Source organism: Henriciella mobilis, from assembly GCF_003576285.1.
In the GTDB taxonomy this organism is placed as follows: Bacteria; Pseudomonadota; Alphaproteobacteria; order Caulobacterales; family Hyphomonadaceae; genus Henriciella; species Henriciella mobilis.
Genome location: NZ_QWFX01000013.1, coordinates 675,920 through 733,454 on the forward strand (window position 1 = coordinate 675,920; position 57,535 = coordinate 733,454).

General features: G+C 60.9%; 50 protein-coding genes (2 of these 50 cut by a window edge). 20 read left to right on the forward strand and 30 right to left on the reverse strand.

Going from position 1 to position 57,535, the window contains the following annotated elements:
* The 4 genes from D1223_RS13745 to D1223_RS13760 form a co-directional block, all read left to right on the forward strand.
* Nucleotides 1-1,113 carry the final stretch of a class I SAM-dependent DNA methyltransferase gene (locus tag D1223_RS13745; RefSeq protein ID WP_119376979.1) on the forward strand. It extends 1,665 nt beyond the left edge of the window, so 1,113 of the gene's 2,778 nt are visible here — the last part of the coding sequence; its start codon lies beyond the left edge, outside the window; the stop codon is at nucleotides 1,111-1,113.
* Nucleotides 1,110-3,167, forward strand: a complete 2,058-nt coding sequence (locus D1223_RS13750; protein WP_119376980.1) for a DEAD/DEAH box helicase — start codon at nucleotides 1,110-1,112, stop codon at nucleotides 3,165-3,167. The genes D1223_RS13745 and D1223_RS13750 overlap by 4 nt, the downstream gene beginning before the upstream one ends.
* Entirely contained in the window at nucleotides 3,160-4,365 is a 1,206-nt protein-coding gene (locus D1223_RS13755; protein WP_119376981.1) for a GIY-YIG nuclease family protein, read from the forward strand. Before D1223_RS13750 ends, D1223_RS13755 begins: the two co-directional genes overlap by 8 nt.
* Before the next feature lie 106 nt (nucleotides 4,366-4,471).
* On the forward strand, nucleotides 4,472-6,571 hold the full coding sequence (locus D1223_RS13760; protein WP_119376982.1) for a GmrSD restriction endonuclease domain-containing protein: 2,100 nt from the start codon (nucleotides 4,472-4,474) through the stop codon (nucleotides 6,569-6,571).
* Between the two features lie 3 nt (nucleotides 6,572-6,574).
* Here the strand turns inward: D1223_RS13760 and D1223_RS13765 are convergent, their stop codons facing one another.
* The 3 genes from D1223_RS13765 to D1223_RS13775 form a co-directional block, all read right to left on the reverse strand.
* Nucleotides 6,575-7,750, reverse strand: a complete 1,176-nt coding sequence (locus tag D1223_RS13765; protein ID WP_233353167.1) for a patatin-like phospholipase family protein — start codon at nucleotides 7,748-7,750, stop codon at nucleotides 6,575-6,577.
* A complete protein-coding gene (locus D1223_RS13770; protein ID WP_158588490.1) occupies nucleotides 7,747-9,912 on the reverse strand; it encodes a ThiF family adenylyltransferase in 2,166 nt (721 codons plus the stop codon). The genes D1223_RS13765 and D1223_RS13770 overlap by 4 nt, the downstream gene beginning before the upstream one ends.
* Before the next feature lie 108 nt (nucleotides 9,913-10,020).
* On the reverse strand, nucleotides 10,021-11,163 hold the full coding sequence (locus tag D1223_RS13775; RefSeq protein ID WP_119376984.1) for a ComEC/Rec2 family competence protein: 1,143 nt from the start codon (nucleotides 11,161-11,163) through the stop codon (nucleotides 10,021-10,023).
* A gap of 346 nt (nucleotides 11,164-11,509) precedes the next feature.
* Between D1223_RS13775 and D1223_RS13780 the strand changes: the two genes are divergently transcribed.
* Together D1223_RS13780 and D1223_RS13785 are read left to right on the forward strand one after the other, a co-directional pair.
* Nucleotides 11,510-12,028, forward strand: a complete 519-nt coding sequence (locus D1223_RS13780; RefSeq protein WP_119376985.1) for an antirestriction protein ArdA — start codon at nucleotides 11,510-11,512, stop codon at nucleotides 12,026-12,028.
* A 3-nt stretch (nucleotides 12,029-12,031) separates the two neighbouring features.
* Complete coding sequence (locus D1223_RS13785; RefSeq protein WP_119376986.1) at nucleotides 12,032-12,475, forward strand: hypothetical protein; 444 nt, start codon at nucleotides 12,032-12,034, stop codon at nucleotides 12,473-12,475.
* 23 nt (nucleotides 12,476-12,498) lie between these two features.
* On the opposite strand, the gene D1223_RS13790 is transcribed toward D1223_RS13785, so the two are convergent.
* A complete protein-coding gene (locus tag D1223_RS13790) occupies nucleotides 12,499-13,767 on the reverse strand; it encodes a relaxase/mobilization nuclease domain-containing protein (RefSeq protein ID WP_147372835.1) in 1,269 nt (422 codons plus the stop codon).
* A 35-nt stretch (nucleotides 13,768-13,802) separates the two neighbouring features.
* The gene (locus tag D1223_RS13795) at nucleotides 13,803-14,249 is read right to left on the reverse strand and encodes a MobC domain-containing protein (protein WP_119376988.1); all 447 of its coding nucleotides are present in this window, start codon (nucleotides 14,247-14,249) and stop codon (nucleotides 13,803-13,805) included.
* 515 nt (nucleotides 14,250-14,764) lie between these two features.
* On the opposite strand from D1223_RS13795, the gene D1223_RS13800 reads away from it, so the two are divergent.
* A complete protein-coding gene (locus tag D1223_RS13800; RefSeq protein WP_158586674.1) occupies nucleotides 14,765-17,953 on the forward strand; it encodes a TonB-dependent receptor domain-containing protein in 3,189 nt (1,062 codons plus the stop codon).
* A 168-nt stretch (nucleotides 17,954-18,121) separates the two neighbouring features.
* Entirely contained in the window at nucleotides 18,122-20,062 is a 1,941-nt protein-coding gene (locus D1223_RS13805) for an alpha/beta hydrolase family protein (RefSeq protein WP_119376990.1), read from the forward strand.
* Nucleotides 20,063-20,131: 69 nt separating this feature from the next.
* Here the strand turns inward: D1223_RS13805 and D1223_RS13810 are convergent, their stop codons facing one another.
* The 4 genes from D1223_RS13810 to D1223_RS13825 all read right to left on the reverse strand — a co-directional run bounded on the left by D1223_RS13810 (nucleotide 20,132) and on the right by D1223_RS13825 (nucleotide 22,990).
* A complete protein-coding gene (locus D1223_RS13810) occupies nucleotides 20,132-20,602 on the reverse strand; it encodes a hypothetical protein (protein WP_119376991.1) in 471 nt (156 codons plus the stop codon).
* The gene (locus D1223_RS13815) at nucleotides 20,590-21,018 is read right to left on the reverse strand and encodes a D-Ala-D-Ala carboxypeptidase family metallohydrolase (RefSeq protein ID WP_119376992.1); all 429 of its coding nucleotides are present in this window, start codon (nucleotides 21,016-21,018) and stop codon (nucleotides 20,590-20,592) included. Before D1223_RS13815 ends, D1223_RS13810 begins: the two co-directional genes overlap by 13 nt.
* A gap of 109 nt (nucleotides 21,019-21,127) precedes the next feature.
* On the reverse strand, nucleotides 21,128-22,147 hold the full coding sequence (locus D1223_RS13820) for an NAD(P)H-dependent flavin oxidoreductase (RefSeq protein ID WP_119376993.1): 1,020 nt from the start codon (nucleotides 22,145-22,147) through the stop codon (nucleotides 21,128-21,130).
* A 96-nt stretch (nucleotides 22,148-22,243) separates the two neighbouring features.
* Nucleotides 22,244-22,990 carry a hypothetical protein gene (locus D1223_RS13825; protein WP_119376994.1) on the reverse strand — a complete coding sequence of 249 codons (747 nt, stop codon included), beginning with the start codon at nucleotides 22,988-22,990 and terminating at the stop codon, nucleotides 22,244-22,246.
* A gap of 140 nt (nucleotides 22,991-23,130) precedes the next feature.
* Here D1223_RS13825 and D1223_RS13830 point away from each other — a divergent pair, with 140 nt between their 5' ends.
* Nucleotides 23,131-23,943 carry an SDR family NAD(P)-dependent oxidoreductase gene (locus D1223_RS13830; RefSeq protein WP_233353168.1) on the forward strand — a complete coding sequence of 271 codons (813 nt, stop codon included), beginning with the start codon at nucleotides 23,131-23,133 and terminating at the stop codon, nucleotides 23,941-23,943.
* A 10-nt stretch (nucleotides 23,944-23,953) separates the two neighbouring features.
* Here the strand turns inward: D1223_RS13830 and D1223_RS13835 are convergent, their stop codons facing one another.
* From D1223_RS13835 to D1223_RS13850, 4 genes are all read right to left on the reverse strand, one after another.
* Nucleotides 23,954-24,523: a helix-turn-helix transcriptional regulator gene (locus D1223_RS13835; protein ID WP_325051228.1), complete on the reverse strand. Its 570-nt coding sequence runs from the start codon at nucleotides 24,521-24,523 to the stop codon at nucleotides 23,954-23,956.
* The gene (locus tag D1223_RS13840) at nucleotides 24,490-24,690 is read right to left on the reverse strand and encodes a hypothetical protein (protein ID WP_119376996.1); all 201 of its coding nucleotides are present in this window, start codon (nucleotides 24,688-24,690) and stop codon (nucleotides 24,490-24,492) included. The genes D1223_RS13835 and D1223_RS13840 overlap by 34 nt, the downstream gene beginning before the upstream one ends.
* Nucleotides 24,691-24,883: 193 nt before the next feature.
* Nucleotides 24,884-25,597: a helix-turn-helix transcriptional regulator gene (locus D1223_RS13845; RefSeq protein ID WP_119376997.1), complete on the reverse strand. Its 714-nt coding sequence runs from the start codon at nucleotides 25,595-25,597 to the stop codon at nucleotides 24,884-24,886.
* Between the two features lie 112 nt (nucleotides 25,598-25,709).
* Nucleotides 25,710-26,993 carry an NADH:flavin oxidoreductase/NADH oxidase family protein gene (locus D1223_RS13850; protein ID WP_119376998.1) on the reverse strand — a complete coding sequence of 428 codons (1,284 nt, stop codon included), beginning with the start codon at nucleotides 26,991-26,993 and terminating at the stop codon, nucleotides 25,710-25,712.
* Between the two features lie 190 nt (nucleotides 26,994-27,183).
* Between D1223_RS13850 and D1223_RS13855 the strand changes: the two genes are divergently transcribed.
* Nucleotides 27,184-28,761 carry an ABC-F family ATP-binding cassette domain-containing protein gene (locus D1223_RS13855; RefSeq protein ID WP_119376999.1) on the forward strand — a complete coding sequence of 526 codons (1,578 nt, stop codon included), beginning with the start codon at nucleotides 27,184-27,186 and terminating at the stop codon, nucleotides 28,759-28,761.
* Between the two features lie 163 nt (nucleotides 28,762-28,924).
* Nucleotides 28,925-29,695, forward strand: a complete 771-nt coding sequence (locus tag D1223_RS13860) for a class I SAM-dependent methyltransferase (RefSeq protein ID WP_158588491.1) — start codon at nucleotides 28,925-28,927, stop codon at nucleotides 29,693-29,695.
* Here D1223_RS13860 and D1223_RS13865 read toward each other — a convergent pair.
* The 4 genes from D1223_RS13865 to D1223_RS13880 form a co-directional block, all read right to left on the reverse strand.
* Nucleotides 29,692-30,504, reverse strand: coding sequence for an SDR family NAD(P)-dependent oxidoreductase (locus tag D1223_RS13865; protein WP_233353169.1), 813 nt, complete (start codon nucleotides 30,502-30,504; stop codon nucleotides 29,692-29,694). The two genes, D1223_RS13860 and D1223_RS13865, sit on opposite strands and share 4 nt — an antisense overlap.
* A complete protein-coding gene (locus tag D1223_RS13870) occupies nucleotides 30,501-31,064 on the reverse strand; it encodes a carboxymuconolactone decarboxylase family protein (protein WP_119377001.1) in 564 nt (187 codons plus the stop codon). The genes D1223_RS13865 and D1223_RS13870 overlap by 4 nt, the downstream gene beginning before the upstream one ends.
* A 73-nt stretch (nucleotides 31,065-31,137) precedes the next feature.
* The gene (locus tag D1223_RS13875; protein WP_147372837.1) at nucleotides 31,138-33,450 is read right to left on the reverse strand and encodes a hypothetical protein; all 2,313 of its coding nucleotides are present in this window, start codon (nucleotides 33,448-33,450) and stop codon (nucleotides 31,138-31,140) included.
* A gap of 136 nt (nucleotides 33,451-33,586) precedes the next feature.
* The gene (locus tag D1223_RS13880; protein ID WP_119377003.1) at nucleotides 33,587-34,531 is read right to left on the reverse strand and encodes a calcium/sodium antiporter; all 945 of its coding nucleotides are present in this window, start codon (nucleotides 34,529-34,531) and stop codon (nucleotides 33,587-33,589) included.
* 279 nt (nucleotides 34,532-34,810) lie between these two features.
* Here D1223_RS13880 and D1223_RS13885 point away from each other — a divergent pair, with 279 nt between their 5' ends.
* Together D1223_RS13885 and D1223_RS13890 are read left to right on the forward strand one after the other, a co-directional pair.
* Nucleotides 34,811-35,125: a hypothetical protein gene (locus tag D1223_RS13885; protein WP_119377004.1), complete on the forward strand. Its 315-nt coding sequence runs from the start codon at nucleotides 34,811-34,813 to the stop codon at nucleotides 35,123-35,125.
* Nucleotides 35,126-35,215: 90 nt separating this feature from the next.
* A complete protein-coding gene (locus D1223_RS13890; protein ID WP_119377005.1) occupies nucleotides 35,216-35,962 on the forward strand; it encodes a pyridoxine 5'-phosphate synthase in 747 nt (248 codons plus the stop codon).
* Between the two features lie 6 nt (nucleotides 35,963-35,968).
* On the opposite strand, the gene D1223_RS13895 is transcribed toward D1223_RS13890, so the two are convergent.
* Together D1223_RS13895 and D1223_RS13900 are read right to left on the reverse strand one after the other, a co-directional pair.
* Nucleotides 35,969-36,571, reverse strand: coding sequence for a hypothetical protein (locus D1223_RS13895; protein WP_119377006.1), 603 nt, complete (start codon nucleotides 36,569-36,571; stop codon nucleotides 35,969-35,971).
* A 280-nt stretch (nucleotides 36,572-36,851) separates the two neighbouring features.
* Nucleotides 36,852-37,097: a hypothetical protein gene (locus tag D1223_RS13900; RefSeq protein WP_119377007.1), complete on the reverse strand. Its 246-nt coding sequence runs from the start codon at nucleotides 37,095-37,097 to the stop codon at nucleotides 36,852-36,854.
* Between the two features lie 180 nt (nucleotides 37,098-37,277).
* Here D1223_RS13900 and D1223_RS13905 point away from each other — a divergent pair, with 180 nt between their 5' ends.
* From D1223_RS13905 to D1223_RS13935, 7 genes are all read left to right on the forward strand, one after another.
* The gene (locus D1223_RS13905) at nucleotides 37,278-39,218 is read left to right on the forward strand and encodes a methylmalonyl-CoA mutase family protein (RefSeq protein WP_119377008.1); all 1,941 of its coding nucleotides are present in this window, start codon (nucleotides 37,278-37,280) and stop codon (nucleotides 39,216-39,218) included.
* Nucleotides 39,215-41,368, forward strand: a complete 2,154-nt coding sequence (gene scpA / locus D1223_RS13910) for a methylmalonyl-CoA mutase (RefSeq protein WP_119377009.1) — start codon at nucleotides 39,215-39,217, stop codon at nucleotides 41,366-41,368. Before D1223_RS13905 ends, scpA begins: the two co-directional genes overlap by 4 nt.
* Before the next feature lie 150 nt (nucleotides 41,369-41,518).
* Nucleotides 41,519-42,472, forward strand: a complete 954-nt coding sequence (locus D1223_RS13915) for an endonuclease/exonuclease/phosphatase family protein (RefSeq protein ID WP_158588492.1) — start codon at nucleotides 41,519-41,521, stop codon at nucleotides 42,470-42,472.
* A 15-nt stretch (nucleotides 42,473-42,487) separates the two neighbouring features.
* Nucleotides 42,488-42,961, forward strand: coding sequence for a YbjN domain-containing protein (locus D1223_RS13920; protein WP_119377011.1), 474 nt, complete (start codon nucleotides 42,488-42,490; stop codon nucleotides 42,959-42,961).
* A gap of 22 nt (nucleotides 42,962-42,983) precedes the next feature.
* Nucleotides 42,984-43,385, forward strand: coding sequence for a metallopeptidase family protein (locus D1223_RS13925; protein ID WP_119377012.1), 402 nt, complete (start codon nucleotides 42,984-42,986; stop codon nucleotides 43,383-43,385).
* Between the two features lie 84 nt (nucleotides 43,386-43,469).
* On the forward strand, nucleotides 43,470-44,903 hold the full coding sequence (locus D1223_RS13930; RefSeq protein WP_119377013.1) for an amidase: 1,434 nt from the start codon (nucleotides 43,470-43,472) through the stop codon (nucleotides 44,901-44,903).
* A 4-nt stretch (nucleotides 44,904-44,907) separates the two neighbouring features.
* On the forward strand, nucleotides 44,908-45,306 hold the full coding sequence (locus D1223_RS13935) for a GFA family protein (RefSeq protein WP_119377153.1): 399 nt from the start codon (nucleotides 44,908-44,910) through the stop codon (nucleotides 45,304-45,306).
* A gap of 9 nt (nucleotides 45,307-45,315) precedes the next feature.
* Here D1223_RS13935 and D1223_RS13940 read toward each other — a convergent pair whose 3' ends face one another.
* The 11 genes from D1223_RS13940 to D1223_RS13990 all read right to left on the reverse strand — a co-directional run.
* Nucleotides 45,316-45,879: a periplasmic heavy metal sensor gene (locus D1223_RS13940; protein WP_119377014.1), complete on the reverse strand. Its 564-nt coding sequence runs from the start codon at nucleotides 45,877-45,879 to the stop codon at nucleotides 45,316-45,318.
* Nucleotides 45,876-46,340, reverse strand: a complete 465-nt coding sequence (locus tag D1223_RS13945; protein ID WP_119377015.1) for a hypothetical protein — start codon at nucleotides 46,338-46,340, stop codon at nucleotides 45,876-45,878. The genes D1223_RS13940 and D1223_RS13945 overlap by 4 nt, the downstream gene beginning before the upstream one ends.
* The gene (locus D1223_RS13950; protein ID WP_233353170.1) at nucleotides 46,340-46,834 is read right to left on the reverse strand and encodes a sigma-70 family RNA polymerase sigma factor; all 495 of its coding nucleotides are present in this window, start codon (nucleotides 46,832-46,834) and stop codon (nucleotides 46,340-46,342) included. The genes D1223_RS13945 and D1223_RS13950 overlap by 1 nt, the downstream gene beginning before the upstream one ends.
* Before the next feature lie 132 nt (nucleotides 46,835-46,966).
* On the reverse strand, nucleotides 46,967-47,449 hold the full coding sequence (locus tag D1223_RS13955) for an EF-hand domain-containing protein (RefSeq protein ID WP_233353171.1): 483 nt from the start codon (nucleotides 47,447-47,449) through the stop codon (nucleotides 46,967-46,969).
* Between the two features lie 49 nt (nucleotides 47,450-47,498).
* Nucleotides 47,499-50,228 carry a bifunctional [glutamine synthetase] adenylyltransferase/[glutamine synthetase]-adenylyl-L-tyrosine phosphorylase gene (locus D1223_RS13960; protein ID WP_119377017.1) on the reverse strand — a complete coding sequence of 910 codons (2,730 nt, stop codon included), beginning with the start codon at nucleotides 50,226-50,228 and terminating at the stop codon, nucleotides 47,499-47,501.
* A gap of 10 nt (nucleotides 50,229-50,238) precedes the next feature.
* Nucleotides 50,239-51,642 (reverse strand): sensor histidine kinase, encoded by a 1,404-nt coding sequence (locus tag D1223_RS13965; protein ID WP_119377018.1) that lies wholly within the window; start codon nucleotides 51,640-51,642, stop codon nucleotides 50,239-50,241.
* A complete protein-coding gene (locus D1223_RS13970) occupies nucleotides 51,639-52,313 on the reverse strand; it encodes a response regulator transcription factor (protein ID WP_119377155.1) in 675 nt (224 codons plus the stop codon). The genes D1223_RS13965 and D1223_RS13970 overlap by 4 nt, the downstream gene beginning before the upstream one ends.
* A gap of 19 nt (nucleotides 52,314-52,332) precedes the next feature.
* Nucleotides 52,333-53,871 (reverse strand): Do family serine endopeptidase, encoded by a 1,539-nt coding sequence (locus D1223_RS13975; protein ID WP_119377156.1) that lies wholly within the window; start codon nucleotides 53,869-53,871, stop codon nucleotides 52,333-52,335.
* Nucleotides 53,872-53,981: 110 nt separating this feature from the next.
* Nucleotides 53,982-55,229, reverse strand: coding sequence for a bifunctional alpha/beta hydrolase/OsmC family protein (locus D1223_RS13980; RefSeq protein WP_119377019.1), 1,248 nt, complete (start codon nucleotides 55,227-55,229; stop codon nucleotides 53,982-53,984).
* An 81-nt stretch (nucleotides 55,230-55,310) separates the two neighbouring features.
* Nucleotides 55,311-55,727 carry a cytochrome c-type biogenesis protein gene (locus tag D1223_RS13985; RefSeq protein ID WP_119377020.1) on the reverse strand — a complete coding sequence of 139 codons (417 nt, stop codon included), beginning with the start codon at nucleotides 55,725-55,727 and terminating at the stop codon, nucleotides 55,311-55,313.
* On the reverse strand, nucleotides 55,728-57,535 hold the 3' portion of the coding sequence (locus D1223_RS13990) for a heme lyase CcmF/NrfE family subunit (RefSeq protein WP_119377021.1). Its footprint extends 94 nt past the window's final position; the window shows 1,808 of its 1,902 coding nt (coding positions 95-1,902); its start codon lies beyond the right edge, outside the window; its stop codon occupies nucleotides 55,728-55,730.

The following is a 57,535-nucleotide window of genomic DNA, read 5'->3' on the forward strand; positions in this document are numbered from 1 at the left end:
CCGATTCTTTGGCCTCTTATTTACCACCGCGGCATGTGCATCAACTTTGCTCACACGTCTTTTAAGTGGGCGAACCTCGCGAGTAACAATGCTGGCGTCACAGTCGTTATTGTCGGTGTTTCTCCCAGAAAGTCAGATACAAAGCGACTATTCCAACAGGATACTGATAGTGAGGTTGAAGTACGAAAAGTCAGCAACATCAACGCTTATCTGATCGCGGGCGCTGACGTTATTGTTTCGGCTATATCCAAACCAACGGACGACCGGGGATATATGATCCGTGGAAACATGGCGACTGATGGGGGAAATCTGCTTCTTTCAGAGAGCGAGAAGGCAGAATTAGAAAGAACGTGGCCTGAATCATCGAAATATATAAAGAAATTCATTGGGGCACAGGAACTTATCAACGGGCTGTCACGGTACTGCATTTGGATTGAAGATGACGAGTATGCTTCGGCAATATGCATACCCGAAATTGCGGATCGTATTGAAAAAGTCAGAAACGCTCGCCTTGAAAGCACCGCATCATCGACACGCGACTATGCTGCCTTTCCCTACAAGTTTCGGCAAATACAAGGCATTTGCAATACATCCTGTATTGTCCTTCCGCGTGTCACCTCTGAGAATCGTGACTATCTAACGGCTGACTATTTTGATTCGAACACTATCGTTGGCGACAGGAATTTTACCATTTGCGACGCCCCACTATGGAATCTCGCAATAGTCTGTTCTCGCTTGCACTGGATTTGGATGGGAGCAATTTCTGCACGATTAGAGATGCGGCTGTCATACGCCAATACTTTAGGCTGGAATACTTTTCCAATTCCGAAATTGACCGAGAAGAACAAAGAAGACCTAACGCATTGCGCCAAGGACATTCTACTAGCGAGAGAAGCACACTGGCCCGCTACGATCGCCGACCTCTACGATCCTGAGAAAATGCCTGATGACCTGCGTGCTGCGCATGAGCGCAATGACGAGGTGCTAGAGCGCATCTATATCGGCAGGCGCTTCAGGAACGACACCGAACGGCTCGAAAAGTTGTTCGAGCTTTACACCAAAATGACAACCAAACAGGGAGCACCCGAAACGAGAAAGGCTGGGGCGCAATGACACAAGAAACTATCAAATCCGTCCCGTCCGTATCGGTTCAATATGCCGCCAATGGCAATTCGACGAAATCGAATGAGCTGGGCATGCGCCCAATGCAGGAACAGGTCTATGAAAAGCGGGGCGAGCAATACCTGCTGATCAAGTCCCCCCCTGCTTCGGGGAAGAGCCGCGCCTTGATGTTTGTCGCGCTCGACAAACTGCACAATCAGGGTGTGAAGCAAGCGATCATCGTCGTGCCCGAGAAATCCATCGGTTCAAGCTTCAACGACGAGCCGCTTTCGAAGTTCGGTTTCTGGGCTGACTGGACAGTCGTTCCGAAGTGGAATCTCTGTAACGCGCCTGGGGAAGACGGCGGGAAGGTCAATTCCGTTAATGCCTTCCTCGAAAGTGACGACCAGATTCTGGTGTGCACCCATGCGACTTTCCGCTTTGCCGTCGATAAGTTCGGGATTGAAGCGTTTGATGGCTGCCTGATTGCAGTTGATGAGTTCCACCACGTCTCAGCCAATCCCGATAACAAGCTTGGCCAGCATCTTGCCGCTCTCATCGCGCGCGACAAGGTTCATATCGTCGCGATGACGGGTTCCTATTTCCGTGGCGATGCCGACCCGGTTCTGATGCCGGAAGACGAAGTGAAATTCGAGCCGGTCACGTACACCTATTACGAGCAGCTCAATGGCTACAGATGGCTGAAATCGCTCGATATCGGCTACTTCTTCTATTCAGGTGCTTACGCCGATGACATTCTCAAAGTGCTCGATCCCGATCAGAAAACGATCATTCACATTCCGAGTGTGAATTCCCGCGAGAGTACAAAAGACAAAATCCGCGAGGTGGAGCACATCATCGAGGAGCTTGGTGACTGGCAAGGCACAGACCCGACCACTGGGTTTCAGCTCGTGAAACGCCCAGATGGTCGTATCCTCAAAATCGCCGATCTGGTCGATGACGACCCGTCCAAGCGGGACAAGGTTTCAGCCGCCCTCAAAAACCCCGCTCAAAAGAATAACCGCGATCATGTCGATATCATCATCGCCCTGGGCATGGCCAAGGAAGGCTTTGACTGGATTTGGTGTGAGCACGCTCTGACCGTTGGCTACCGTTCGAGCCTCACCGAGATTGTGCAGATCATTGGACGCGCCACCCGCGATGCGGAAGGTAAGACACGAGCCCGCTTCACCAATCTGATTGCCGAGCCTGACGCTTCCGAGGAAGCCGTGACTGAAGCGGTGAACGATACGCTGAAAGCCATCGCCGCAAGCTTGCTCATGGAGCAAGTTCTCGCGCCGCGCTTCAACTTCACACCTAAGAACCCGAATACCGGGCCGCAAGCCGATTTCGACTATGGCGAAGACGGCTACGATCCAAATAAATGCAATGTCGGTTTCAACGAGGACAGCGGCCAGTTCCAGATCGAAATCAAGGGGCTGAAAGAGCCGAAGACACAAGAGGCTGAACGAATTTGCCGTGAAGACCTGAACGAGGTCATCACAGCATTCGTGCAGGATAAAACCTCTATCGAGCGCGGCTTGTTCGATGAAGAGCTTGTGCCCGAAGAGCTGACCCAGGTACGGATGGGTAAGATCATCAAGGATCGCTACCCCGAGCTGGATGAAGACGATCAAGAGGCGGTTCGCCAACGCGCTATCGCAGCGCTGAACCTCACTCAAGAGGCCAAGAAAGCCGCGAATGAAAGCGGCGACAGTGAGATCAAGGCGAACACAGCGTTTGTCGAAGGCGTCCGCAAATATGTTACCGACGTGCGCGAGTTGGATATCGACCTGATCGACCGGATCAATCCGTTCTCTGAGGCTTACGCCATCCTCTCCAAAACCATGAACGAAGACCGACTTAAGCAGGTCAAAGCGATCATGTCTGGTAAGCAGGTAAAACTCACCGCTGAAGAAGCGCGAGACCTCGCTAAACGTGCCCTGAAGTTCAAGCAGGAACGTGGACGTTTGCCGTCGATTACCTCGCAGGATGCCTGGGAAAAGAAAATGGCCGAAGGCGTCGCCTTCCTCGCCCGCATGAAAGCGGAGGCTGCTAATGGCTAAAGAGTTCACAGAAGAAGATGATGCACTCTTAACCCAACTTGGGGTTGAGGTTGAAGCTAAAAAAGCCGTCACGCGTACGCCGCGCGAGGAGCGCATCATAGCAGGATTTGAAGAAATCCAGCGCTTTGTTGAAGAGCATGACCGCCCCCCGCAGCATGGCGAAGAGCGAGATATCTTTGAACGCCTGTATGCTGTCCGCTTGGACCGTATTCGCAAGCTTGAAGAATGCCGCACGCTCGTAAAGCCTTTGGATCATCAAGGCTTACTGGCAGCCGCAGTTGCCAGTGATACTCCAAATGTCGATGAGCTCGACGATGATGAGTTGCTTCGTGAACTTGGAATTGAGGATGAAACAGCCTCGATCACGGAACTACGCCATGTTCGCTCCGTCGCCGAAAAGAAAGCGGCCGAAGAAATCGCAAATCGCGAGAAGTGTGAAGACTTCGAAAGTTTCAAGCCATTGTTCGAAACAGTCCAGGCTGAGTTGGACCAAGGTGTTCGGATCACACGCCAAATCCGCAAGGATGCTGGCTTCCTTAAGACCGACATTACAAAGGGGCAGTTCTTCATCCTGGGAGGCCAAGTGGCCTATGTCGCGGATGTTGGTGAGCCAATCAAAGCGCCGAACGGAGAGTTCGACGCCAGGCTGCGTGTCATTTACTCCAACGGCACGGAAAGCAATCTCCTTCTGAGATCGCTTCAGCGTGCACTTTATAAAGATCAAACCAGCCGAAGCGTATCGGAGCCAAAGGCAGGGCCGCTTTTTTCTGGAGAGGCGGAAGACGATGACCTGGCAAGCGGCACGGTCTATGTCCTGCGGAGCAAGTCTGATCATCCTACAGTGAACGAAAACCGCGACCTGCTCCACAAAATCGGTGTTACGGGCGGTAGCGTTGAAAAGCGCATCGCCAACGCGTCAAAAGACCCGACCTTCCTGCTTGCTGATGTCGAGGTGGTTGCGACTTACAAGCTGTTCAACATCAACCGCACCAAGTTCGAGCGATTGTTTCATCGGGTGTTTGCGCATGCTCGAATGGAAATAGACATTACCGACCGCTTTGGCAGTCCGGTAGTTCCCCGCGAGTGGTTCCTGGTTCCATTGTTTGTGATCGATGAGGTCATCGAGAAGTTCAAAGACGGCACCATCGGTGAATACGTCTATGATCCTGAAAGCGCCTCTCTAAAGGAGGCGAGCTGAATGAAGCGGAAATCCGTTTATCTTCGAAACGCTGGCCTCCGGAGCATAAGGCGCAGCGTAAAATGAAGGGACTCGAATGCAATAAAAACGAGGGGAAACGACCAGCATGAAAGCTACCGAAGCCAAATTACTCGCATTTTTGAAGAAATCACCGCAGTTCGTGATTCCAATCTACCAGCGCACTTATTCGTGGACTGAAAAGGAATGCAGGCAGCTTTGGGACGACATCGTTCGTACGGGTACAAACGATGCGGTTTCGGTGCATTTTGTTGGCTCCATTGTTTATATCGAAGAGGGGTTGTCCCAAGTGTCGCATCAAGCGCCGCTGCTCGTCATTGATGGGCAACAGCGCCTTACGACCGTAACGTTACTGTTGGCAGCGCTTGCTGAGGCTCTCGGGGATGAAGAGCCCGTGGACGGTTTCTCGACAAGGAAAGTGCGTAACTATTACTTGCTGAATCCCGAGGAGACGGGTGAGCGTCATTATAAACTGCTACTCTCCCAAACCGACAAAGCAACTCTCACTTCAATCGTCGCTCAAAGTGAAATGCCGTCGGCGCACTCTATTCGCGTTCAACAGAATTTCGAATTATTCAAAGACCTAATCGCGTCTTGTAAGGGCGACCTCACTGCTGTTTGCAACGGGCTTGCCAAACTGGTCGTTGTAGATATCGCCCTCAATCGAGACCAAGATAATCCCCAGCTCATATTCGAAAGCATGAACTCTACTGGGCGCGAGCTCAGCCAGGCTGATTTGATCCGAAACTTTGTATTGATGGGCTTGGAGCCCACGCTACAGACCCGGTTATACGAGCAGTTCTGGCGACCTATGGAAATTGCGTTCGGGCAAGAAGCCTACAATACGCATTTTGATGCCTTCATGCGCCACTACCTCACGGTCAAAACGGGCGACATTCCAAAACTCGATGAAGTGTACGAGGCCTTTAAAGGTCATGCGCGCGCGATTGGAGCTAGCGATCAGGCTGTTGAGCCGCTGGTCAAGGAGCTCAGAGACTATGCACGGTATTACTGCGCAATGGCACTTGGGGCCGAAGTTGATCCCGAACTCAAGCTCGCGTTCCATGATCTTCGAGAGTTGAAGGTCGATGTTGCATACCCGTTCTTGCTTGAGCTTTATCACGATTACGCAAGCGACATTCTTGGCAAAGCAGACCTTGCTTCCACTGTTCGCATGATCGAGGCGTATGTATTCCGCCGCGCTATTTGCGCAATCCCCACCAATTCAATGAACAAGACCTTCTCAACATTCACCAAGGCTCTCAAGAAGGATCGCTATCTTGAGAGCATAAAAGCGCACTTTCTTGGCCTTCCCAGCTATCGCAGATTTCCCAAGGACGAAGAGTTTGAGCGAGATATCCAAACGCGAGATTTGTATAATTTCCGTAGCCGGAGTTATTGGCTTCGGCGGTTTGAAAATTTTGGGCGAAAAGAACGTGTCTCAGTCGATGAGTACACCATCGAGCATATCATGCCACAAAACGATGAGCTTCCTTCCGCTTGGCGCAACGCCCTAGGCCAAGAATGGGAACGCGTTCACGAAACTTGGCTACACACGCTCGGCAACCTCACGCTGACAGGGTATAATTCTGAATACAGTGACAAGCCGTTCGGTCAAAAGCGCGACATGGAGGGAGGATTTAAGGAAAGCCCGCTGCGCGTAAATGCGGGCCTCGGTCTGCTCGATACGTGGGACGAAGATGCCATCAAGGCGCGCGCTAAAAAGCTCGCCAAAACCGCCCTTGAAGTATGGCCATCGCCGTCCTTGCCGGCGGAAATTCTTGCCGAATACAAACCAAAAACTCCGACAAAGGAAAGCTATTCTATTGAGGATCATCCCCACCTCTCCACACCGGCATTAGCCAAGCTTTTTGGAGCTTTCCGCAAGGAGGTTTTAGCGCTTGATCCATGCGTGACAGAGGAGTTTCTAAAGCGGTACGTCGCCTACAAAGCTGAAACAAATTTCGTTGATGCCGTTCCTCAAGCCAAACAGCTTAGGTTATCCTTGAACATGCCTTTTGCTGATATCAGTGACCCCAAGGGCGTTTGTAAGGACGTTTCGGGGATTGGCCGTTGGGGTAATGGGGAAGTCGAAGTTAAACTCGGTCGTGTTGAAGAACTTCCCTACGTAATGGGTCTCATTCGGCAGTCATTGGAGCGGCAGCTCGGCAACGACGAAGCTGCCTAGCAGCTATAGATTTGGGTGATAGTGTTCCAGTAAAATGCGCGTTAGTTGTTCGCCGCGTTTGGTCAGTAACTCTATATCATCATCCGACATGGGATTAAAATCGGTTGGGTAATCAAAGGTCTTGTCGCGTGCCACAAAGTCTCCAGGCCGATAGGGCAATTTCCCGTCAATCTGACCAAGATACGGCAATATGAAACCCGCGATTTTTCCTGAAGATTCCAGTTCATGGAGAAGGTTGTAACTCAGTACGTGGGTGCGCCGATGGATGGTACTGATCGTAGAGAGCATTCTTGAGCGCCAGAAAAACGGTAAATCACTGCCCGAAGGCATGCCCTGACCAGCGTCACAACAGATGATGAAATTCACATCTACTACGTTCGTGCTGAAGGAATCAGATCGACCTGGCAGAAGGGGCGTCACGCCCAAATTATCGTAGACCCCACCGTCTGTAATGATCACCCGGCTTTTGCTGCGTATTCCAGACTTATCGAATTCCTGTTGCTTATCTAATGCTGGCAACAAGGCAGGAAATGCAGCTGAGGCTGCGACCGCCTCTGAGACATGTGGCGAATATGTAAGTTTTCCGTAGCGCCAGCAGCCCGATGCTTCTGAGCCATAGCGAAATGCCGTTCCCGTGCGAAGCTCTGCTGCGTTGATCATGGTCCGAAGGTTTTGACGTTTCACATCAGACATTGTCTGTTTGCCAAAAATCTTCGTTCTCAAATGCCGTTCGAATGCAGTCGTACGGCTTGCTCGTCGTCTGAGTGGCGCTTTTATTTTGTCGACGAATTTAGTAATCCACTTGTTCCGTAGGCCGACAGCGCTGGAAACAGAACCTAGAACGCCAACGATAGAACCAAAAAGTGACGCGACACCAGCAGTCAGTAGCGTAGCGCCAATCTTGATTGTTTCTGGCGAGAGCAGCGCCTGTCGTACGATCCCCCACACAAACCCTTTGCGGAGCAGATTGCACACATTCTTGTCGAAGGTTTCGAAATCATCGTCCGAGTATGCATACAAGGCAGCAATAACACTGCCGCCGGACACTGATGACAGGACTTCGACCCGTTCAAGAATGCCTCGATCCTGCAATGCCCTCATGCAACCCAGATGGAACGCGATTGCGCGAGAGCCGCCTCCTGACAACGCTAGTCCTATCTTGGTGTCCACGCCAATCATCGAGCCAGACCCCGCGCTTTTAGATAAGCCAATACGAACGCCTCGATATCCCGCCTGCGATAGAGATAAAATTTGGGTGTGGGTGAAGTCGCGGCAAATCCGACGATCATCATAACAACATGTCGAGGGGTGGCGTCCTGCTCCATAAGCAATTGAACCATTGCCTGGAGGTCATCGGTGCTGGGTTTAGGCTGCGAGACCGGATGCGTGTGCCAGATGCCCACAAACCGGCTGGAACCTTTTGTCATCAGGTCAATTGACTGGGCCAGTTCATTGGTGCCGTTCGTGCCACAAAGAAACTGTGCCGCGCTGGCTTCACTATCAGATGGAGGCATCGTCGCCCGATCCAGGCGGATAATTTGATGGCTGTCATCAATTTCCCCAAACAATAGGCCGCCAGTTTCGACGCGGTCACCAACCTCACGTCTTGAACGAGCAATTTCCGCATCAATGGAGGCCTGTGCGGCTGCATCAAGCCGAACGGTGTAGCCGTGAATGTCTTCCGGATATTCAGCGCTAGGTTTGAACACAAACGAAAGCGTGCCTTTGCACTCGTCCGCCTCGTGCAATCCTGGGCCGGGCAGAAAATCGCAACTTGCTTCAGCAGATTCCAATTCAGACACTCTACGCAGTGCCAACGTCAGCAGACCGGATGCATGAAAGCCAACCGCAGAAGCTGAGCCTACGAACGTGGGCTCGGAGCACCCCGGCTCAGGCTGAAATACCGTTTCCTCCGCTCGCTCCGGCCAAAAAGCGGCTGCGCTTTCGCCAACCTGATTCTGAGAGAACACGGCCAGCTTTGAGCGCCTGGCGATCTCAATTGGCCCGCCTCGGAACTCCGGCATGCGCACAATCGACATGCCATGTTCAGCTCTAGCACTGACGCTCACAGATGCCAGCGGAGCGGACAGATCGCCACTTGCTGACATAGATTCCAAGTGATGGGAAACGAATTGTGATGCCGTCGCATCAATAATCAAATCTATCGAACCCAAATCAACGTACGTTTGAAGCTCGTGCCTTACATCGTGAAAGTGAGGGATGACCTCACACCCTAGAGAAAGGTCATTCAGTCGCTTAGCCAAACAATCTGCCTTTGAGCGCGCAATATCACGCTTGGCGTATCTCTGCCTAACCAGAATTCCCGGTTTAACGGTACTGTTGTCTACGACATGCAAGCGCTCAGCACCCGCACGAACGATGTCTTCGCCAATTGGGCTACCCAGTGCACCTGCTCCTAGAAGAAGAATGGTCTTGCCTAAAAGCCAACTCGACGGCGTTTCCTCGTCACGCCGTATGACAATCTCGGGCCTGTTTTCGAGTACGCGGCACCAGGCAGTAGAGGCACTCAATGACCAATTGACGAATGATTTGATATGTTCGGAACGCGCTTCAGATTCTGCGAACGCGGATCGCAGCAGGTCCATCGTGTCCGCCGGAATTCTCCACACCGCTAGGTGTTGGGTCACGGGTGAACCCGCAGATTTTCGGCGCATTGGTGAGCCAATTACAATATCAAATGGATTGCCCGACTCGGTGTGAAAGGCCTCGGTTATAAAGAGGTCGTCGAGTTTGCCGCGCTCAATACCTCTGGTCTCTAGAAGATCGAAGAGCTTGCTCACTTTATCTGGGTATTCAAAAGCCAGAGGCTGATCGAGCAGTATTGCGGGGATTGCCTCGTGTCCGTCAGATACTTCCTTATCTGTGGACCATTCGGCGATATCATATTTCTGTTCTGAATGTTTTTTGAGGCCAGCCCAACCAATCCAATTTCCCGCGCCAACACGGACTTCAGGTGTATCAACGTAGGGAATGAACCACACACTCTCCGTCGGAAAATTCGCCGGGGGGTGAAGTGGGGCATCTTCTGGGTCCAATTCACCCAGCGCGGCAGCCTTAAACCACCAATCCACTCTGGAGAAAAATCCATACATGCCATCAGATGGCACCCATTCCGTTTCTGATGTCTGGTAAAGGCAGAGGTGGTTTCCCCAATTTACATGGGCACGGCCGGAATGGTCGTTATGCCGGAAATCGAGGCTGGGTGCCTGAAAAGGAAATGAAGGTGGGATACGTATTCTTAGCGGCTCGCGCTTTCGGAATTCGATCCCGCCTTGCTTTTTTGGAAACAAGAGTGTTTCCAAAGTAATATCCGCGCGCAAGCTCTCTCCATCCCCACACGGATAGACTTCGGTTATGCCAAGTGGGCTATTAGGAGCTGCTGCTATATCTTCGAGCTGTGTAAGGGCCAGCGCCTGATTTGGATTCACTTAGAACTCGCCGAAACCAACTTTCTGCGATGGGGGATCATCACTCCCTCTCGCCGCCTTTACAGCAGCGGCGAGCGAATTCTCCCCATCTGAATTTGCATCAAGCGCATATGCTATGTCGCCGTCTTCTCCGGCTGAGAAGATGAGCGGCTCACCGGCTTCGCCGTCTTCCTGCGTACAAATAAATCCGCCCTTGGCGATTTCTTCATAACGCGCTTTGGCTTTTGCATGAGGAGGGTTCGCTCCATCGCTGTCGCTCGATGGTACTTTCTCGCTGCTAGAAACGATATACCCATTGTCTACCTGCGTGTCCGTAAAGTCGTCCAGGATGTCTTGCTTCAGAACCGTCTTTCCATCTTCATCCTGATACATCACTGACTTGCTGCAATGATGCGGAGCCAAGAGAACCTGCCACGACAGATACTGATCGTTGCCGTGCTCCTTGGTAACGTCGAATATTTTGCGAATTGTGGGATACTTTAGATCGCCAAACAGGAGCACGCCGCCGATGGAAGCATCGTCCCCCAGTACAACCTGCATCGCCAGACTCGTATCATTGCGGTCCCCAACGCTATCGTCCTTAAAAGGACCATGGATGAAGGCTTGAAATTTTCCCGCCCGATCCTCACCATCCAGCATCGTTACAAGATTTCCGGGCGTAGTGAAGAATTGCTCTGGGAAGCCCGTGTAATGCTCTTCTGCCAGAAGTTCGTCGTATCCGATCAATCGAACTCTGTTCCCCGCGCCAGGGTCACCACCGGCTTTGATCGTTTCGGTAACCCGCCGATGTGCCTCTTCCCGAAACGCGACGGCGTCATCGCAAAAGTCATCTTCGTGTTCTCGGAACACTCTTGGGGTGAACCAAAGCTCGCCAATTTCGACACGATCTAGCAGTTCAGCAAATCCCTGCACATGGTCTTTGTCTGGGTGCGTGAGCGCGAACGCCGCCAAATATGGGTTGCCGTCTTTTTGAGGGAGGCTCTCTTCCAGCTTATCCACGATCGCTGCGTGATCGTCTTCATCATCTTCTGACTTGCCCAGGTGCCTGATATCTAACTGGAAAATAGTTTCCTCATCGACCACTATCGTTGTGCTGTCGCCTGTGCCGACGGGCCAGAATATAAATCCAGGATTCTCAAACATTTCGCGTCTCTTCTATTTTTAGATTGTTTTAAGTGTACCATCGATTCGCGGAGAACATAAGAAGAACTTAAATCTTTGGTTGCTATGAAGCAATAGCGCACCGGCAAAACCGACCGGGCTCTCGTGAACCAAGCCCGCCAGGGCGGTCTTGGCCATTCGGCTTCGATCCCTCGCCCAAGACTTAGGGCGCTGCCCTCACCGCACTTCGCAAAAAATAGACGGTCTCCCGAGGCTCGGCGCTAAAGCGCCTGCGCCCGCCGTCGATTTTTCACTCCGCTTGGACACCCGCTGTTCGCCACGAGGCAGGGTTGCATGTGCAACCCATACCCTACGGGAGATCAGTGAAATGAAAGATCAGGACAGTGAAATCAGAATCTATGTCGCCTGCTTAGCGGCTTACAATAACGGCATTCTTCACGGACGTTGGATCGATGCCAATCAAGACGCTTGGGCGATCTGGAATGAAGTTTCGAAAATGCTCAAGGCGTCCCCTGAAGCGGACGCGGAAGAATGGGCCATTCACGACTATGAGGGCTTTGAAGGCGCATCCATCAGCGAGTGGGAGGGCTTTGAACGTGTTTCGGAACTGGCGGCGTTCATCGCTGAGCATGGCGCGCTAGGCGGAAAGCTGATCGAGTATTTCGGCAGTCTGAAAGATGCCGAAGCCGCTTTGAACGACCGCTATGCGGGAGAATACCGCTCATCGGCTGACTTCGCCCAAGACATGACAGAGCAAGGCAACACCATCCCCGACAATCTACAATACTACATCGATTGGGAGGCGATGGCGCGGGATTGGGAGATCAACGATATTCTGACCATCGAAACAGGCTTTGAGGCCGTCCATATCTTCTGGAGGGCATAAGCGATGACAGGCAAGACCTCCAACCCACATCTCACCCTTCAGAAAACAGGCTACAAGCCAGGGCATCCTTGGTACTATCTGCTTGGCGGTAAGCCGCTCACTCCGAAAGAAATACTCAATGCCACGCATCGATCCGGATATCGGGGATATGCGCAAGAACGCCTCATGGCGTTGGAAAAACTAGCAGAGCCAAAACGTTCGCAATCTCTGCGCTCCGAGCGTGACAAATTTAGAAGCGATCTGCGCCGCGACATCCGCCGCTATCGCGCTTGCACCCGTCAGCTTCGCCAGACGGTCACGATAATTCGCGATGGTGAATCGCCAATCTCTTGCGATGATGTCTACACAGCCCTCAGCCTTAAGCACAATCACATCGTCAATAATTTCGGCCATCTGATCCTGCTTGATGAGCTCCTCTCAAAACAGAAAGACTTGTTCGACTTCTGAGAGCTCAAAGCACAGCAAACTCGTTACAGCTCCGGCTCAGGCCCGCGCTTACGGTCTGGCTTAGCCTGACGACGTTCAAGGAAAGCCCGCTTTTTCTCATCGGGCGTCATATTTGCCCGCGCTTCAAACGCCTCGCGCTCCTGCGCCACAGCCTGATATTGTTGGCTCAGCCTATCACGTTGTTGTGCCATTCGCCTTTGGAAGAATATCCGTTGTTCCCGCTGGCGTTGGATCAGAGCTTCTTTCTCGGCCTGATCACGCCTCTGCGATTCCAGAGCTTCTGCTTCGTTCTCACGTTTGATCCGAGCATTCTCTCCGTTCAGCCATGACCATGCCCGTTTGAGCAGGCCATTGGGGAACTTGGATTGTCTCGCCCGAACCTCCTCAATGCGGCGTTCCTCGATCTGTCGGAGCGCCTCGGCGCGTTCGACTCTCTGATGGTCAATAAGAGCCTGTTTCTGCACTGAGCGCTCCGCCAACCGCACTGCGTTGCGGGTTTTCAGCTCCTGCCCGTACCCCGCCAACTTCTCCGCCATGTCGCGGGCGTATTGCGCTCGGACGGTCTCAATATCGGGGAGGTCTTTTTCTGTTCCCAATCGCTTCCGCACGGCCTTGGTCTTAACGCCAATCCAGCGCGGCAGGCTCATAACCTCACTCTGATGATCTACCACGACGAAGCCGCGCCGATCTCCGCGCGCGAGCCTGAATCCTTTATCCTGCAAAGCGTGCTCAAAGGTGGCGCGCGTGTCGCTCATAGCCCAGGCCGCCTGCAGATCGGCTTTGATCTCATCGGCGTGCCGGCCTGTGCGTTTCGCCTGCTGGTATTGCTCAAGCGTATAGTTGAGCGGGTTGCGTTCCTGCGCATTGATAAGGCCGCGCGGCACATCCCATCCATGCTCGATGAACAGCTCTCGGCTCACATCGCGCATCTTCAATCGATTGAATGGCATAGGGATCGCCCGCATCGTCTCGGCATCAATGCGCGACCAGACGACATGGCAATGCCGATCCCGATGCTCGCCCTTCTCATGAATGACAATCACGCGGGGTTGGCCGGAGAGTCCCAAAGCATCTTCAGCTTTGGCAATCGCCTTCTCAAAGTCATTAGCGCAGGCATTGGCGTCTTTGGGGGGTGACAGGCTCAGCGAGAATAGAGGCTTCTGACAGCGCGTACCCTTGGCGAGCGCTTCGATCTCCTGAAATGCCCCTCGCACATCATCAGCCATGAAGCCTTCAACGTCATGCACCTGGACGTGCTCATTCTCATCCGTGCGCATGAGGTGGATCGCCAACTCGCGCCCTCCGCCTCTGGCATTGCCATGCAGAATCATGGCGCGCGGCCCCCATAGCCAAGCGCGGCCATGATGTCCTGCCGCAGAGCCTTCAGCTCGGCGCAAGTGTCATGAAGCTCATCCGCGAGATCGGGCGTGAGAGGTAACGCCCCGATATTGGCTGCTTTGGCGATCTGGTTGAGGTTTTGAGAAATGCGAGATTGCCCCAATACGCCCAGCACTCTGCCTAGCGCTTCGCGATCCACTTTCCGACGACGGGAGCGATATTGCGGCCCGTCGAAGAGGCGTGACTTGATGTAAGCGCCCAACGGCTCGCCATCGGCCTTTTCAGTCAGCTCAGCACGCTCAACTTCAGTGAGTCGCAAGGAAAACGGGGCTTGCCGTTTGGATCGCGCCGAGCGTGGAGGGCGGATGGTGATATCGCCATGTCCTGCCGCTTCGGAAAACGCCTCGTAGGTCTTGGATCCGCCGGGTCTGCTCATAGTCCCAGCTCCTCAAGCTCATACTTGTAAGGCCTTAGCTGGTCTTCGATTGCGGCGAGTTCGTCGAACAGAGTGTTTAAGTCCACTCCGTCCAGCGGCACCATCTTCCCCTTACCTGCCACACCCTGCACCGGGCAGCGATGCCTTTCCCGGTCAGGCTTGCGGGGCTCAAGGCAGCCTCTACGCGTTGCGGTCATTCCGGCAAGCCGGCGCCAGAGATTGACCCCATTGAGCGCTCGCCTTGACACAGAAGGAAAATTCGCCCCGAACCGGGTGTTTGGAGGGGAGACTTGTCCCGCTCACTGCCCAGCTGTCGCAAAATGTGTCTCTTTCGACACAGTTTCGTCACGATTGCAGATGGAAATGACAAATCCTTCACTTAGTCATTGACGCCTTTAAAGCCGGTTGCCTAGCGTAGTTGGCAGGGCTGCTCGGGCGTCGATCAGTCTCTACAACTGTCAGGGTATGCTCCCCGGAGGTCCTCCTCCGGGTGAGCACTTATGGAGGAGGTCATTTTGACCCAAGATATCTGGAAGAAGAAGCTTCTCGCGACCACGCTTTTTGCTGGCGTCGCAGGCGGCATCTGGGCAGGCGCTGCCATCGCGCAGGAGACGAGTTCGACTCCGGCGGCAGAAGCGTCTGACGAAGAAGAAGAAGCCCCTATTGTTATCGAAGAAGTAGCCGATGAAGACGAGGCCCGTCAGGAGCGCGTCGTTGTCACCGGTTCGCGTCTCGCGCGCGACGAATACTCAAGTGTTTCGCCCCTTCAGGTGATCGATGGCGATACGGCTCGGGACCTTGGTCTCGTCGACGCATCCGACCTGCTCGGTCAGACGACGGTTGTCCAGGGTCAGCAAACCACGACCGGCCTGTCCACCTCCGCCGGTCTTCTGTCAGACAACGGCCCGGGTTCCGCGACCGCATCGCTGCGCGGTCTTGATGCAGGCCGGACACTGGTCCTCATCAACGGCCGCCGCCTTGCTCCGGCCGGTGTGCGCGGCGCACCCAGCGCGCCTGACCTCAACCTGATCCCGGGCTCCCTGATCGAGCGCGTGGACGTCCTGCTGGACGGCGCTTCGTCGGTTTACGGTTCGGACGCTGTTGCCGGTGTTGTGAACTACATCCTGCGGACGGACTTTGATGGTCTTCAGCTCGATGCTTTCTACACTGACCCAGAAATGCGCGGCAATGGCGGCAAGCAACAAGTCTATACCGCGTCGCTCGGCATTTCGAACGATCGCGGCTACATGGCCTTCGCCGCTGAACATAGCCGGACCGACGGCTTCAGTCGTGGTGATTTCGGCAGCTTCTACTATCCCTACACGCTGCCATGCCAACGCTTCTATGCTCAAGGCCAAAGCGGCGATCTGTATGAATCGTGCACCGGTTCATTCGGTGCTGGCGCCGTCAGCGGCACGCCATTCGGCTTCCTCTATTACGATGAGGGCTTTGATTACGGCGCTCCGCTTCCGCCAAACTTCCGCCCGATCCCGGTTACCGCAGACCTGCTGACGCCTGGATCGGTTAACGGCTCTCGCCTGCTGCTCTTCCCTGAGGAGCTGAACGCGACGCTTACGCCGGACTTCTCGCGGACCACCTTCTACACGACCGGTGAGTACGAAACCGACCTGTATGGCGACCTGACGGTCTATTTCGAAGGCTCGCACGCCTATCGTGATACCTACACCAACACGTCTGGCCAGGGCCGTGTCCGCATTCCGGCCGATTATGCTCTCAATGAGCTTGGAGCAACGGGTACGCTTTACTACAACAGCCGGTTCGTGAACGAGACGAACGTGGCCCAGTCGCGCCTGATTGGTGGCATGAAAGGCGAACTGCCCTTCATGAACGCCGGCCCGCTCGACAACTGGGGCTATGACGCTTACCTCAGCTACAGCCGTTCGTCCGGCAATGACGTGGTTAGCGGTATCCCGTTCTATCCGCGTCTGGAACAGACCCTCTCGAATACTCGCTTCGACTCAGCTCTGGGCGAGTTTGTCTGTGATCCGCGCGGTGTTACCGGTGAAACGCAGACCGTAAGCTGCCGTCCGCTGGACTTCTACGACAGCACGTTCATCAATACGGGCCGCTTCTCTGATCCGGCTGATAACGAGTATCTGTTCCCGAACCGCATCACTGACACGACCGTCGAACAGACCGTGTTCAACGCTTACCTGTCGGGTGATCTGTTCGAACTGCCGGCCGGTCCGCTCGGCATGGTGATCGGTGTCGAACTTCGCGATGACGCGATCGAGACGAGGACGGACGCCGGTGCAACTGCCGGTGACTTCTTCGGCTTCTTCGCCGACCCGGGTTCGAATGGTCAGCGTAACCTGCAGGAAGCCTTCATCGAGCTTGAAGCGCCCCTGCTTGCGGATATGCCGCTTGTTCACGAGCTCACCCTGAACGGTGCGGCCCGCTGGACCGAGGAAGATAACTTCGGGTCCCAGTGGACCTATCGCATCCAGGGCGTCTATGCGCCGACCGACTGGGTCAGCGTCCGCTCGACCTACGGTACATCCTTCCGCGCACCGAACCTCGGTGAGCAGTTTGGTGGACGCGTTGTCGGCTTTGGCGACCCGAGCGATCCATGCCGGGTTCCGGGCGTCGCGGTTCCGTTCGGTGACTATGACAACGACCCGAACACGCCGGATACGCGTGAATACCAGCCTAACCTTGATCCTCGTGATCCGGAGGTCATTTCAAACTGTCAAAATGGCGGCGGTCCTTTCGGCCTCGAACCGACCGATCCGACCCAGCTCGGTATCGGCGGACTTGGTTCAACGAACCCGGTCTTCTTCGGCGCACCGACCCAAGTCGCTTCGGGTTCCAACCCGAACCTGGCGGCGGAAACGTCCAAGGCCCTTTCGGCTGGTATCGTGTTCGAGCAACCGTTCACGGACGCCTTCGACCTTCGTGCATCTGTCACCTACTTCGACATCACGGTTGAAGACGAAGTTGACCAGCTGACGGCAAACACCATCGTGAACCGTTGCTACAACTCGCCGAACCTCAGCGATCCGCAATGTGCGTTTGTTACGCGTGCACCGCGTGTTGCGGGTGACGATACGTCTGGTGAAATCACCTTCGTGAACGCCCTCAACCAGAACCTGGGTGACCAGACTGTCGAAGGCATCGACTACAACATTGAATTCAATTACGAATTCAATGTTCCTGGCCTGGAAGGTCCGGTTGGTTACGACCTCATCGCCCGGGCGACGCAGTCGCTGACCCAGACCGAAGAACAGTTCCTGGTGGACGGCATTTTCGTCGATGACGATCTCGGCGAATACGGCAATCCGGAATGGCGCCTGAACTTCACCAACATCCTCAACTGGAACGACTACCGTCTCCTGTTCCAGTCGCGTTACATTGGTGAAATGATTGAAGACAATGATGACCCGTTTGACCAGGTCACGTCCGGCTTCAATCCCTGCGTCCAGGCTGGTGACCAGTTCCCGGCAGGCTCTCCGCAAGCACCGAACGGCGCCGCCTGTATTTCCTACGACAATGCAGAGGAATACTGGGTGCACGACATGTCGGTTGCCTGGCAGGGTGACACCCTGATTGTTCGCGGTGGTATCAGCAACGTCTTCGACGAAGCTCCGCCGCTGACCAACAACAACGACCTCGGTACGCTGGGCGGTATTGGCTACGATCTTGGTGGCCGCACGCTGTTCCTGAACGTTACCAAGACGTTCTAAGCGGTGCATCAGTTGCGGGCCGGGTAGCGAGCCCGCGACCAACAAACCGAATGAGCCCGCGACACGAGTTGTCGCGGGCTTTTTTTGCGCAGCACGAAGACGAGTAAAGCCTTGCTTTCTACCTCACGGAATGGTCGACTTATCCGTATGTAATCAAGGAGATTTCACGTGTTTCAACGGGTCATTGGAACGATTGCTGGGGCACTTTGCCTGCTGTCCGCGCCGGCCATCGCTCAGCCAGAACCGGTGCCGGTCGAAGTCTGGGCCGACACCAACCAGGTCCAGTCGCTGGACATGGCGCCGGACGCAGAGCGCATTGCGATGCTGATGCGCCGCGATCGCGCAGCCGATCCCGAACTGATCATCTTCGACACGGACGATATTCAGGGCTCGATCCAGGCGATCCAGACCGAGGGCCTGATCCCGCAAAGCGTGTTCTGGGCAAACGATACCCACATTGTCGTCGAGCTGATCCTCGAGACCGAGGATGGCGGGCGCCCCGTCTACCTGCCACGCACCGCTTCCTACAATGTGAAGACCAAGAAATGGCAATCGCTGGTGCGCACCACAAACCGGCCGAACCCGCGCGACCCGATGCAGGAATTCATGGGCAGCCTCGGCATTGGTGAGGTCGTCGCATCTCTCCCGGATGAGAAGAACAAGGTTCTCGTTTCGCACACCGAAGACCCCGGCGAGAGCCCGAACTACTACATTACCGATGTCCGGAACGGCAATCGCGACCGCGTGCTGCGCAGTGGCGAGCGCTTTTCGAGCTTCACCTTCGACCGGGCGGGCCAGCCCCGCGGCGCCGAGGAATATGATGCGGCCCGCAACCGTATCGTGACCTATGCGCGCATCTCTCCAGACGATGACTGGAAGGAAATCGGTGCCCTGAATGCCGACAGCCGCGACGTATTCAGCCTCGTCGGCTTCTTCAATCCAGGCCGCCCCGAACTCGCCACCGTGGTGGCGAACGAACCCGGCCGGGATGCAACAGCCATTTACGATGTCGACATCCGCACCGGCGAGCGGGAAATGCTGTTCGGCACGGAACGGTATGACGCTGTGGGCGTGATCCGCTCACCCCGCCTGTCCGACGGCGCGAAGATTGTCGGGTATTGGTATTCCGATCTCGAAGGCACAAAGCCGTATTACATCGATGAGTACTTCGGCAGCCTTCACGCCAGTATCGAAGCAGCCTTTCCGGGCAAGGATGTATCGATCCGCCGCGTTTCGGACGATAACTCCACCACGCTCATCTATGTGACCAGCCCGCAAGATCCGGGAAGCTGGTATCTCATCAAGGACAACAAGGTTGCGCCGGTCATCACCCGCAACCCCGAAATCCCTGAAGAGGCGCTCTCCCCTCAGGAACTCGTGACCTACACGGCGCGCGACGGGATGGAAATTTCCGGCTACGTCACCATTCCGCGCGATATGGAAGGCCCGTTCCCCACGATCGCCATGCCGCATGGCGGCCCCTGGGTCCGCGATGAGAAAGGCTATGACGAATGGGCGCAAATGCTCGCCAACAAGGGCTATGCGGTCTTCCAGCCGAATTATCGCGGGTCGCGTGGACTTGGTAAGAAGCACTGGATCGCCGGGGACAATCAGTGGGGCCTCAGCATGCAGGATGATGTCGAGGACGGCATCAGCAAGCTGGTCGAGATGGGCGTCGCCGATCCGGACAAGCTTGGCTTCTTCGGCTGGAGCTATGGTGGCTACAGCGCGTTTGCCGCAGCCACCCGCGACAATGACATGTTCAACTGTATCGCTGCAGGCGCCGGTGTCTCCGACATCAGCCGCATTCGCGGCGGCCTGGCTGGCAGCCGTTTCTTGCGCGAGTTCCAGAAGCCGACCATTTCGGGCGTCAATCCCATCGAGCATACAGATAAGGTCACCGTTCCGATGTTGCTGATCCACGGCGACTACGACACGACGGTGCCTGTCGAGCATAGCCGCCGCTGGGTATCGCGCCTCGAAGACATGGGCGCCGACGTCAAGTACGTCGAGATCGAGGACATGACCCACAGCCCGTTCTGGTATGAACAGAACATGCAATGGCTGCCGGAGCTGTTCGAATTCTTCGATACGAAGTGCGGCTTCTGACCCCTTTCACGGGACAATCCCAATCAGGAAAGGCGGGCCTTCGGGTCCGCCTTTTTTCTTGCCTGGACCTTAAGGCGCTCGGCCCTGTCTCGGGCTGCGGTCGCCGAACCACCAGAGCGTGGCGGCGGTGGCCGCGAAGGTCGCGGTCTCTGTGATCGAAGCGCGCGCCCCGTCATCGGCGCCGAGCCAGATGCCACCCGCGATCAGCCAGAGCAGCAGGGTCAGGAGTGGCCGGGTCAACCCACGCACCGCATCGACCCAGCGATAGCTCGCCGCGATCGCCGCGTCCGCCTCGACCGACGCACGCAAGCCTTCCCAGCGCCCCGCCGTCTCGGCCAGGGCAAGCTCAGCCTCGGTCTCGGCGGCGCGCGCCGCCTGCTGGCGTTCCAGCAACTCGGTCTCATGCGCCCAGCGGGCCCGCTCATGGGCCTGGGCCTGGCGAGCCTCGAAGAAGCCGGCCACCCGGCCGAGCGCCGTCCCGATGAGGCCGAACAATCCGCCGCCCGCCGCGCTCGCCGCCAGTCCTGCTATATCGTCCATTCTGTTTCGCTTCCCGGATAGAACCAGCGCGCTGGCCGCGCCCGCCTGTCGATGTGGAGGAAGCTGCGCGCGAGACCAAAGCCGGTAAAACCCGCCCGCTCGGCCGCTGCCAACAGCGCGAACCGGTGATGCCCGGCCAGGCGGATATCGGCGGCCAGTTGCTTGTGCATCGACAGCGGCGCCCCGCCGACCGATGCATTCCACGCGGCGCATCGATGCCCCGATGTGATGACGAGCGGCGCGCCCATATCGGCCCGCACCTGCTCGAGCTCATCGAGAAACGCCGGATCATGCCAGTATTCGCCACCGCAGAACCGCCCGCCACACCGGCAGGCCAGTTCCGCAATCGAAAAATGCGGCCAGCGCCAAGCCGGGGCAAGCGCCCTGCCTGCCTCTCTCACGCAATGGAACAGCACGCCTGTCCTCCTTTGACGGAGGATAGACTAGCGGCGCCCGTCCGTTGTCGGACGAATTGGGAGGATGCCCGAATTAAGTGTTTGAATTCCGGGTATTGCGAACAGCTTCCTAGAGGATGCCGCTGGTCGCGGCCTGTTTCGCCACGGCGGCTTCCGGCCGGAAGGCCTTGTGCTGGTTGAGGGCTGCGATCGCTTCTTCATATTCGCGCGCCAGCCGGTCGACGAACTCGGCTGTCGACATGCGTTTGTCGACCGCGCCAATGCCCTGCCCGCAGCCCCAGATATCTTTCCACGCCTTGGACTTCTGATTGCCGCCGGAGCCGAAATTCATCTTGCTCGGATCGCTTTCAGGCAAATTGTTCGGATCCAGCCCGGCCGCCTCGATCGACGGCTTGAGATAGTTGCCATGCACGCCGGTAAAGAGGTTCGAATAGACGATATCCTCGGCGCCATACTCGACGATGGCATCCTTGTAGCCGTCCACGGCATTGGCTTCGTCGCAGGCGATGAAGGCTGAGCCGATATAGGCAAAGTCGGCGCCCATGGCCTGCGCCGCGGCGACTGCTCCGCCATGCGCGATCGACCCCGACAGGGCGAGCGGACCGTCGAAGAACTTGCGGATTTCCTGGATCAGCGCGAAGGGCGAGAGCCGCCCGGCATGCCCGCCTGCCCCGGCGCAGACCGCGATGAGGCCGTCGGCGCCTTTCTCCAGCGCCTTGTTGGCAAACCATGTGTCGATGACGTCATGCATCACGATGCCGCCATAGGAATGGATGGCTTCATTGACCTCGGTGCGCGCGCCGAGCGAGGTGATCACCAGCGGCACCTTGTATTTCACGCAAAGCTCGAGGTCTTCTTCCAGACGGTTGTTCGTCTTGTGGACGATCTGGTTGACCGCGAAGGGCGCGGCCGGCCGGTCCGGATTGGCCTTGTTATGGGCGTCGAGCTCTGAGGTGATCCGGTCGAGCCACTCATCGAGCTGGCTGATCGGACGCGCATTCAGCGACGGGAATGAGCCGACAACGCCGGCCTTGCACTGGGCAATCACCAGGTCCGGATTGGAAATGATGAAAAGCGGAGACCCGATAACCGGGATACGAAGATTCTGGAGCACGGGCGGGACGGACATGGGCAAACCTCTACCTTCAGCGGTTATCTTTTCTGCCGGATTAGGTAGCAGGCGCCGCGTCCGCGGCAAGGTATGACGTGGGGTGAAAGCTGAGGATCACGCCTGCCCTTCGAGCCAGGCAAGATCGCTCTCCAGCTGCTCGCGCAGGATGCGGCTCACCGCCGGCAAGGCCGACTGCCAGCGCTCCCAGGTGTAGAAGGACTTGATCAGCCGGTCATTGCGGCACGCCTCGCTGACGGGCACGCCCAGGCGCAGCAACCTGTCCGGGCGCGAATAATCCCGTCCGGCATAGCTCACTTCACGCCGGGCACGCGGGCCGACCGCTATGATCGGATTGTTCTGCGCCCGCTCATCCAGCGGCAGCACCTCGATAAATTCAGCCTCGCGCAGGAAGACCGACTTGTAATAGGCCGTGTCGCTGAACCGCTTTCGGGCGTCTTCGCCTTGCCGGGCCAGCAACCGGGGCGAGGAGGTCAGCTCCTCCAGCGCCGAGCTGCGCAGAGACAGGCCACTCGTTCCCATGATCACATTGATCCCCCTGTTGACGGCCTCCAGCGCTTCGGGTGAGTCGTCACACGACAGCAGGCTGTCGAAGGCATTCGAAACGAATTCGAGAGTCACAATGGCCTGTTCGTCGGCCTCGTCGAGGGTCGCAAGGTTGGTCACAACCTCCGCGCGGTAGCGCTCCAGCGCATCCTGATAGGCCGCCCGGTCGGCGCGCGCGGTGTTCCAGTTGCCGAGCTGGAGACCGATGAACACACCGGCCACCACGATCAGGAAGTCGAGCCCGACCGCCAGCCAGTTCTGCTGCCCGATATGCTCACTCAGTCTCCGAAGACGCATCGGCCCCTCACCCCTCGTATCGCCAGCCAGCATACTGGCCAATCCGCCCGCGCAAGGCGAGGCCTAATTCGCTCGCCTGAGCCTGTGCGCCGGGGCCGCGCCGTGCCACTATCGCCGTCAACAAGAGATGGGAGGCAGACATGAACATGAAAGACAAGGTTGTCGTGATTACCGGCGGGGCGACGGGGATCGGCTATGCGCTCGCCAAGACATTCGGCGCAGACGGCGCGAAAATCGTGATCGCCGAGCCGCGCGAGCACCGGATGGAGGAAGCCTGCGAGATGCTGGGCGAGCTTGGCGTCGATGCGCGCTGGACGGTGTGCGACGTCACCGACCTCGAAAGCGTCGAAAAGCTCGCCCATTTCACCTGGGGCCAGCATGGCCGCTGCGACGTGCTGATCAACAATGCCGGGATCGGGCTGCGCGAGAAGCGCCTGCCGGACACCCCGATGGAAGATGCCCACCGCATCATGGATGTGAACTTCTGGGGCGTCTGGCGTGGCTGCCGGGTCTTCGGCAACCGGATGAAGGAACAGGGCTCGCCGGCCATGATCTACAATACCGGCTCGGAGAACTCCTTCTTCTGCGCCTCCACTGGCGCGGCCTATATCGCCTCCAAGCACGCTGTGCTCGGCCTCACCGAGATGTTCCGGCAGCAGGTGCCAAATTATATCACCGTTGGCCTGATCATTCCCGGCTGGGTCGCCTCGGAGCTGAACCCGCAATTCAACGAACATGTCATGCCGGCCGACGATTTCGCCGCGATCATCTATCCGCAGATCAAGGCCGGTGAGCGCTTCGTTGTCAGCCACGCCTACAATGTCGTGCGGATCGACGAGCGCATGGACGCGCTGAGGGCGGCCTATGCCAAATACGCCCCGCGCTATGAAGGCGACGAGGAATATGACGTGAAGGTGCTGGTCGGACGGCTGAAGGACCGGGGGCTGATCTAGACGGGCCCCGCTAGGGCTCCAGCGGCGGAATCTTCATCGTCCCGGCGCCGACAAAGCGCAGCACCGCCTGCGTGCGGCTGTGCACGTTCAGCTTCTCGAAACAGCGGCGCACATAAGTGCCGACCGTATGCTCGGACACGCCGAGCAGGCGCGCAATCTCGGTGTTCGACTTGTCGTGCACCATGGCGACCAGGACCTGCAGCTCGCGCCGCGACAGCGTATCCATGCGCACCGTCTCGAGCTCCCGCAGGCGGTAGAAATACTCCGAGAAGAGAAACTTGATCCGGCGCAGGTCCGCCGGGGTCAGGTCCGGGCGCTCCTCCTCGAAGGCGGCAACGAAATAGGCAAAGTCGCCGGGCTTGGAATAGACAGGCGTGGTCACCCCGTCGTGGAAGCCCGCTGCGCGCATCACGTCCAGGACCGATGTGCCGCGGTCATTGAAGTCGAGCGAGGATTCCAGCGTCAGGAAATGGACCGGCATGCCGAGTGTCATGGCCGCATACATGATCGGATCGTCGCCGGCCATCTGCTGGCGATAGGCGGATCTTACACTCTCTGGCCAGGTCGAAAGGATAGGCAGCTGTCCGGTGGATGCCGCCCCCCGAAGGGGAAGGTGTAACCTGACAGGGCGGTGGCCCCGATCGATTCAAACGTCTCGATCAGCACCTCGTCCAGGTCATCCCGGGACGTGCAGCGATAGATCTCATTCAGGTAGCTCGAAAGGTCCAACACGAACCCAGCTTTCATGTCTTCTACCGCAAGTAAAGTAGGCCATTCCGAATTAACTCAATAGTCAAAGGCCAGCTTTTTTCCCGCGACCGCACCGCCCGCCGTGCCTCGAAGGATTTTTTTGTCTTTGATTTCTGGTGCTTCTGGCGATTACCAATTGCGCTGAACCGGCCAGGCTTTTTTGGGACGTCGAGGACTGACCCAGGCGGCGCTATGAACTGGGCAGGCTGCCCGCGCCACCGCCAAGAAATCGCACAATCGCCTGTGTGCGGTTATTCACGTCGAGCTTTTCGAAACAGCGCCGCACATAGGTGCCAACCGTGTGCTCCGACACGCCAAGCTCGCGCGCAATCTGCGGGTTGGACTTGGCGTTCACGATGGCGACCATCACCTGGCGTTCACGCACAGAGAGCTCGCTGACGCGCACATCGGTGAGCTCGCGATAGCGGAAATAGTATTCCGAAAAGAGGAATTTGATACGCCTCAGCTCGGACGGGCGGATATCGTCGCGTTGTTCATCGAAGGCGGCGGCAAAGCAGGCAACGCTGCCTGGCCTTGAGATGACCGGCGTGATGACACCGTCGACAAGTCCGGCCTCGAACATTGCAGCGACAAAGGTCTGCCCCTTCTCGTTCAGGTCCATTTTCGCCGTCAGTGACCGGAAGTGAACCGGTATGCCAAGCGCCATGGCTGCATTCATGATCGGATCGTCCCCGACCATGATGTCGCGATAGACAGCCCGCACAGAGTCCGGCCAGGTCGAAATGATGGGCAGGCGCTGATCATCATCATAGGCGCTGACCGGAAAGTTGTATCCCGACAGCGCCGCGACGCCGATGCGATTGCATGTGTCGATCAGGACCTCGTCCAGAGCTTCCTTCGTCTGACAGTCGGAAACCGCTTCAAGATACGCCAGGAGTTCCATGTGCACTTCCCGCAACTTTTGCCGATGCCGCTAGGTAAATCTGTTCGGCGCCGCTTCAATGCGGGAAGGTCAGTTCAACTGGCCCTAAAAGCAGCCAGGCCTGCGCCGCGCCCTACAAGGCCCTCGCCTGTGACTTCTGGCGCTTCTGGTGTTTGTTGTAAGCGCTGAGCAGGCCGAGTTTCCTCGGAACATCTCGGCCTTCGGACAGCGCCTCGATCGCCATGTAGTTCCAGGCCTGCTGGCCGAGGGCATTGATCATCTTGAACAGGCCGATGCCGCTGTCCGGCCCGAGGAAGCCCGGCCCAAGCCGCATTGTCTTCGCGTGGTTTTCCAGCCGGTCGATCTCACCGGCCAGCATCTTGGCCGGTCCGCGCGGATCGGTGCACAGCGGGGCACCAATCCCGATCATGTCTGCCAGGCCGGCCGATACCGCTTCTTCCATCGCGATTTTCGAGCGGAATCCGCCGGTCGCCATGACCGGCATGGAGGCTTCCTCGCGCACCTCACCGGCATAATCGACAAAGAAGGCTTCGCGCGCCTTGGTGCTCTCGCGAACGGGCTGGTACTCGGCGGCCTCAAACCCCTCGATGCCGAGCAGCTTGGGCTGTTCGTAATTGCCGCCGGAGACCTCAAGGAGATCGATCTTCTTTTCCGACAGCCAGCGCACCACCTGGCGGCATTCCTCGAAGCTGAAGCCGCCGGTCTGGAAGTCGGCCGAATTGAGCTTCACGCCAACCGGGAAGTCCGCCCCGACAGCCGTTCGCACCGCCTCGACCGTCTCGAGCAGCAGGCGCGCGCGATTCTCGAGGTAGCCGCCCCATTCATCCTCGCGCTGATTGGCGCGCGGATTGAGGAACTGGCTGATCAGGTAGCCATGCGCGCCGTGGATCTGCACACCGTCGAACCCGGCCTCGCGCGCCACGCTGGCGCAAAGCGCAAAACCTTCGATCACCTTGCGGATGTCATGGCCGTCCATTGCGACAGGCGTGCCGAACTGGCCGCCGGGCAGGTCCAGCGGGATGGCGGACGGGGCATGCGGGGCCGGATTGACCAGCTTCGGCGTCTGGCGCCCGGCATGGCTGATCTGCATCCACATCTTCCCGCCGCGTTCCTGTCCCGCCGCCGCCCAGGCCTTCAGGGCCGCCATGTGATCGGCATCGGGCCGGCCATCGACCGCGACATTGCCGGGCGATTCCAGGTGGCGGCGATCGATCAGCACATTCCCCGTCAAAAGCATGCCGCAGCCGCTCTCGCTCCACGCCCTGTAAAGCCGGGCATGACCCTCGCCCGCGCGATTGCCGACGGCGATCTGTTCGGTCATCGCCGCCTTGCACAGGCGGTTGGGAAGCTGCGCCCCGCAAGGCAGGTCAAGCGGTTGCTCAAGAATGCTGGTCATGGACAGGTGGCCCTCCCTGATTTGTCCGTGCCGGAACCATGGCCCGGCGCGCCCGAACCGTCCAGAGTTGCATTTTCGCGATCGGCCCCCTAATGAAGCCCCTCAAGCCAGACCGGGAAAAGGACAGAGGCAATGGATTTCGCCCGCACACATTTCGCGACGACCTTCCAAGCTGCCCGGGCCTCTTTCCATGTCTGCCTTTCTCACCCTCGACCAGCTGTCGCTTGCCAAGCCTGACGGCACACCGCTTTTCGAAAATCTCACCCTCTCAGCCGGCGCCGAGCGGATCGGCCTTGTCGGGCGCAATGGCTGTGGCAAGTCCACGCTGATTGCGGCGATTGCCGGCGACGTGCAGCCCGCGCGCGGGGCCATCCATACGCATGGCCGCTTCGCCCGGCTGGAACAGCGCTTTGACGAGACACTCACTGTCGCTGAAGCGCTCGGCGTGGCCGATGCGCTCGCATGCCTCGCCCGGATCACCGCCGGTGATGGCACAGAGGACGATTTCGAGACCGCTGACTGGACGCTGGAAGCGCGCCTCGGCAAGGCCCTGGCCGAAACCGGACTCGACGCCATGGCGCTCGACCGGCACCTGGCCACCCTGTCGGGCGGAGAACGCACGCGGGTCGGCCTTGCCCGCCTTCTACTCGCTGAGCCGGATCTCATCCTGCTGGACGAGCCGACCAACAATCTCGACGCTGACGGCCGCGCGGCCGTGATGACGCTGATGCAACGCTGGAGCGGCGGCCTCATCGTCGCGAGCCATGACCGCGCCCTGCTCGAATGCGTCGACCGGATTGTCGAGCTGACCCCGGTCGGCTGCACCGTCTTTGGCGGCGGCTGGCGCAATTTTGCCGAAGCGCGCGACGCCGCCCGCGCCCGCGCCGCGCAGGAAGCCGAAACCGCCGCCAACAAGCTGAAGTCGACAGAGCGCAAGGTCCAGCAGGCGCGCGAGCGCAAGGACCGCTCCGATGCGCGCGGCCGGGCGACACGGGCACGCGGCGATCAGCCGAAATTGCTGCTCGATGCCCGCGCCGAACGCGCCGAAGCCACGGGCGCGCGCGGCCAGCAGCTTGCCAGCCGACAGCTCGGCGAGGCCGAATCCGCCCTGTCGGAGGCCGAGGCGCGGCTGGACATTATCACCCCGCTGCATATCGACCTGCCCGCCTGCTCCCTGCCCGCCAGCCGCCAGCTGCTGACCGTCTCGGGTGTCTCCATGAGCTTCGGGGACCGCCACCTGTTCGGCCCCCTATCCTTCGAGATGCGCGGGCCGGAGCGGGTCGCGATTGTGGGGCCGAACGGGTCCGGCAAGTCGACGCTGCTGAGGCTTGTCACCGGCGCGCTGTCTCCCACCTCCGGCACGGTGACCTGCCATACAGACCGCATCGCCCTGCTCGACCAGCATGTCAGCCGCCTTGACCCGGCCCGTTCGCTCATCGAGAACATGAAGGCGCTCGCCCCGGCCCTCAACGACAATGAAGCGCGCGCCCAGCTCGCCCGCTTCGCCTTTCGCGGCGAGGATGCGCTACAGGCGGTGGGCACGCTGTCGGGCGGGGAACGCCTGCGCGCCGGGCTGGCCGCCGCCTTTGCTTCGCCGGAGCCGCCGGAACTCCTCCTGCTGGATGAGCCGACCAACCATCTCGACATCGACGCCGTCGACCTCCTGGAAGCCGCCCTGCAGGCCTATGACGGCGCCATCCTCGCCATCAGCCACGACGAACGCTTCCTCGAAGCTATCGGCGTTGAACGGCGGCTCACGCTGTCGTGACTTGCGGGCCGCGTGCGGCCGGTGCACGAACGCCCCGACATGAAAGCCTGAAGACGCCTTCTGCGCCACGGATCATCCGCACGGCCATGAAGCCGGCCCCGGGAGACCGGTTGCGCCGGATATCTCTCCTATGGGCCATGCCCGCTTTCATGGACATCAAGACATGTATACCAACTCACCCGACAATCGTTACGGGTCCCTCGCCGCCGAAATCTACGACATCGACAAGCCCTTCGGGAAACTCCCGGACACAGCCTTTTACCGGGACGCGCTGAAAGGGCTCGACGGGCCCATCCTGGAGCCGGCCTGCGGATCTGGCCGCACGCTCGTCCCGCTCGCCGAGGCGGGCCACGAGATGTGGGGCTTCGACACCTCCGCGGAGATGCTGGCGCAGGCTGAACCCCGCTGCGCGAAGGCCGGCGTGCGCGCCAGGCTGAGCCAGCAGGGCTGGTCGGACTTCACCTACGACCAGCGCTTCTCGGCCATCATCCTGCCGGTCGCCTCCTTCACCCTGATCGAGGACGCTGACACGGCATTCGGCGTGCTCGCGCGGTTTTACGCCGCGCTGTCGCCGGGCGGCCTGCTGCTCATCGACCTGACGCCGCTCAGCACGCTCGCCCCGGTTGAAGACGACCGGCGCAGCTGGGTGGCGGAGAATGGCGACCTGCTGACCCTTCACGCCGTGCGTACCGGGACCGACTGGACGAAACAGGCCTTCCGCCTGTCGGTCCGCTATGAACGCTGGCGCGAAAACCGGCTGGTCGCCGCCGAGCTCGAACCCATGGTGATGCGCCAATGGGGCATCGAAGAGTTCCGCATGGCGCTGGAGCGGGCGGGCTTTACCGATGCGCGGTGCCATGGCGACTACAAGCGCGGCGAGCCGCCGGAAGCCGGGACGCATATGGTGACCTGGGAGGCGCGAAAGCCGGCCTAGCCGCGCCGTGCACCCTGCCCGCCATCGACGCGCAGCAGCACGCCGGAGACGAAGTTCGCCTCCTCGCTGACAAGGAACAGGGCGGCGTGGGCGGTGTCCCAGCCGGTGCCCATATGACCCATGGGCACCATGGCCGACCGCTCCTCGCGAAGCGCCTCAGGCGAGATACCGCGCCGCTCTGAAATGCCCTCGATCGCCATCGGCGTGTCGATCAGGCCGGGCAGGATCGCATTGCAGCGCACGCCCTTCCTGGCCGACGACAGGGCGACCGCTTCGGTCATCCGGTTCATCGCAGCCTTGGACGTCTCATAGGCCATCATGTGATGGCCGGCGATGGAGGCGAGCGAGGAGATGTTCACGATGGCGCCCGCGCCCTGCGTCTCCATGATGGGCAGGCAGGCCTTGGTGACCAGCCAGGCCGACTTGAAATTGACCGCCATGATCCGGTCGAACGCCTCTTCGGTAAGGTGTTTGGCCGGGGCGTCACCCGCGCCAATGCCGACATTGTTGACCAGCGCGTCGATCCGGCCATGCGTCTCGAGCGCCAGACGGGCGATGTTTTCCGCCTCGTCTGCCTTGGCGACATTGGCCGCAAGCGCGAGCGCATCGCCGCCCTCTTCGCGGATCGCGGCCACGGTGGCATCGGCACGCTCAAGCTCCCGGTCGACGCAGATGACGCTCGCCCCGGCGCGCGCAAAGAGCATGGCGCAGGCCTTGCCATTGCCGATGGTCGAGCCGGGCGTCTGGCCGGCGCCCGTGACGACCGCGACCTTCCCGGCAAGCCGCCCCGAAACGTCGATACCGCTCACTTCCTGAGGTCCGGGTCGAGGGTGAGGCCCTCGTCGAGCTGGATGCCGAGCGAGTTCAGCAGCATCGAGACCTGGGTGTACTGGCCGACCGTCAGGACGAGGTCGATCTTCTGCTTCTGCGGGAGGAAGGCGAGGCGCGCCCAGGTCGCATCCGTGATGAAGGCATCGCTTGTCAGCTCATCGGTGGCCTGGAGAAGGGCGGCGTCTTCCTTGCTCCAGCCTTCCGCGTCCGGGCCCTCCTTGATGCGCGCGATCTCGGCCGGGGTCAGGCCGCAATCGAGGCCGATCCGCTCATGCTGGGCCCATTCATAGCCGGACTTCCAGTTGAACCCCGCGCGCAGGATGACGAGTTCGCGCTCCCGCGGGGGCAGGTCATTGTGCTCGGACAGGATGTAGCCGCCATACACCATGAAGCGCTTATAGGCTTTCGGCGCGCGCGCGAGCGTGCGGAAGATGTTGAATACCCGGCCCTGCTGGAAGCGCTGGCCGAGCATCTCCTTCTGCTCCTCGCCCATCTCCTCATCCTTGAGCGGCGCAATCCGGGGTTTGTCCAAGCGCATGCGGTGTCCTCCTGCTTTTTGCCGGGCAGTAAAGGACCGCACCCCGGCCGAGGCAAGGCTCCCGCCACGGGAGTTAGAAGCGAAGAAGGGCGCGAAGCTCGCTTTCGATCTCACGGGCGAGTTCGCGGACAACCTTGGACTTATCGCCCTTCGTGCCATACTTGGCGCCCGTGTCCTGTCCCATCCAGTCAACCAGCTCGATGACCTCTCGCAACATGTGCCTATCCCCATTGGCAAAATAGAAATTGCCATGCTCACGCAAGGCATGCAGAACATCCATTCGGCTCTGGAACTGGTCCAGAAAGATCGATGCATCGGAGCCGAGTTCAGCTTTGAACAGATCCCACATCTCGCGACCGTCTACCGTTTCGAAATGCCGCTTCTGCATGATCAGCTTGAAGAGCGCGTGCGTCGCGCGTGGCGAAGGGCGCTGTCGGAGCAGCTGAACCGCCTGGAGCTGGGCATAGGTGAATTCCGGGACGCTGCGAATGGCTTCCAGCGCAGCAACGACATAGGGCACATCCGCCTGACCGAAGCCGTCTATGTCGTCGCGAAGCTCCTGAAGAATCCGCTCAAGTTCCAGCTTCTGGCGGCGGGCGAATGACCGGTCATCGAGTGAGCGGCGCAGTTTCGTATCAGCATTATCGGCAAGAAGCTGTGCGAGCTGCCGCAGCTGTTCGATGGGCGTACCGACCAGCACCTCGTAATGTCCGACCATCCAGCGGGCACCCGCCTTTACATCCGGGTTTTCGGAATGGACCAGTTCGCTCAGGCGGCGCGGATTGTAAGGATTCTGATCCCAGCTCAGCTTTTTGCGCTCATCGACATGCTGCTGGACAAGCTTCCTGAACCTCGATTTGGGAACCAGCTCTCCTGCCTTGCGGTCGTATCGCATTCCGTTCTCGAAGAAGGCCGCTTCGGTGAAAGGGTCAAACACGTCCAGATGCCCAACCTTGTAGAATTTCCTGTCCGCCCTCGAACGCTGCCACAAGCCAATTGCCTGGAAGAGAGCCGCCATGATGACGAGGTCGACCATGGCGCGGGCGGCGAAGGTCAGGTGCTTGGCGAGCGGATTTTCACTGGTCGTGGCATCATAAGGCGTCTGGATGTCCACATTGTAGATCTCCCACCAGTCGACGAAGGGCACGGCCTTGGCCAGTTCCGCGCCGAAAAAGCGCAGCCAGTCGAAGAAGGCATTGTGCGTCGAATAGCGCTCGTCAAACGCAAAGGATTCCGTCCAGCCCTGAAGCTGGTGAAGCGCCAGCGGGACAAGGATGAACAGCGAGGCATAGCCCAGCAGCGCCTCGTCCTTGAGGTCGTTATCGAAGCCGACATGGATCTCGCTGCCGCGCGTCGTGCGGAGCCGGGAGGCGGTTTCCCGGTCCTCCTCTACCCAGGCCCAGCGCCGGCCGAGCGCCACCGCGATCAGCATGGCCATTCCAATCGGGATCAGCCCCCATGGCGGCGCGAGGACAAAGCCGAGCGCGCTTAGCGGCAGGATGACGATCAGCACGAGCAAGTGCGGCGTGAACCAGACAGCCCCGTGCTGGGTTGCCCCCGAAAGCGGCGCAACGAGACGGACGAGGATGGAATCAAGCCGGCTGACCAGTACGCCAGGCGTCAGAGCCGCGACGCCATTGACCCTGAGATTCCCGAGGGCGGCATCATCTTCCTCTCGCCGTTCGCGCCAGTTGTTGACGACTCGCATCAGGTGCGGCGAAAGGATGATGGCGAAGAAAACCATCAGCACCACAAAGGTGATGAAGACGCCAAAGTCTTCCTTCATCTCGAACTTCCCGCCCGCCGCCGCCCAGGCAAGCAGCACAAGTCCGGCAATCAGGATAAAGCTCGTCCAGAAGCTGAATTCGCTGACAACGTCGGAACGCAACATCTGTCCCTTCGCATCGCCGGGGCGCTGGGCCGCTTCGAGCCGGGCCTGCCTGTAGACGCCCATCAGCAGTGGCACGAAGGCCGCCACGAAGCATGCAAGGAACCCGATCAGGTGGATGAGGCGCGTCTCCTCACCGGCGATCCGGAGCGGCAGGGGACCGACCCAGCCACTGGCCGACGAGGCATAGGCGACGACGCAGAGCCCGGCGAGGCTCGCCGAAAGATATACGAAGAATTCTATGAAACCGTGTTTGACGCGTCTGACCTGCTGGGGCGTTCGCCCCCGAAGCGGCGTCGTCATAGCTTGTGAGTATGGGATCCAGACGGCTTCCAGTCTCAACAATTGGGCCAGCAGTAGAAGGGATGGGAGAAGACCGGCCAGGACCAGCCCTGCCGGTGTTAACCGCTCCGCCGCCACAATCCCCGCGCTACCGGAGATGACCATGGCAACCATCGCGGCACCCGTCGCCGAAAGGGCCGCCAAGACCGTAAACATGTTGTGGTCACCGCGTCCTGACCGCGACTCTTGCACCCTACCCAGCCCCATCGTTGCGCCTCCGAAATGAAGTTGTAGCGCAACTTACCCGTGGTTGAGAAGATGGGACTTGGGCGGGCTCGGCTTTTCCGGCGGTCTACACCTGACTGGCGAGCCAGGCGGTGTAGCCGGCATAGCCGGCCAGCATCAGGGCGCCTTCGCCGCGGGTGATGCGGTGGCCGGTCCGCGCAAGCACGATGAGCGCGCCGGTCGCCGCCAGCATGACCCAGATATCGACCGCGATGATCTCACGCGGCACCGGGATCGGCTGGACAAGCGCAGTCACGCCCAGGATGCCGAAGACGTTATAGATGTTCGAGCCGACAATGTTGCCGAAGGCGACATCGTTCTGTCCGCGCAGGGCTGCGACAACGGAGGTGACGAGCTCCGGCAGCGAGGTGCCGATCGCGACAATCGACAGGCCGATAATGGTCTCGGAAATCCCGAACTGCGTGGCAAGGCCGACCGCCCCGTCGATCAGCAGGGATGCGCCGAATATGGTGAGCGCGAGCCCACCGACGGTGAGGACCAGGGCAAGCACGCCGTGCGGTTCGGCTTGAGGGGTCTGCATGCTGTCCACGGGCGCAATGCTGGCCGGGGCGCGCCGCTCCTGCCAGATCGCGAAGCCAAGATAGGCGGCAAGGCCTGCAATGAAGACAAGGCCGGATAACCGGTCGAGCACACCGCTCATCACGACCGCCAGACAGACCAGCGCCGAGGCGGCGAGCACCGCCCCGTCACGCTTCAATGCGCCGCTGTCGACGAGCACCGGCTTCAGCATCGCGGCAAGGCCGAGAATGAGCAGGATGTTCGCAATGTTCGAACCGACCACATTGCCGGTCGCCACACCCGGAGAGCCCGCCATGGCGGCCTGCAGGCTGGTGACAAGCTCTGGGGTGGACGTGCCGAAACCGACAAGGGTGAGCCCGATCAGCAGCGGCGAGACGCCGAGTTTTCGGGCAACGGATACCGCGCCGCGGACAAACAGGTCGCCGCCAATCAGCAAAAGCGCAAGGCCGGCAAGAAGGGAGATAACAAGCATGGGAAAAACGAGGGTTTCGGGTTTGGTCGTCCGGCCGCCGTCGCGCGGGGGCTCGTCGTTTCTGGCACGGGCCGGACGTCGAGATCCTCATATGCTTCTAGCTGCGGCGGACTTCAAGGCGGGTCTGATTACTCCCCATGCGGATTAAATTTCATTTAGCCAGATTGCGCCTCTTCCGGCCTGTCCGGACTCTCGCCATATGACGATGCGCGGACACTGAGCCCCGCGGACCAGGCTACGGGCCCCGGTCCAACTCTTACCCTGAATGGAAATGCGCAGATGAGCGCACGTAATAAATACATTGTGGCAGCCGTTGCGGCTGTCGCTGTCATTGGTGGCGGCGCCGCCGTCGCCTACTATTCGAACACACGCACGGCCCCTGAGCCGCTGGTGACCGAACAGGCCGAAGACGACACCGGTCTCGACCTTGCCGAACTGGAAGCCCCGGTTGAAGCCGAAGCCGTCGCGGTCGAAACCATTGTCGATGTGGCCGATGAGACCCTTGTCGCCGATGAGACGATCGCAAGCGACATTCTCACCGACACGGCAACCGCCCAGCCGGAGACTCTGCCGGCCGAAGTGCAGCCTGAATAGGCGCTTTGCCGATCTGCCTATGGTCATCGCCGCCCGGCGCCCTTACATGGCTCGTCTCGAACAGAGCATGATGAAGGCCTCGACACGGCGATGACCGAACTTTCCGTCAACCTTAATGCGGTCGCCCTCTTGCGCAACCGGCGGGACCTGCCCTGGCCGAGCGTGACCGGCCTCGGGCGGATCGCGCTTGAAGCCGGCGCCAACGGGTTGACAGTTCATCCGCGTCCGGACGAACGCCATACAAGGCGCAGCGACCTGCCTGCCCTGCGCGCGCTGATCGACACTGAGTTTCCCGAGCGCGAATTCAATATCGAGGGCAACCCGACCGAAGACTTCCTTGAACTGGTCGAGGACATCCAGCCGGAACAGGTCACCCTCGTTCCGGACGATCCTGGCCAGGTGACCTCGGACCATGGCTGGAATTTCAAGGCCGATGGCGCGCGCCTGCACAAGATTGTGGCCCGCCTGAAAGTCACCACCGGCGCGCGCATCTCGCTCTTCGCCGATGCCGACCCCTCGCAGATGGCTGCCGCCGCCGAAACCGGCTGCGACCGTGTTGAACTTTATACCGGCCCCTATGGCAGCTGCCATGACGATCCGGAGGCGGCTGCCCGGGAACTGGAAAAGCTCGCCCAGGCGACCGAGGCCGCCATGGCATGCGGGCTTGGCGTCAATGCCGGCCATGACCTGACCGTCGAAAACCTTATTCCGCTCGTCCTGCGCATCCCGGATCTTGCCGAGGTCTCCATCGGGCACGGCCTGACCGCCGATGCGCTGATCCATGGCATGGCCGAGACGGTGCGCCGTTTCCGGCGCGCCTGCGGGCAGGATGCCTGAAGACGCTCACAGCCATTGGATGGCCTGCCCGACCTCCCTCTCCCAGGCGGCTCCGTCTTCGACCGACCACGGATCACAGGGTAGCCACTCCGGCGTCACAGGCAGGTCGGCTGGCACGCCGCACGGCCATGACGCTCGGCCATCCGGCTCCAGACGGGCCCCCGCATTCATCAGTAGGCTGAAATAGTCTTGTACGGCACACCAGGCCGCCATGGGGCCGGCGCCTTCCGGCAAGGTGCTTTCCACGCGCTGGAGGAAGGCGATGGCCGCAGCTTCGCCCGGCTCCGGCGCCACGGTCATGTCCGCCCGCTTGCCTATCCGCGCGAGCGCGGTCTCCAGCTTGCGGGCTTCACCCTCCCATGCCGCAGCTTCGTCCAGCCGGTTGAGCCCGGCAAGGGTCAGTGCCCAGGCGCCATGGCGCTCAAGCCGCGCTTCCGGCGTCTCGGCCAGCAGGTCGCCCTTGCGGATGCCAAGCCAGGCGGCCCAGGTCTTGGCCGTCGACGCCGAAACCCGGGCGCAGGCCGCAGCGCGCTCAAAGGTCTCGCCGGTTCGTAGCGCCGTCTCCAGCGCCCGCACCTTCAGCATGCGGCCAAGCGGCATTCCGGCCATGAGGGGTCTGGCGTCCTGGGTCATGTCGATGGGCGCAAGATTGCCACGGCACCGGCCGGGGGCGGATGAATTTTTGCGGAGGCCACTGCCAGCGGGGGCCGATGGCGGGAAAAGGCACCGTTCAAGACATCTAGCCGGATACGGTCATCCTGGAACCAGACCGGAATCATACTGGAATTGTACTGGAATCATACGGAAAAAAGACTGTCGCGGCGGTGGACCGTCCGGTGGAGGGGCACCGGACTTTCCTCCGCTTACGAGGATGTTTTTCCGCCGGAAATCATGAGGCCTGTTTCAGCCTGTCCCGCATCAGTTCCAGCCAGGCCGCCTGCTTGTGAAGCTCGCTGACCAGATCGTCCGGGTCGCCTTTCGCGATCAGTTCGTCGAGCCAGATGCGGGTCACGCAGGTCTGGCTCTCAACCCAGTCCAGAATACGCACCCTGCCTGGCTCCGATTTCGCTGCTCCGCGATCCGATTGCGCTTTCCCGCGCTCCATGCCCTTCGCCAGATGCTGTTGCCATGCCATTGTCATCGCCTTCCCTCTTATTTGCGAATGGTTCTCATTTGCATGCAATTCGGCGCACGCGTCAAGGGGCTTTGGATTTCCGCTAGGGAAAGGGCGTGCTTTGACCTAGTGGAAAGCCTTGACCCGCACGTCAACCAGCGGCCAATACCGGGGCAGTCAGAGACAAGAACGAGTACAGATATGGCAGACGGGTTCCTCTCACTCAGCAACGACTTCGAAACCGCAACGGAAGCCGACTGGCTGGCCGCTGTCGAAAAGTCGCTGAAGGGCGGTGGGCTGGAGCGGATTACGCGCAAGAGCGATGATGGAATCGCGATCCGGCCCCTCTATCGCGAAGACGGTTTTGCCAGCGCAACCGACCCGCTCGGCGCGCCCGGCGCAGCCCCCTATCTGCGCGGCGCCAAGGCCGAACCAGACGCTTACCTGCCCTGGGACATCCGCCAGGCCTTCACCCATCCCGACCCGGCAACCACCAATGGCGAGATCCTGCGCGACCTCGAACGCGGCGTGTCTTCTGTAGAACTGTCGGTCGATTGCACCGGCGAGCATGGCTGCGCGATCGAGGATGCCCACACGTTGTCAGCCGCGCTCGATGGCGTGCGCGCCGACATTGCCACCATCGCACTCGACCATCGCGGCAAGGGCTCGGGCACGTCGGTCGCCGCGCTCCTCGCCCTGTGGGGCGAAGGCAAGGGCGCGTCGGATGCGCTGAAGTTCGCCTTCAACATCGACCCCATCGGCCTGCTCCTGCGCAAAGGGGTCGTCGAGGGCGGCATCGATGCGGCATTCGTGCGCACCGCCGAACTCGCCAACGTGCTGGCCCTTCGCTATCCGAAGTCGACCACGCTGCGGGTCGACGCGCGCGCGGTCCACGAGGCAGGCGGCTCGGAAGCGCAGGAACTGGGCGGCCTGATGGCCCATGCCGTCGACACGATGCGGCGGCTGGAGGCAGCCGGCTACGACATCAAGGCCTTCCCCGAACAGGCGCTGTTCACGCTCGCCACCGGCGCCAATTACGGGCTGGAAATCGCCAAGCTCCGCGCCGCCCGCCGGCTCTGGGCCCGGGTGCTGGAGGCCATGGGTCTTGATTCCGAACCCATGTTGCTGCAATCGGTCAGTTCCGCCCGCATGCTGACGCGCTACGACCCGTGGGTGAACATGCTGCGCAACACGGCCGCCTGTTTCGCAGGCTCTGTCGGCGGCGCCGATATCGTCACCGTACGGGCCTTCAATGAAGCCCTCGGCGTGCCGGAAGAACTCGGCCGCCGCACCGCCCGCAACACGCAGATCATCGCCATGGAGGAGTCCGGCCTCGGCCGCGTCGCCGACCCGGCCGGCGGGGCCTGGTTCGAGGAGACGGTCGCCACAGACCTCGCCGAAGCAGCCTGGACCGTCTTCCAGGAAATTGAGCGCGAAGGCGGTCTCGTCGAAAGCCTGTCGGCAGGCAAATTCCAGAGCCGGATCAAGACTGTTCGCGACCAACGCTTCAAGGCCATCGCGAAACGCAAAGTGCCTGTGACCGGCGTCAGCGAATATCCACTGATCGATGGTGTCGACGCGCCCGTCGCCGAAGCGCACCAGTTAAGCAATGCTACGCGCGTCTCGAATGAGGGGCTCAAATCCTTCCTTCAGGACCTGCCAGACCGCTCGGGCGAAGACACGACGGCCGAAGCGCTGGCGCCGATCCATCTCGCCCGCGACTTCGAAACCCTGCGGGACCGCGCCGCCGCCCATGAAGACAAGACCGGCAAGCGCCCGTCCGTCTTCATCGCGACGCTGGGTCCACTTGCCGAACACAATGCCCGCGTCGACTTTGCGCGCAACCTTTTCGCCGCCGGCGGCATCGAGGGCAAGGAGGCTCCGTCGCTTCCCGAAACGGCTGACGACATTGCCGCCGGGTTCAAGGCCTCCGGCTGCCATATCGCCGTCATCTGCGGCAGCGACACGCGCTACGAAACCGAAGCCGCCGACGCGGCCCGCACCCTGAAGGGTGCCGGCGCCCAACGCGTCTTCATCGCCGGCAAGTTCGAAGCCGCCTATAGTGACACCAACATCTTCATGGGCTGCGACGCGGTCGAGGTCCTTGAGCTGGCACAGGCCGAACTGGGAGTTGCCAAATGACCACTTTCCCCGACTTCACCAAACTCGACCTCGGAACGCCGCACGCAAAGGCGCCGTCTGGATCCCGCAAGCGCACGCTTGAGACGCCGGAAGGCATTGATCTTGCCACCGCTTACTCCGCCGCCGACACGGCCGGTCTCGACTATCTCGACGACTATCCGGGCCTTGCCCCCTTTGGCCGCGGCCCCTACCCGACCATGTACACCCAGCGGCCCTGGACCGTCCGGCAATATGCCGGCTTCTCGACCGCCGAGGACTCCAACGCCTTCTACCGCCGCAACCTTGCCGCCGGTCAGAAAGGCTTGTCGGTCGCCTTCGATCTTGCAACTCACAGGGGATATGACAGCGACCATGTTCGCGTGACAGGCGATGTCGGCATGGCCGGTGTGGCCATCGACTCGATCTACGACATGCGCACGCTTTTTTCCGGCATCCCGCTCGACCAGATGTCGGTGTCGATGACGATGAACGGCGCGGTGCTGCCTATTCTCGCGCTCTATATTGCGGCGGCAGAGGAACAGGGCGTGAAGCCCGAACAGCTCGCCGGGACCATCCAGAACGACATCCTGAAGGAGTTCATGGTCCGCAACACCTATATCTATCCGCCCAAGCCGAGCATGCGGATCATTTCGGACATCTTCGCCTACACCTCTGAAAAGATGCCGAAATATAACTCCATTTCGATCTCCGGCTATCACATGCAGGAGGCTGGCGCGACGGCTGACCTGGAGCTGGCCTACACGCTCGCCGACGGGATCGAATATATCCGCGCCGGGCTCGACGCCGGGCTCGATATCGACAAGTTCGCCCCGCGCCTGTCCTTCTTCTGGGCCATCGGCATGAACACCTTCATGGAAGTGGCGAAGCTGCGTGCGGCAAGGCTACTCTGGGCCAAGCTCGTCCAGCAGTTCAATCCGAAGAACCCGAAATCACTGTCACTGCGCACCCACTCGCAGACCTCCGGCTGGTCGCTGACGGCGCAGGACGTCTACAACAATGTCATCCGCACCTGCCTTGAAGCCATCGCGGCGGTCGGCGGGCAGACCCAGTCGCTGCACACCAACAGCTTCGACGAAGCGCTGGCCCTGCCGACGGATTTCTCCGCGCGTATCTCGCGCAATACGCAGCTCTTCCTGCAGCAGGAAGGCGGCGCCTGCCAGACCATCGACCCCTGGGGCGGCTCCTACTATGTCGAGCGCCTGACCCACGATCTTGCCGCCAAGGCGCTGGAGCATATCGACGAGGTCGAGAAACTCGGGGGCATGCGCAAGGCCATCGAGGAAGGCGTCCCGAAGCTTCGCATCGAGGAAGCAGCGGCCCGCACGCAGGCCCGCATCGACAGCGGCGAACAGACCGTGGTTGGCGTCAACAAGTTCCTGCTCGACCAGGATGAGGACGTGCCGGTGCTGAAGGTCGACAATGCCACGGTGCGCCGCATGCAGCTCGATAAGCTCGCGCGCCTCAAGGCCGACCGCGACCAGGCGGAAGTCGATGCCAAGCTCGATGCCATCGCCGCCGCCGCCGCCAGTACTAAAGGCAACCTTCTGGAACTCGCCGTCGATGCCGCCCGTGCCAAGGCAACAGTGGGCGAAATCTCGGAAGCCGTCGAGCGCAGCCAGGGCCGCCATCAGGCGGTCATCCGCTCGATCAAGGGCGTCTATGGCGGCTCGATCGGCAAGGATGAGAAGGCCAATGAAGCCCGGGCGCTCGCCGAAGACTTTGCAAAGAAGAAGGGCCGCAAGCCCCGGATCTATATCGCAAAAATGGGCCAGGACGGGCACGATCGCGGCCAGAAGGTCGTCGCCTCGGCCTTGATGGACCTCGGCTGGGAAGTCGAGATCGGCCCCCTCTTCCAGACCCCGGAAGAAGCGGCCCGCGATGCCCGCGAGGCGGGCGTCGATATTGTCGCCGCCTCCTCGCTCGCGGCCGGCCACCTGACGCTGATCCCCGAGCTGCGCCGTGCCCTCGGCAATGAGGGCGCCGCCAGTACGCAGATCATTGCCGGCGGCGTCATTCCGCCCGGCGACTATGACGCCCTGCGGGCAGCAGGCGCGTCGGCCATCTTCCCGCCCGGCACGGTCATTGCAGATGCGGCGCGTACCATGCTGGAGTCGCTGCAGGACGACCCGGTCAACACAGCCGCGGAGTAAGCCCTGGCCAAATGGATCAAGAGACTGCCATGGCTGGTCGACGGCCTCGTCGTCCTGTCATGCCTGAGTGTTCTGGGTTCCCATCTTGCCCGGCAGCACTGGTTTTTTGACGCCGTCGCACAATTCCTGCTGCCCTCGATCTGGATGCTGGTGGCCGCGCCGGTCCTGCTGGTCGCTTTCATGCTGTGGCCGCGCATCAGCCTGAAGCATGGCGGGTTCATACCACTCGCCCTGGCCGGTCTCATCTCGGGCGCGCCGATCCTGCATGACCCCGTCATCCCGGTCCCGGACGGCGCGGTGAAGCTGAAGGTCTACCAGCACAATATCTATGTCGAGAACATCGTCTTCGAGCGCATCGTGAACAAGGTCGAGCGCGAGGATCCGGACATCATCGCCCTCGTCGAGGCCCGTGACGACACGCTGGCGCCTTGGGAAGCCCGGCTGCAGGAGCGCTGGCCTTACATGGCGAAGGCACAGACGCGGCGCTACAGCTGGGCCCGGCTTCGCTTGTTCTCTAAATACCCGATCAAGGACTACCAGGTCCGCAAGCGCGACTACGAGCCGGCAACGCTGCATGCCCGCGTGGAAACGCCAAATGGCGAGATCACCGTCGTCGTTGCCCACTTCACGCGTCCCTGGCCCTTCAAGGAGCCGGAGGCACAGATGCGCCACTACCGGGCGCTCAGGACAATGCTTGATGGCATCGACGGCCCGCTGGTTGTCCTGGGTGACTTCAACTCGGTGCCCTGGGGCCGGATCGGCCGGCGCATGCAGGATGATCTCGGCTTCCACCTGGCCAATGAGCGCTGGGCCGGCACCTGGCCGGGCCGGGTGAACATAGACGACATGATGGATACGCCGGGCCTTGCCCGCTTCCTGACCATCCCGATCGACCTTGCCTTCTGCCGGGGCGGCCTTGTCTGCAACAACCACCGCGTCGGCGAAAATCTGGGCTCGGACCATCGCCTGACCCAGTTCGACATCTGGGTCCCCGAGCCGGGCGCGCTGACGCTCGATGACGGCCACGGAGAAGATGGCGCCAGCTCGCTTGCGCCCTGCCGCGGTGCATGCGAGACTCCGCCCAAGCGACCCCGTGTAAACTGATCAAGGAATGCCTTCATGAAAGCTCTGTACGCGATGGCAGCAGCTGCCTGCCTGCCGCTCGCCGCGCAGGCCGGACCGGTCACACCCAGCGATGTGGAAGCGGTGCTCGAAGCCTATGGCGCCGAGATCGCCAGTTCGACCGGCGTTGGCCAGGATGCCCATGTGATCAATGCCCGGCTGAACGACCGCTCCATGTATGTGCGCCTTGATGAGTGCGACCAGTTCGATGAGTGCGGTATCGTCGTGATGTTTACCGCCTTCGAGATCGACGGCGACATCGACGAAGAAACGCTGCTCAAGACGAACCGCTACAATGACAGCTTTCCCATCGGACGGGCCTTCGTGTTCCCGGCCGAGGACGGCGACGGCAATCTTGTCGGCATCGACTATGTCATCGACGTGTCCGGTGAGTCGGTTATCGATGGCGGCGACGTCCAGCGCTTCGAGCAGGCCGTGAACACCTATGTGAAGCACTGGGTGAACGACTGACAGCCGGGCGGAAGACCGACTGATGCGTGACGTTCCTGACCTGGATACATTCCAGTACATGGCGGAAGAAGCCTATGCCGGCCTGCCCGAGTCCTTCCGGCAGGCCGCCGGCCGGATCGTGATCCACGTTCAGGACTTTGCCGACCGCGACGTGCTGAGGGATCTCGGCATCTCAAATCCGATGCACCTGACAGGCCTCTACCAGGGCATTCCGCTGATCCATGACAGCGTGACGTTTCCAAGCCCCGAATCGGCGCGCATCTTCCTTTATCGGCGCCCCCTCCTGGCGGAGCTGCAGACACGTCCGGACGTGACCCTCAGCGAGCTGATCGAGCACGTCGTGATCCACGAACTTGGCCATCATTTCGGCTGGTCGGACGAGGAAATGCACGAGCTACTGGACGACGCCGGACACGATCATTGAGGCAAATCCAGCGCCCTGCCTTGCCCTTTGCGAGTTTCGGTCGATAGATTTGCAAAAACCGAGGGTGAGGGAGGAGACTCAACAATGAAGGCATTCGCCGATCAGGACGCGACGGCCCTGGCCGATCTGGTCCGCAAGAAGGAAGTCACGCCGGGCGAACTGCTCGACGCTGCCCTTGAAAGCGCCCACGCGGCGCAAGAACCGCTCAACTGTTTCTCGCAAATCTTCGAGGACCATGCGCGCGAGCAGATCGCGGCCGGGCTTCCCGATGGGCCATTTGCCGGGGTGCCCTTCGCGACCAAGGATCTTGGCGTCCGCCTCAACGGGCTGCCGCTGACCAGCGGCTCGCGCGCCTTCAAGGACACCGTCGCCGATTTCGATTCCACGCTGACCCAGCGCTACAAGGCCGCCGGTCTCGTCATTTTCGCCCAGACGACAAGTCCGGAATTCGGACTGACCACATCCACCGAAAGCGCGCTTAATGGCAAGACGCGCAACCCCTGGAATACCGAGCGCACCTCGGGCGGCTCATCGGGCGGGGCGTCCGCCACGGTCGCGTCCGGCGTCCTGCCCATGGCGCATGCAAGCGATGGCGGCGGCTCGATCCGCATTCCGGCGGCCTGTACCGGGCTGGTCGGCCTGAAGCCCTCGCGCGGACGTGTTCCCATGGGTCCACCACTCAGCGAGAACTGGTTCGGCCTGTCGACCAATCACTGCGTCTCCCGCAGCGTGCGCGACAGCGCCGCCCTGCTCGATGCGACTCACGGGCAGGAACGGGGCGGTCGCTATATCGCCCCGCCGTCGGGCACCAGCTATCTCACCGCCGCCCAGCGTGATCCGAGACCGCTGCGCATCGCGCTCTGGCGAACCGCACCCAACGGAATCACCCCGGACAAGGAAGCCACCGCCGGCCTCGACGCCACGGCGAAACTGCTGGAATCGCTCGGCCATACGGTCGAGGAAGCCGGCCCGACCCTCAACGGCGAAGCGCTCGGCAAGGGCATGATGATGATTGTCTCATCCGCCATGGCGGCGATTGCCGACGAGCGCGAGCAGGCCTTCGGGCGCAAGATTGGCCCGGATGATTTCGAGCCGGTCTCCCTGCGATTCATCGAGTTCGGACGGACCATCCCGATGGCCGAACTTGTCCGCACCAACAATGCCTTCCTGCAGGCGGCCTTCGAGTTCGAGACCTTCATGGACCATGGCAATTACGATCTGGTCCTCGCCCCGACCCTGTCGCGCCCGCCCGTCGAGCTCGGCGTGCTCAGTCTCGATCCGGAGGACATGGATGCCTATGGCGAAGCCGTGACGAGCTTTGCGCCCTGGTGCCCGGTGTTCAACCAGACGGGCTGGCCGGCCATCTCGCTGCCGCTTCACCAGACCGCAGACAATCTGCCGCTTGGCATGATGTTCGGCGCCCGTCTCGGCCGTGAGGACCTGCTCTATTCGATCGCAGGCCAGATCGAGCGCGCCACGCCATGGATTGGCCGCCGGCCGCCGGTCTGGTTCGACTGAGTTCATGAACGATACGCTGACCACCCATGCTGGCGGTTGCCATTGCGGCGGCGTGCGCTTCGAGGTCGACCTGCCGGGTCATGTCGAGGTTGAGGACTGCAATTGCACGATCTGCGCGATGAGCGGCAATGACCACATCATCGTCCCGGCCAGCCGCTTCCGGCTGCTGCGGGGCGAAGACCTGCTGACAGAATACCGGTTCAACACAGGCACGGCCCGCCATCTCTTCTGCCGGGTCTGCGGGATCAAGAGCTTCTACGTCCCGCGCTCCAATCCGGACGGTTACGGCATCACCTGGCGCTGCCTCGATGACTGGCAGGCGATGGATGCGAAGATCACCAGATTCGACGGGCAGAACTGGGAAGCCAACGCCGCGCGCCTGGCCCACAAGTCCCGTGGATAGGGTCAGACTCTAGTCCGGCTGGTCATCCAGCGGCGGCGGCGGACCGTTATGGTGTCCTCGCGGACCATGGCCCTCTTCGCCGAACCGTCCGTGCCAGGCGCGGCGCCGGGCCTCCATCCTGTCCATCCACGCGACGAGCTCGGCGCGCTGATCCGGCGACAGGGTCGCCAGTTCTTCGGACAGGACCGCATGGAAGGAGCGTGTCAGCTGCTCATCGGCTGCTCGTATATCCTCAAACGCCTGCTGGAGGGCCGCGGGGTCGAACGGGTCAGCACCAAGGGCATCCTTCAATTGCTGGCGCGCACGATGCTTCTCCCGCATATAGGGCGCCGCCTCGCGCAGCCCTTTTCGGAAAGCCGCCCGCATGTCCTGCCGGGCCCCGTCGGGGAGAACCGATTCGAGCGCGCGCGCGATGACGGCATCCTCGCCGCCGCCGCGCGGCCCGCGTTCAGCTGGCGTGCTGCTGCCACGCCCGACCGTGTTGCCGATCCAGAGACCGACCAACAGCGCATTGGCGATGAGCGAGATCACCAGCACGATGCCAAGGGCCGAAAGCGCTCGCTGCTGGCTCATCCGCTGACCTCCTCGACATAGGCATCGAAGCCGCCATAGCCGAGCGCGCCATAGACAAGGTCCTCGCTTACCGTCTGATAGCCATCATCGGCAGTGGCGGGCGCCGTGAACACGCCGGCTGTCAATCCCATTACAAGCGCAGCCGCTGTCGCGCCGGCAGGCCAGCGCAGCCCATTGGGAAACAGGATATCCCCCAGACGGCCAGCCCAGCTGGCGCCCGGTCTCGCCGCTTGCGGCGCTTCGGCCAGGATACGCGCGGCCAGTCCCGCAGGGGCGTCGGGGATATCGGTCGCCGCGAAGGCGAGATCCAGCGCGCGAGCCTCTTCCAGTGCCGCGGCAAACCGGTCGGTATGTGCGGCGAGGTGCGCCTCAGCAGCTGCCCGCTCTTCCTCCGGCCAGGCCGTCGGATCGGCGCCAAAGGCCGCAATCAGCGCATGGAGGCGGTCATCTGTCATCATCATTACATACTTGCTCCGCTTTCTCCGGCCAGCTCAAGCCTCAGTTTCCGTCTCGCCCGGGCCAGCAGGCTCTCCAGCGCCTCAACGCTGACTCCCATGGTGTCAGCCGCTTCGATATTGCCCATCCCTTCGAACGCACAAAGCGTCAGGGCTTCTCTCTGACGTTCCGGCAGGGCATCGACCAGCGCCGCGATCCGGGCTCTCGCCTGTTTCTGCGTCAGCGCCTGTTCGGGCCGCAGGGCCAGGTCGGTCTGCTCGGGCAGTTCGTCCATCAGGATCGGCTTTTTCTTCTTCAGCCGGTCACGGCAGAGATTGATCGCCACCGTGCAGGCCCAGGTCGAGAATTTTGCCCGGTCTTCCCAGTCCGGCAGCATCTTCCAGGCCCTGAGGAAGGTTTCCTGCGTCACGTCCTCGGCCTCCTGCCGGTCACGAAGCATGCGAAAGGCCACACGCCAGACGACCGGCATGTGACGATTGACGAGGGCCGACTGTGCCATCCGGTCTCCAGCCGCCGCCCGTGCGATCTCATCTCGTTCGCTGATCGCTGACACCCTGTCAGACTAGCGTGGCCGGCGCAGGTTGCGAGGGAGGAAATTCGCAAACGCTGCTCCGGCCGCCGCCAGATCAAGTTATCGAGGGCCAGGGCCACCACCGCGGCGCGGGCAATCGCCCATAGCACCATCGCATCGCCGGTCCCGCATCGCCTGCATCTCCTCGGCGGTGATCACACCATCGCCATCGGCGTCCATGCGGTCGAACATCGGCGCACCGCGCGCTTCGAATTCATCGGCGCTGATGACGCCGTTTCCATCGGCGTCAGCCTTGTCGAACATGCGCTGGCGCATGGTTTCCATTCGGCGTGCCTTCTCGGCTGCACGGAAGGCCTGCATCTCGGCCATGCTCAGCCCGCCGTCACCATTGGTGTCGGCCTCGGCAAAGCGAGCCGCCTTGGCCGCCTCTGCTTCTTCCTTCGTGATCTGGCCGTCACCATTGGTATCGAGCCGTTCCATCATGTTTGCCATGCCGCCATGATGCGGCTGGGCCGCAGCAAGGCCAGCTGCACCGACGGTCGCCGTGCCAGCCATCAATGCGATAATTGCAAGTGTCTTCATGTCTCTGGTCTTCCTCTTTTCGTGCCCCGCAGGGTGAAACGAGGAAGCCTCAGGAGTCCGTCGCGAGTGTCCCGATCTTTTTGCATCTTAGATCTGAGATCTGCTTGCGGACAGACCTGTAACGGCTCTCGACCTCACTGAAACTCTCGCACCCCGCAGCGAGGGCAAGGCGGGCTTTCAGGCCCTCGGAAAACTGGTCCGCCGTCAACTCAGCCCCGACGGCGAGACGCTGGATCTGTTGAATGGACTGAAGGAAGGAGAAGCTCGACGTGATCGTCTTCACCTCATCTGTCGTCAGCCGCCCTGCCTCTCCGAGCGCTTCTGCAGCATCGATCACCGTCGGCAGGACACAATCGGCCCTACGGCACAGCAGCATCTCCTGCTGCAGGATAAACTCCAGATCGACCAGGCCGCCATCGGCGAGCTTCAGGTCCCACTCACCGCGCGGCGGGCGCTCTTTCCAGAGGCGGCGGCGCATGTCGAGGATATCCGCGCGCCGTTCATCATCGGGCTTGCCATTCACGATGGCATCATGGGCGACTTCGAGCGCCCGCTCGCCGAGCGCGTCATGCCCCGCCACAGGGCGAAGGCGCGTCAGGGCCATCAGCTCCCACGTCCAGGCATCATGATGCTGGTAGCGGTCGAAGGCCCGAAGCGACGTGGCGACGGGGCCTGCCCGGCCTGAAGGCCGAAGCCGCATGTCGACTTCGTAGAGGCTTCCCTCAGCGGTTTCGGCTGAAATCGCGGTAATCAGGCGCTGGGCGAATTTGGTGAACCAGTGGCCGGCCTCGCTGGCGGCATCGCCATCATCCTCGAAGATGATGATGAGATCGAGATCGGACCCGGCTGTGAGCTCGCGTCCGCCAAGCTTGCCCAGCGCACCGATCATCCAGTTGCCGGGCTGCGGGCCATAGCGCCGGGCGGTCTCGATCGCGGCAGCCTCGGACATCAGCTCGACGCAATGGTCGGCCAGGTCACTCCAGGCAAGCGCAGCCTGCTGGGCCGGCAGGCGCGAATGCAGCAATCGGTGACCGATCAGGAAGGCGCGCTCATTCTGCCAGCGGCGAACCTCGTCCATCTGGCTCTCGAAATCGGCCCCGCGCGACAGGGCGGGCGGATATTCCTGACCGCTCGGCGTGACAAGCGCTTCAAGCAGACCAGGCTGGCGCGCCAGGGTCTGCGACAGGCGCGGCGCGATGGCGAGCGTGGTCACCAGGTCTTCCAGAAGGCTTGTCTCATTGGCCAGCATGGACAGGGTCTGGATGCCGGACCGAAGGCCCTCGAAGAAACGGGTGAACCGCGTGAAGGCCATGTCCGGCTCACCGGTCCGGCTCATCGCCGTCAACAGCTCGGGCAACAGAGCCGTCAGCAGGCCGCGCCCCCGGGCGGTGCGCGTCGCCGGGGTCTTGCCGCGGTGCCAGTTGGATATGGTCGCAATGATACGCGAGGGATCGGAGAAACCGTAGGCCTTCAGCGTCTCCACGGTTCCGGGATCGTCATCGACGCCGGTAAAGACGAGGTTGCCCTGCACGGCATTCTCATGCTTGCGCTCTTCCTCGGCAAAGAGGTCACGGTAGTGGCTGTGTACTGTCTTCCGGACCTCGGCGACAGCGCGGTCGAAGGCCGCCAAATCATCATGGCCGCAGAGTTTCGCGACGCGCAGGCGCGTATCCTCATCAGATGGCAGGCGGTGAGTCTGCTGGTCCTCCAGCATCTGAATGCGGTGCTCGATATTGCGCAGCACCTCATAAGCCTCGGTCAGCTCCTTGCCGACGGACGCATCGACAGCATCGGCGGCGACGAGCGCATCAAGGCTTTTCAGCGTCTTGCGGTGGCGCAGGAAGCTGTTGCGCCCGCCCATGATGATCTGCTGGGTCTGGACGAAGAACTCGATCTCACGGATGCCGCCCGGGCCGAGCTTCAGGTCCGGCGATGTGTCCGCAAGATCGCTGGCGCTGGTCCGCGAATTGATCATCCGCTTGATGGCCTGCACATCCGCAATCGCCCAGTAATCCATGTGGCGGCGCCAGACGAAGGGCTCCAGCATGCCGATGAAGCGCTCGGCCGCCCGGATATCGCCCGCGCAGGCGCGCGCCTTGATCCAGACCATGCGTTCCCAGTTCTGGCCGACGCTTTCATAGTAGATTTCAGCCATCTGCGTGGACACGGCCGGCGGTGTCGATCCGGGATCGGGACGCAGGCGCAGGTCGGTACGGAAAACATAGCCATCGCCGGTATCTTCCTCGAGGATCCGCATCGCATCGCGCACCACCTTGCTCGCGAGATCACCGGCCTCGATGCTGCCCTCGCAGAACACGGCCGGATCAAAGAAGACCGCCATGTCGATATCGGAGGAGTAGTTCAGCTCGAAAGCGCCCATCTTGCCGAGCGCAATCACGAAGATGCCATCCTGCGTCAGCGAACGCTGGCGAAGCGCAATCGTCAGCGCCGACTGGACGGCTGCGTCGGCAAAACCCGTCAGGTGCCCGGTCAGGTCGTGGACCGGCAGGGACCGGGACAGGTCCATCGCGGCAACAGCCATGTGGTTGGCGAGCTTGGCCTGGCGAAGCGCCGTCATCGCTTCCTCGCGATCCTCCAGAGCAGCGGCATCCTTCGCCTGTTTCAGCGCATGCGCGGCAAGCTCGGTGGCGCCTTCCCGTTGCAGCAGGGAATAGGCTTGGGGCGCTCGCCGGACGAGCCTGGCAAGGTAGGGGGCAAGGTGGGTTCCGGCCTCAAAGGCGTCGCGGCCTGTCTCGGCCAGGGGTCTTATATCCAGCATCGAGACTGTCTTACTTGTCTCGCGGCAAGGTTAAAACCGCTTTCAGGCCTTTTGGCTCAGGCGGGCCTTGTGTCCACAGGAGATCGAGATGTCCCTTGTGGAGATCGGCAACGGCATCGGCCAGCGCAAGCCCCAGCCCGGACCCCGACTGGGTGCGTGCGGAATCAAGCCGGAAGAAGCGCTCCTTGGCCTTGTCGCGCATGTGTTCCGGAATGCCGGGCCCGTCGTCTGACACGGTAATCACGACCGAATCCGACGTCCTACGCGCCATGAACCGGATCGTGCCGCCTTCCGGCGTATATTTCATCGCATTGTCGAGCAGGTTCGAAACGGCCTGGGCGATCAGCTCGCGATCCCCGAGTACGATGATTGGCTGGGAAATGTCGCTCTGGAAGGTCAGCCCGGCATCCTCGCAGGCCGGCTCATAGAGTTCGGCGAGTTCCTCCAGGACATCATGCAGGTCGATCTTGACCATCCGCCCTTCCGAGCCAGCATCGAGGCGCGACAGCCGCAGGATCGCATTGAAGGTCAGCAGCACGCGGTCGACTTCTTCCACCGTGCTGGCCAGTGTCTCGCGTGCCGACTCCTGGTCCATGGGGCTCAGCAAGGCCTCTTCCAGCCGGTTCCGGAGCCGCGAAAGCGGTGAACGCAGGTCGTGTGCAATCGCATCCCCGGAGTGCCGGCTCGCCGCCATCAGGCGCTCAAGTTTCTCCAGCATGGTGTTGAGGTGCGTCGCCAGCCGGTCGAACTCGTCGCCGGAACCTTGCACGGGGGCGCGGATGGAGAGGTTGCCCGCGACAATTTCCTCGGTCGTGCGCGTCAGCTGCTCGGCGCGGCGGGCGGCGTATCGCGAAATGAAGATGCCGCCGACCAGGGCCAGCAACACCCCGATGGGTGCTGCCGTGGTGACGGCGGATGTAATTCGTCGGACAATCCGGCCGCGCTCCCCGGTTTCGATGGCGACCAGCAGGACATTGCCATTCGCCAGCCGGACAATCCGGCCCTCAGCTTCGGTGACGACGGTCTCGCCATTGCCGCGCGGCATTTCGATGGAGAGACTGACCATGCGGACTTCGCCGACTGGTTCAGGCGGTGAGACGGGCAGGTAGGGAAAGTCCCCGATAATGCGCTCACCGTCCGGGGTCTCCAGCTGGTAACGAAAAGGGGCGCCCGGTACGAGCGCCCTCTCGATGACAGATTGTTCCAGCCGTTCAAGTCCACCGGCATTGTAGGCCAGGCCCAGGGCCCGCATTTCCGCGTCGAGACGCTCGTCTGCTTCGGCTCGCAATGATCCGACCGTCGCCTGGTACAGGTAGGCAAGCAGCAGGAATGAGAACAGTCCGAAAAGGACTGAGTAGACGAGCGCCAGCCGGAAGGTGGAAGTCCGGACAAACGCGAAGGGGCCAGATTTCATGCCTGTAGGCAGTAACCCGCGCCGCGCACCGTTTGAAGGAGGGCTTCATCAAAATCTTTGTCGATTTTTGCGCGCAGGCGGGAAATGTGCACGTCGATGACGTTGGTCTGGGGGTCAAAATGATAATCCCAGACCTTTTCAAGCAACATGGTGCGGGTGACGACCTGTCCAGCATGCCGCATCAGAAATTCCAGGAGGCGGAATTCACGCGGCTGCAGGTCGATCTTCTGGCCCTGGCGCCAGACCTTCCGGGCCAGCAGGTCCATCTCGAGATCGCCAACCTTCAGCTTGGTGACAGGCGGCTCTTCCTTGGACTGTCGCCGGCCGAGTGCCTCGACGCGTGCGGCGAGTTCAGCCGGCGCGAAAGGCTTTGCCAGGTAGTCGTCAGCGCCCACTTTCAGGCCTTCGACGCGATTGTCGACGTCCGACAGGGCGGAGAGGAAAAGGGCCGGGGTCTGCCCGCCCCCGTTCCTGTATTCCTCGACGAGCTTCAGCCCGTCTTTCTCCGGCAGCATCCGGTCGACGACCAGGGCATCGAATTCCCGGTCGCGGGCCATGGCAAGCCCATTGGCTCCGTCATAGGCCGTTTCAACATCGTGACCGGCTTCCGACAGAACCTTGTTGATGAATGTCGCATGCTCGCGATCATCCTCGATTACCAAGACCCGCATCATGGGCACTCCTCTACTCTCAGTCTTCCGACGAACTGGTGATCTCGGGCGTAACGAACTGGGTCCGCTGGCCGTTCCGCACGGCGAGCAGGATCTTGTCGCGGCCCTTCGCCTTGGCTTCGTCGATTGCCTTTTCGAGGTCCTTCACGGACTTCAGCGGAATGTAGGAGGCCGACAGGATCGCCATGCCCGGACGCAGGCCCGCCTCGTAGAGAGGGCTGTCATTGTCGATATCGCCGATGATCAGGCCGGCTTCGTCCTCGTCGAGGCCGAGGGCCTGACGCGCCGTGGAATCGAGCGGCCGCAGGCTGACGCCCAGCGGACCTTCTTCAGCGTCACCGCCCGACGAGCCTGAGCTGTCGCGGCTCGACGGCACAAGAGCGTTCGGATCGACCGGGCGCTCACCCACCGTGACACTGATCTTCTGGCGCTTGCCGTCCCGAAGGACGGTGAACTCATTCTTCGACCCGGCCAGCAGCTTGCCGACCATACGCGTCACGGACGTTGCATCGGTGGTGTCCCGGCCATTGACCGAGAGGATAACGTCGCCGCGCTTCAGGCCAGCCTTGCGGGCCGGGCTCTCGTCATTGACGTCGGCGATGATGGCGCCGCGCACTTCTGCGAGGCCCTGGGCTTCTGCCATATCGTCCGTCACATCCTGGATCGTGACGCCGAGCCAGCCGCGCGACACCTTGCCGTCCTTGATCAGGGCGCTGGTGACCTCGACAGCGAGTTCGGCCGGAATGGCAAACCCGATGCCGACCGAGCCGCCAGTGGGTGAGAAGATCGCCGTATTCACGCCGACAACTCGGCCATGCAGGTCGAAGGTCGGGCCACCGGAATTACCCCGGTTGATGGCCGCATCGATCTGGAGAAAGTCGGTATAGGGGCTGTCGCCGCCAAGCTCGCGCCCATCAGCCGAAAGGATGCCGGCCGTTGCCGTGCCGCCAAGACCGAACGGGTTGCCAAGCGCAACGACCCAGTCACCTCGGCGCAGTTCCGCGTCGGTTTCGAACTCGACATAAGGATACTTGCCCGGCTCCGTCACCTTGATGACGGCGAGGTCGGTTTGCGGATCGGTCCCGACGAGCGTGGCTTCAAGCTCGCGGCCATCCTCCAGCACAACCTCGATTTCGGTCGCGTCCTGGACGACGTGATTATTTGTGACGATGTAGCCCTGGTCGGAAATGAAGAAGCCCGAACCGAGCGAGCGCGCTTCACGGGTGCGAGGCTGGCTGTCTTCACCCTCTTCCTGCTCGCGCTCCTGCATGTAGTCGTCAAAGCCGGGCAGGCCACGGAAGCGGTCGAAGAACTGCTCCATATTGCCCATGCCGGACACTTCCTGCTCGGAGACAACGTTCACGCTGACGACGGCGGGGCTGACTCTCTCGACGAGGTCCGCAAAACTGAGCGGAGCGCCCTGCGGCGCCTCAATAGTGATCGGTTGCTTCGCGTCAGCCTGCTGAAAACTCTGCGGGACGTAGACGAGAGCGCCCGTCAGACCGGCACCGGCAACAGCCGCGGCCAGAGCCTGCTTAGAAATACCAAACCACTTCATCTTGATCACTCACCTCCTGATCGTGTGTCGTCCCATCGATAGTGGGGGCGATGCTAGGACAGCGCCAGACCATTCCTGAATTAAAGATCATTTAGACATGAGTAAGGCAGTCAGGCGTTTTCATTGGATTTTTTGCCAGACGACAGGCTGATCTGCGTCCGGACTTCCAGCTCACCCTCCAGGGTCCGGTGGACCGGGCACCGGTTCGCGATCTCCTTCAGCCGGGCGACCTGTTCCTCGTCAAGCGCGCCTTCGACCTCGATGTCGCGGGTAAAGACATCGATCTTGTCCTTCGGCCCGCAGGTCTTGCAGTCCTCGCGGTGGCTCTTCTCATGATTGAGCCGCACAGTGACGCGTTCGAGCGGCCACTTCTTGTGCGCGGCATACATGCGAAGGGTCATGGAGGTGCACGCACCAAGCCCCGTCGTCACCCATTCATAGGGGTCGGGACCGGTATCCGAGCCGCCGACATCTTCCGGTTCGTCGGCAAGATACCGCCGCCCATTGATGAAGACCTCGTTCTGGTATGGCCCGGCCTCGCCGGTTTCACGAACGATCACGTCATGGGTCTGGTCAATCAGGTCGCCGTCATCGGCGGGACCGTCGATATACCGGTTGGCCCAGGCAGCAATGACGCTGGCGGCAAAGGCCGCGTCAGCCGGATTGGAGAGGAAGTGATCGGCATCATCCAGACTGACAAAGCTCTTGGGATGCCGCGCTGCCATGAACAGGCCGGTCGCGTTGTCGATCCCGACCACATTGTCAGTCGGCGCATGCAGGAAGAGCAGCGGGAGCCGCAGCGAACGCAGCGCATTGGTCACATGCGAGGCGCGGACATCCTCCACGAATTGCCGCGTGATCGTGAAGGGCCGGTTGCCGAGCGAGACTTCCGCCTGGCCTTTTGCCTCGATGTCGGCAAGGCTGTCAGCGAAATTGTGGATCACATGCTCGGCATCGGACGGCGCATTGATGGTCGCGGCCGCCTTGATCGACTCGATCTGCGATGCCGCAACGATGACGGCCGCACCGCCAAGCGAATGGCCGACGAGCAGGCTCGGTGCGCAGCCCTTGGACGCCATCCAGCCGGCAGCGGCGACAAGGTCAGCAACATTGCTGGAGAAGTTGGTCGTCTCGAAGTCGCCATCGGATTCGCCGAGCCCGGTGAAATCGAAACGCAGAACGCCGATTCCCCGCTCGGCAAGCCCCTTGGAAACGCGAAGCGCGGCGCGCGACTGCTTCGAACAGGTAAAGCAATGCGCGAAGATGGCCCAGCCGCGCACATCGCCGACAGGGTGGTCTATCCGCCCAACCAGCGTCTGTCCGTCTGCGCCCTCGAAGCGAACCGTTTCCGAATGCATGGCGTCTCACCTTTCAGCTACAGGCGTTCGAGATAGGTATACCCATCGCGGACGGCCATGGGTTTTTCGATCACACCTGCGTCAGCCAGCTTCTTCGGGGGCCACGGGCTCGACGGTTTCACGGCTGCGATCGCGCCGGCGCCTTATAGCGAATACCAAAGCCCCACCGGCAATCAGCAGCACGAATGGCGTTCCCCAGAGCAGCCAGCCGCCCGGCCCATCCGCGCTTGGCCGGAACAGGACAAACTCGCCATAGCGCTCGGAAAACCAGGCCCGGATTTCCTCGTTCGACTTGCCCTCGGAGACCATGGCCCGCACCCGCTCTCGCATGTCTGCGGCAATGTCGGAGCCCGAATTGGAGATCGGCTCATTCTCGCAGGCGACGCAGCGGATTTCACGCATCAGGTCCTGCGCGCGGGCTTCCTGCTCTGGATCGTCGAGATGCGCCGGCCCTTCGGCCGCAAAGAGAAACAGGAGGGAGGCAAGTACGGTCTTCATCTAGGACTCTGGCCCGGCTTTCGTCCGCTTGCCGAACATGCTGAGTCCGGCACCAATCGCGATCAGGGTAACACCGAGATAGATGAAGTCGATAAGCGGGTTGAAGAAGACTTCGAACGTCCAGCGGGTCTCGCCTGCCCGGTTCCGGCGCCCGTCACCCAGCGCGACGTAGAGGTCGCCCATCCCGGTCTTGTGAATGGCGGTTTCCGTTGTGGGCATGCGGGCGGCTGGATAGTAGCGCTTCTGCGGCTGCAGCAGGGTTTCCGAGCCGCCGCGCTCTGCTGTCAGCGTGGCACGTTCGGCGTACCAGTTCGGCCCCTCGACGCTTGAGACGTCATCAAGGCGCACCTGCCAGCCGGCGATGGATTGGGTTTCGCCCTCCTGAAGGGCGAGCGTCGTCTGCGTGCGTCCCGATGTCTGCAGGACGGCGCCGATAATGAAGATGCCGAGACCGGCATGGGCGAGCGTCATGCCCCAGACGCGAAGCGGCAGTTTCGGCAGGCGTTCCATTGTCTTTGCCCGGCGCCAGGCTTCCTGCCCTGCACCGAAGAGCAGCCAGACACCGATCGCGAGGCCGACGCCAGCCAGCAGCGGGATGTCCATCGGCCCGATGCCGGCCAGCCAGAAGACCGCGACAAGACCGGCAAACCCGGCCGCCCATTTCCAGAGCGAAGAGAGATCCGCCTTGCCCCAGGCCCAGGCCTGCACCACAGGCAAGGCAATCAGCGCCAGCGCCATGATCGGGGTGAAAGTCAGGTTGAAATAGGGCTCGCCGACGGAAATCGTCTGGCCCGCGGCTTCGGCAATCAGCGGGAAGAGCGTGCCCAGCATGACTGTCGCGGTGGCGACGGTGAGGACAAGGTTGTTGCCCATCAGCGCCCCTTCCCGGCTGGCCGCCAGCCAGGCCGGACCACCCGACAGTTTCGGGGCCCGCAAGGCGAAAAGCACGAGTGCAAACCCGCCAAAGGCCAGCAAGCCGAAAAGGAGGAAGGACCCGCGCAGCGGATCGACAGCGAAGGAGTGTACCGAGGTCAGCACGCCCGAGCGCACGAGGAAAGCTCCGAGCATCGAGAAACAGAAGGCGAGCACCGCCAGCAGCGCCGTCCACGCACTGAAGCTGCCGCGCTTTTCCGTCACGATCAGGGAATGCATCAGCGCCGCCCCGATCAGCCAGGGCATCAGGCTCGCATTCTCGACCGGGTCCCAGAACCACCAGCCGCCCCAACCTAATTCGTAATAGGCCCAGTAGCTGCCGAGCGCGATGCCGAGGGTGAGCGGGACGAATGCCGCGAGGGCCCAGCCGCGTGCCATCCTGGCCCATTGCCGGTCGATCCGCCCTTCAATCAGGCCGGCCGCCGCCAGTGCGAACACGAAGGAATAGCCGACATAGCCGAGATAGAGCATCGGCGGGTGGATCGCGAGCGCCGGATCCTGAAGCAGCGGATTGAGCCCTTGCCCCTGCAAGGGCGCCGGGTCGAGCCGGGTGAAGGGTGATGAGGCAAACAGGAGATAGGCCAGCGCGCCCAGGCTGAGCAGGCCCTGCACGCCGATCGCCCGCGCCTCGAAGGCGCGCCGGTCGGACTTCAAGAGCCAGTCGGCGGCCGCGCCAAATCCAAGCCCGACCAGGCACCAGAGCGCCATGGAGCCTTCATGGTTCCCCCACGTGCCGGCAATCTTGTAGACGAACGGCTTCAGCGTATGCGAGTTGGCCGCGACCAGCTGGACCGAAAAGTCCGACCGCGCGAAGGCGACGATCAGCGTCAGGAACGCAAATCCCATCGCGGCAAAGCCGAGCGAAGCGAACAGGC

Excerpts from the sequence above, each read along its gene's own strand:
- D1223_RS13870 (WP_119377001.1), bottom strand. The coding sequence starts at position 31,064 with ATGCGCTTGGACAAACCCCGGATTGCGCCGCTCAAGGATGAGGAGATG.
- D1223_RS13940 (WP_119377014.1), bottom strand. The coding sequence starts at position 45,879 with ATGAGCCAGCAGCGAGCGCTTTCGGCCCTTGGCATCGTGCTGGTGATC.
- D1223_RS13965 (WP_119377018.1), bottom strand. The coding sequence starts at position 51,642 with ATGAAATCTGGCCCCTTCGCGTTTGTCCGGACTTCCACCTTCCGGCTG.
- D1223_RS13750 (WP_119376980.1), top strand. The coding sequence starts at position 1,110 with ATGACACAAGAAACTATCAAATCCGTCCCGTCCGTATCGGTTCAATAT.
- D1223_RS13855 (WP_119376999.1), top strand. The coding sequence starts at position 27,184 with ATGTCTGCCTTTCTCACCCTCGACCAGCTGTCGCTTGCCAAGCCTGAC.
- D1223_RS13935 (WP_119377153.1), top strand. The coding sequence starts at position 44,908 with ATGAACGATACGCTGACCACCCATGCTGGCGGTTGCCATTGCGGCGGC.
- D1223_RS13820 (WP_119376993.1), bottom strand. The coding sequence starts at position 22,147 with ATGTCCGTCCCGCCCGTGCTCCAGAATCTTCGTATCCCGGTTATCGGG.
- D1223_RS13825 (WP_119376994.1), bottom strand. The coding sequence starts at position 22,990 with ATGCGTCTTCGGAGACTGAGTGAGCATATCGGGCAGCAGAACTGGCTG.
- D1223_RS13895 (WP_119377006.1), bottom strand. The coding sequence starts at position 36,571 with ATGGCCGGAATGCCGCTTGGCCGCATGCTGAAGGTGCGGGCGCTGGAG.
- D1223_RS13860 (WP_158588491.1), top strand. The coding sequence starts at position 28,925 with ATGTATACCAACTCACCCGACAATCGTTACGGGTCCCTCGCCGCCGAA.
- D1223_RS13780 (WP_119376985.1), top strand. The coding sequence starts at position 11,510 with ATGAAAGATCAGGACAGTGAAATCAGAATCTATGTCGCCTGCTTAGCG.
- D1223_RS13905 (WP_119377008.1), top strand. The coding sequence starts at position 37,278 with ATGGCAGACGGGTTCCTCTCACTCAGCAACGACTTCGAAACCGCAACG.
- D1223_RS13960 (WP_119377017.1), bottom strand. The coding sequence starts at position 50,228 with ATGCTGGATATAAGACCCCTGGCCGAGACAGGCCGCGACGCCTTTGAG.
- D1223_RS13755 (WP_119376981.1), top strand. The coding sequence starts at position 3,160 with ATGGCTAAAGAGTTCACAGAAGAAGATGATGCACTCTTAACCCAACTT.
- D1223_RS13795 (WP_119376988.1), bottom strand. The coding sequence starts at position 14,249 with ATGAGCAGACCCGGCGGATCCAAGACCTACGAGGCGTTTTCCGAAGCG.
- D1223_RS13925 (WP_119377012.1), top strand. The coding sequence starts at position 42,984 with ATGCGTGACGTTCCTGACCTGGATACATTCCAGTACATGGCGGAAGAA.
- D1223_RS13975 (WP_119377156.1), bottom strand. The coding sequence starts at position 53,871 with ATGAAGTGGTTTGGTATTTCTAAGCAGGCTCTGGCCGCGGCTGTTGCC.
- scpA (WP_119377009.1), top strand. The coding sequence starts at position 39,215 with ATGACCACTTTCCCCGACTTCACCAAACTCGACCTCGGAACGCCGCAC.
- D1223_RS13875 (WP_147372837.1), bottom strand. The coding sequence starts at position 33,450 with ATGTTTACGGTCTTGGCGGCCCTTTCGGCGACGGGTGCCGCGATGGTT.
- D1223_RS13955 (WP_233353171.1), bottom strand. The coding sequence starts at position 47,449 with ATGAAGACACTTGCAATTATCGCATTGATGGCTGGCACGGCGACCGTC.
- D1223_RS13980 (WP_119377019.1), bottom strand. The coding sequence starts at position 55,229 with ATGCATTCGGAAACGGTTCGCTTCGAGGGCGCAGACGGACAGACGCTG.
- D1223_RS13850 (WP_119376998.1), bottom strand. The coding sequence starts at position 26,993 with ATGACCAGCATTCTTGAGCAACCGCTTGACCTGCCTTGCGGGGCGCAG.
- D1223_RS13830 (WP_233353168.1), top strand. The coding sequence starts at position 23,131 with ATGAACATGAAAGACAAGGTTGTCGTGATTACCGGCGGGGCGACGGGG.
- D1223_RS13845 (WP_119376997.1), bottom strand. The coding sequence starts at position 25,597 with ATGGAACTCCTGGCGTATCTTGAAGCGGTTTCCGACTGTCAGACGAAG.
- D1223_RS13900 (WP_119377007.1), bottom strand. The coding sequence starts at position 37,097 with ATGGCATGGCAACAGCATCTGGCGAAGGGCATGGAGCGCGGGAAAGCG.
- D1223_RS13920 (WP_119377011.1), top strand. The coding sequence starts at position 42,488 with ATGAAAGCTCTGTACGCGATGGCAGCAGCTGCCTGCCTGCCGCTCGCC.
- D1223_RS13785 (WP_119376986.1), top strand. The coding sequence starts at position 12,032 with ATGACAGGCAAGACCTCCAACCCACATCTCACCCTTCAGAAAACAGGC.
- D1223_RS13885 (WP_119377004.1), top strand. The coding sequence starts at position 34,811 with ATGAGCGCACGTAATAAATACATTGTGGCAGCCGTTGCGGCTGTCGCT.
- D1223_RS13840 (WP_119376996.1), bottom strand. The coding sequence starts at position 24,690 with ATGAAAGCTGGGTTCGTGTTGGACCTTTCGAGCTACCTGAATGAGATC.
- D1223_RS13775 (WP_119376984.1), bottom strand. The coding sequence starts at position 11,163 with ATGTTTGAGAATCCTGGATTTATATTCTGGCCCGTCGGCACAGGCGAC.
- D1223_RS13985 (WP_119377020.1), bottom strand. The coding sequence starts at position 55,727 with ATGAAGACCGTACTTGCCTCCCTCCTGTTTCTCTTTGCGGCCGAAGGG.
- D1223_RS13930 (WP_119377013.1), top strand. The coding sequence starts at position 43,470 with ATGAAGGCATTCGCCGATCAGGACGCGACGGCCCTGGCCGATCTGGTC.
- D1223_RS13890 (WP_119377005.1), top strand. The coding sequence starts at position 35,216 with ATGACCGAACTTTCCGTCAACCTTAATGCGGTCGCCCTCTTGCGCAAC.
- D1223_RS13760 (WP_119376982.1), top strand. The coding sequence starts at position 4,472 with ATGAAAGCTACCGAAGCCAAATTACTCGCATTTTTGAAGAAATCACCG.
- D1223_RS13970 (WP_119377155.1), bottom strand. The coding sequence starts at position 52,313 with ATGCGGGTCTTGGTAATCGAGGATGATCGCGAGCATGCGACATTCATC.
- D1223_RS13945 (WP_119377015.1), bottom strand. The coding sequence starts at position 46,340 with ATGATGATGACAGATGACCGCCTCCATGCGCTGATTGCGGCCTTTGGC.
- D1223_RS13765 (WP_233353167.1), bottom strand. The coding sequence starts at position 7,750 with ATGATTGGCGTGGACACCAAGATAGGACTAGCGTTGTCAGGAGGCGGC.
- D1223_RS13950 (WP_233353170.1), bottom strand. The coding sequence starts at position 46,834 with ATGGCACAGTCGGCCCTCGTCAATCGTCACATGCCGGTCGTCTGGCGT.
- D1223_RS13880 (WP_119377003.1), bottom strand. The coding sequence starts at position 34,531 with ATGCTTGTTATCTCCCTTCTTGCCGGCCTTGCGCTTTTGCTGATTGGC.
- D1223_RS13810 (WP_119376991.1), bottom strand. The coding sequence starts at position 20,602 with ATGGACGATATAGCAGGACTGGCGGCGAGCGCGGCGGGCGGCGGATTG.